At 70.0% G+C, this 57,671-nt stretch carries 50 protein-coding genes and 2 tRNA genes (2 of these 52 running past the window's edge); 5 read left to right on the top strand and 47 right to left on the bottom strand.

The features are described from left to right. Window positions 1-997, bottom strand: the 5' portion of a protein-coding gene (locus ADK66_RS08245) for an LLM class flavin-dependent oxidoreductase (RefSeq protein ID WP_053653316.1). It extends 104 nt beyond the left edge of the window; the window shows 997 of its 1,101 coding nt (coding positions 1-997); the start codon lies at window positions 995-997; its stop codon lies beyond the left edge, outside the window. A 118-nt stretch (window positions 998-1,115) separates the two neighbouring features. Between ADK66_RS08245 and ADK66_RS08250 the strand changes: the two genes are divergently transcribed. After that, a complete protein-coding gene (locus tag ADK66_RS08250) occupies window positions 1,116-2,252 on the top strand; it encodes a flavin reductase (RefSeq protein ID WP_053653317.1) in 1,137 nt (378 codons plus the stop codon). Here the strand turns inward: ADK66_RS08250 and ADK66_RS08255 are convergent. The 11 genes from ADK66_RS08255 to ADK66_RS08305 all read right to left on the bottom strand — a co-directional run bounded on the left by ADK66_RS08255 (window position 2,227) and on the right by ADK66_RS08305 (window position 15,179). Next, entirely contained in the window at window positions 2,227-3,489 is a 1,263-nt protein-coding gene (locus tag ADK66_RS08255; protein WP_053653318.1) for a CdaR family transcriptional regulator, read from the bottom strand. The two genes, ADK66_RS08250 and ADK66_RS08255, sit on opposite strands and share 26 nt — an antisense overlap. Window positions 3,490-3,494: 5 nt before the next feature. Continuing rightward, entirely contained in the window at window positions 3,495-5,270 is a 1,776-nt protein-coding gene (locus tag ADK66_RS08260; protein WP_197281460.1) for a CocE/NonD family hydrolase, read from the bottom strand. Further along, entirely contained in the window at window positions 5,267-6,628 is a 1,362-nt protein-coding gene (locus ADK66_RS08265) for a RidA family protein (RefSeq protein WP_053653319.1), read from the bottom strand. Before ADK66_RS08265 ends, ADK66_RS08260 begins: the two co-directional genes overlap by 4 nt. Window positions 6,629-6,675: 47 nt before the next feature. After that, the gene (locus tag ADK66_RS08270; protein WP_053653320.1) at window positions 6,676-7,455 is read right to left on the bottom strand and encodes an SDR family NAD(P)-dependent oxidoreductase; all 780 of its coding nucleotides are present in this window, start codon (window positions 7,453-7,455) and stop codon (window positions 6,676-6,678) included. 1 nt (window position 7,456) lies between these two features. Continuing rightward, complete coding sequence (locus ADK66_RS08275; RefSeq protein WP_053653321.1) at window positions 7,457-7,708, bottom strand: hypothetical protein; 252 nt, start codon at window positions 7,706-7,708, stop codon at window positions 7,457-7,459. A gap of 122 nt (window positions 7,709-7,830) precedes the next feature. Continuing rightward, complete coding sequence (locus ADK66_RS08280; RefSeq protein ID WP_053653322.1) at window positions 7,831-8,895, bottom strand: class I SAM-dependent methyltransferase; 1,065 nt, start codon at window positions 8,893-8,895, stop codon at window positions 7,831-7,833. A gap of 139 nt (window positions 8,896-9,034) precedes the next feature. Next, window positions 9,035-10,405, bottom strand: coding sequence for an FAD-binding protein (locus tag ADK66_RS08285; RefSeq protein ID WP_053653323.1), 1,371 nt, complete (start codon window positions 10,403-10,405; stop codon window positions 9,035-9,037). Between the two features lie 34 nt (window positions 10,406-10,439). Beyond that, complete coding sequence (locus ADK66_RS08290) at window positions 10,440-11,480, bottom strand: hypothetical protein (protein WP_157552337.1); 1,041 nt, start codon at window positions 11,478-11,480, stop codon at window positions 10,440-10,442. Between the two features lie 39 nt (window positions 11,481-11,519). Beyond that, window positions 11,520-12,986, bottom strand: coding sequence for a dihydroorotase family protein (locus tag ADK66_RS08295; protein WP_053653325.1), 1,467 nt, complete (start codon window positions 12,984-12,986; stop codon window positions 11,520-11,522). Further along, window positions 12,983-14,437: an MmgE/PrpD family protein gene (locus ADK66_RS08300; RefSeq protein ID WP_053653326.1), complete on the bottom strand. Its 1,455-nt coding sequence runs from the start codon at window positions 14,435-14,437 to the stop codon at window positions 12,983-12,985. The genes ADK66_RS08295 and ADK66_RS08300 overlap by 4 nt, the downstream gene beginning before the upstream one ends. After that, on the bottom strand, window positions 14,430-15,179 hold the full coding sequence (locus ADK66_RS08305) for a cyclase family protein (protein ID WP_082377325.1): 750 nt from the start codon (window positions 15,177-15,179) through the stop codon (window positions 14,430-14,432). The genes ADK66_RS08300 and ADK66_RS08305 overlap by 8 nt, the downstream gene beginning before the upstream one ends. Window positions 15,180-15,718: 539 nt before the next feature. Here ADK66_RS08305 and ADK66_RS08310 point away from each other — a divergent pair. Then, complete coding sequence (locus tag ADK66_RS08310) at window positions 15,719-16,564, top strand: hypothetical protein (RefSeq protein WP_053653328.1); 846 nt, start codon at window positions 15,719-15,721, stop codon at window positions 16,562-16,564. Window positions 16,565-16,676: 112 nt separating this feature from the next. Here the strand turns inward: ADK66_RS08310 and ADK66_RS08315 are convergent, their stop codons facing one another. From ADK66_RS08315 to ADK66_RS08340, 6 genes are all read right to left on the bottom strand, one after another. Next, on the bottom strand, window positions 16,677-17,042 hold the full coding sequence (locus ADK66_RS08315) for a hypothetical protein (RefSeq protein ID WP_053653329.1): 366 nt from the start codon (window positions 17,040-17,042) through the stop codon (window positions 16,677-16,679). 96 nt (window positions 17,043-17,138) lie between these two features. Then, the gene (locus ADK66_RS08320; protein ID WP_053653330.1) at window positions 17,139-17,723 is read right to left on the bottom strand and encodes a DinB family protein; all 585 of its coding nucleotides are present in this window, start codon (window positions 17,721-17,723) and stop codon (window positions 17,139-17,141) included. Window positions 17,724-18,117: 394 nt separating this feature from the next. Beyond that, window positions 18,118-19,209, bottom strand: coding sequence for a scyllo-inosamine-4-phosphate amidinotransferase (locus ADK66_RS08325; protein ID WP_053653331.1), 1,092 nt, complete (start codon window positions 19,207-19,209; stop codon window positions 18,118-18,120). Further along, window positions 19,206-20,537 carry a peptide ligase PGM1-related protein gene (locus ADK66_RS08330; protein WP_053653332.1) on the bottom strand — a complete coding sequence of 444 codons (1,332 nt, stop codon included), beginning with the start codon at window positions 20,535-20,537 and terminating at the stop codon, window positions 19,206-19,208. Before ADK66_RS08330 ends, ADK66_RS08325 begins: the two co-directional genes overlap by 4 nt. Continuing rightward, complete coding sequence (locus tag ADK66_RS08335) at window positions 20,534-21,766, bottom strand: MFS transporter (protein ID WP_197281462.1); 1,233 nt, start codon at window positions 21,764-21,766, stop codon at window positions 20,534-20,536. The genes ADK66_RS08330 and ADK66_RS08335 overlap by 4 nt, the downstream gene beginning before the upstream one ends. 674 nt (window positions 21,767-22,440) lie before the next feature. After that, complete coding sequence (locus ADK66_RS08340) at window positions 22,441-22,923, bottom strand: hypothetical protein (RefSeq protein WP_053653334.1); 483 nt, start codon at window positions 22,921-22,923, stop codon at window positions 22,441-22,443. 188 nt (window positions 22,924-23,111) lie between these two features. On the opposite strand from ADK66_RS08340, the gene ADK66_RS30645 reads away from it, so the two are divergent. Continuing rightward, window positions 23,112-23,441, top strand: a complete 330-nt coding sequence (locus tag ADK66_RS30645) for a hypothetical protein (RefSeq protein ID WP_082377326.1) — start codon at window positions 23,112-23,114, stop codon at window positions 23,439-23,441. Window positions 23,442-23,476: 35 nt separating this feature from the next. Here the strand turns inward: ADK66_RS30645 and ADK66_RS08345 are convergent, their stop codons facing one another. Next, complete coding sequence (locus ADK66_RS08345; RefSeq protein ID WP_053653335.1) at window positions 23,477-23,698, bottom strand: hypothetical protein; 222 nt, start codon at window positions 23,696-23,698, stop codon at window positions 23,477-23,479. A gap of 354 nt (window positions 23,699-24,052) precedes the next feature. Between ADK66_RS08345 and ADK66_RS32230 the strand changes: the two genes are divergently transcribed. Next, complete coding sequence (locus ADK66_RS32230) at window positions 24,053-24,349, top strand: tyrosine-type recombinase/integrase (RefSeq protein ID WP_053653336.1); 297 nt, start codon at window positions 24,053-24,055, stop codon at window positions 24,347-24,349. A gap of 14 nt (window positions 24,350-24,363) precedes the next feature. Here the strand turns inward: ADK66_RS32230 and ADK66_RS08355 are convergent. The 7 genes from ADK66_RS08355 to ADK66_RS31370 all read right to left on the bottom strand — a co-directional run bounded on the left by ADK66_RS08355 (window position 24,364) and on the right by ADK66_RS31370 (window position 30,963). Then, window positions 24,364-24,440: transfer RNA gene (locus tag ADK66_RS08355), tRNA-Ile, on the bottom strand. Window positions 24,441-24,506: 66 nt separating this feature from the next. Then, the gene (locus ADK66_RS08360) at window positions 24,507-26,189 is read right to left on the bottom strand and encodes a pitrilysin family protein (protein ID WP_053653337.1); all 1,683 of its coding nucleotides are present in this window, start codon (window positions 26,187-26,189) and stop codon (window positions 24,507-24,509) included. Continuing rightward, on the bottom strand, window positions 26,186-27,133 hold the full coding sequence (locus ADK66_RS08365; RefSeq protein ID WP_157552339.1) for a hypothetical protein: 948 nt from the start codon (window positions 27,131-27,133) through the stop codon (window positions 26,186-26,188). The genes ADK66_RS08360 and ADK66_RS08365 overlap by 4 nt, the downstream gene beginning before the upstream one ends. Before the next feature lie 66 nt (window positions 27,134-27,199). Further along, on the bottom strand, window positions 27,200-28,438 hold the full coding sequence (locus tag ADK66_RS08370) for an FAD-dependent oxidoreductase (protein WP_053653339.1): 1,239 nt from the start codon (window positions 28,436-28,438) through the stop codon (window positions 27,200-27,202). After that, window positions 28,428-30,551, bottom strand: coding sequence for an MMPL family transporter (locus ADK66_RS08375; RefSeq protein ID WP_053653372.1), 2,124 nt, complete (start codon window positions 30,549-30,551; stop codon window positions 28,428-28,430). Before ADK66_RS08375 ends, ADK66_RS08370 begins: the two co-directional genes overlap by 11 nt. Window positions 30,552-30,753: 202 nt before the next feature. Continuing rightward, a tRNA-Asn gene (locus ADK66_RS08380) sits at window positions 30,754-30,826 on the bottom strand. After that, the gene (locus ADK66_RS31370) at window positions 30,817-30,963 is read right to left on the bottom strand and encodes a hypothetical protein (RefSeq protein WP_157552341.1); all 147 of its coding nucleotides are present in this window, start codon (window positions 30,961-30,963) and stop codon (window positions 30,817-30,819) included. The genes ADK66_RS08380 and ADK66_RS31370 overlap by 10 nt, the downstream gene beginning before the upstream one ends. 152 nt (window positions 30,964-31,115) lie before the next feature. Between ADK66_RS31370 and ADK66_RS08385 the strand changes: the two genes are divergently transcribed. After that, a complete protein-coding gene (locus tag ADK66_RS08385) occupies window positions 31,116-31,529 on the top strand; it encodes a hypothetical protein (protein ID WP_053653340.1) in 414 nt (137 codons plus the stop codon). Between the two features lie 101 nt (window positions 31,530-31,630). On the opposite strand, the gene ADK66_RS08390 is transcribed toward ADK66_RS08385, so the two are convergent. From ADK66_RS08390 to ADK66_RS08490, 21 genes are all read right to left on the bottom strand, one after another. Then, window positions 31,631-32,638, bottom strand: a complete 1,008-nt coding sequence (locus ADK66_RS08390; RefSeq protein WP_053653341.1) for a sugar phosphate isomerase/epimerase — start codon at window positions 32,636-32,638, stop codon at window positions 31,631-31,633. A 218-nt stretch (window positions 32,639-32,856) separates the two neighbouring features. Beyond that, entirely contained in the window at window positions 32,857-33,351 is a 495-nt protein-coding gene (locus ADK66_RS08395; protein WP_053653342.1) for a sensor histidine kinase, read from the bottom strand. A gap of 157 nt (window positions 33,352-33,508) precedes the next feature. Then, entirely contained in the window at window positions 33,509-35,626 is a 2,118-nt protein-coding gene (locus ADK66_RS08400; protein WP_053653343.1) for a ThuA domain-containing protein, read from the bottom strand. A gap of 74 nt (window positions 35,627-35,700) precedes the next feature. Then, entirely contained in the window at window positions 35,701-38,574 is a 2,874-nt protein-coding gene (locus ADK66_RS08405; protein ID WP_053653344.1) for a PQQ-dependent sugar dehydrogenase, read from the bottom strand. Between the two features lie 218 nt (window positions 38,575-38,792). Further along, window positions 38,793-39,860, bottom strand: a complete 1,068-nt coding sequence (locus tag ADK66_RS08410; protein WP_053653345.1) for a polyprenyl synthetase family protein — start codon at window positions 39,858-39,860, stop codon at window positions 38,793-38,795. Beyond that, the gene (locus ADK66_RS08415; RefSeq protein ID WP_053653346.1) at window positions 39,857-41,278 is read right to left on the bottom strand and encodes an alkaline phosphatase family protein; all 1,422 of its coding nucleotides are present in this window, start codon (window positions 41,276-41,278) and stop codon (window positions 39,857-39,859) included. Before ADK66_RS08415 ends, ADK66_RS08410 begins: the two co-directional genes overlap by 4 nt. Further along, window positions 41,275-42,474, bottom strand: a complete 1,200-nt coding sequence (eboE, locus tag ADK66_RS08420; RefSeq protein WP_053653347.1) for a metabolite traffic protein EboE — start codon at window positions 42,472-42,474, stop codon at window positions 41,275-41,277. Before eboE ends, ADK66_RS08415 begins: the two co-directional genes overlap by 4 nt. Further along, on the bottom strand, window positions 42,474-43,331 hold the full coding sequence (locus tag ADK66_RS08425; protein WP_053653348.1) for a TatD family hydrolase: 858 nt from the start codon (window positions 43,329-43,331) through the stop codon (window positions 42,474-42,476). Before ADK66_RS08425 ends, eboE begins: the two co-directional genes overlap by 1 nt. Next, window positions 43,332-43,940 (bottom strand): EboA domain-containing protein, encoded by a 609-nt coding sequence (locus tag ADK66_RS08430; protein ID WP_053653349.1) that lies wholly within the window; start codon window positions 43,938-43,940, stop codon window positions 43,332-43,334. Window positions 43,941-43,999: 59 nt separating this feature from the next. After that, a complete protein-coding gene (locus ADK66_RS08435; RefSeq protein WP_231639967.1) occupies window positions 44,000-45,118 on the bottom strand; it encodes a sugar phosphate isomerase/epimerase in 1,119 nt (372 codons plus the stop codon). Next, window positions 45,115-46,038, bottom strand: coding sequence for an SCO3242 family prenyltransferase (locus ADK66_RS08440; RefSeq protein WP_053653374.1), 924 nt, complete (start codon window positions 46,036-46,038; stop codon window positions 45,115-45,117). The genes ADK66_RS08435 and ADK66_RS08440 overlap by 4 nt, the downstream gene beginning before the upstream one ends. Further along, window positions 46,022-47,188 (bottom strand): inositol-3-phosphate synthase, encoded by a 1,167-nt coding sequence (locus ADK66_RS08445; RefSeq protein WP_053653350.1) that lies wholly within the window; start codon window positions 47,186-47,188, stop codon window positions 46,022-46,024. The genes ADK66_RS08440 and ADK66_RS08445 overlap by 17 nt, the downstream gene beginning before the upstream one ends. A gap of 628 nt (window positions 47,189-47,816) precedes the next feature. Further along, the gene (locus ADK66_RS08450) at window positions 47,817-49,004 is read right to left on the bottom strand and encodes a Gfo/Idh/MocA family protein (protein WP_369814769.1); all 1,188 of its coding nucleotides are present in this window, start codon (window positions 49,002-49,004) and stop codon (window positions 47,817-47,819) included. Between the two features lie 53 nt (window positions 49,005-49,057). Continuing rightward, window positions 49,058-50,110, bottom strand: a complete 1,053-nt coding sequence (locus tag ADK66_RS08455; RefSeq protein ID WP_053653352.1) for a substrate-binding domain-containing protein — start codon at window positions 50,108-50,110, stop codon at window positions 49,058-49,060. A 96-nt stretch (window positions 50,111-50,206) separates the two neighbouring features. Next, window positions 50,207-51,334 carry an ABC transporter permease gene (locus ADK66_RS08460; protein ID WP_053653353.1) on the bottom strand — a complete coding sequence of 376 codons (1,128 nt, stop codon included), beginning with the start codon at window positions 51,332-51,334 and terminating at the stop codon, window positions 50,207-50,209. Next, a complete protein-coding gene (locus ADK66_RS08465; protein WP_197281463.1) occupies window positions 51,331-52,839 on the bottom strand; it encodes a sugar ABC transporter ATP-binding protein in 1,509 nt (502 codons plus the stop codon). The genes ADK66_RS08460 and ADK66_RS08465 overlap by 4 nt, the downstream gene beginning before the upstream one ends. 184 nt (window positions 52,840-53,023) lie before the next feature. Further along, a complete protein-coding gene (locus ADK66_RS08470) occupies window positions 53,024-54,202 on the bottom strand; it encodes an ROK family protein (protein ID WP_053653354.1) in 1,179 nt (392 codons plus the stop codon). 259 nt (window positions 54,203-54,461) lie between these two features. Then, the gene (locus ADK66_RS08475) at window positions 54,462-55,631 is read right to left on the bottom strand and encodes a YihY/virulence factor BrkB family protein (RefSeq protein WP_231639968.1); all 1,170 of its coding nucleotides are present in this window, start codon (window positions 55,629-55,631) and stop codon (window positions 54,462-54,464) included. 63 nt (window positions 55,632-55,694) lie between these two features. Next, window positions 55,695-56,504 carry an ABC transporter permease gene (locus ADK66_RS08480; RefSeq protein WP_053653355.1) on the bottom strand — a complete coding sequence of 270 codons (810 nt, stop codon included), beginning with the start codon at window positions 56,502-56,504 and terminating at the stop codon, window positions 55,695-55,697. 13 nt (window positions 56,505-56,517) lie between these two features. Further along, on the bottom strand, window positions 56,518-57,315 hold the full coding sequence (locus ADK66_RS08485) for an ABC transporter permease (protein ID WP_082377320.1): 798 nt from the start codon (window positions 57,313-57,315) through the stop codon (window positions 56,518-56,520). A gap of 104 nt (window positions 57,316-57,419) precedes the next feature. Then, window positions 57,420-57,671, bottom strand: the final stretch of a protein-coding gene (locus ADK66_RS08490) for an ABC transporter ATP-binding protein (RefSeq protein ID WP_053653356.1). 681 nt of this gene lie beyond the right edge of the window; only the last 252 of its 933 coding nucleotides appear in the window; its start codon lies beyond the right edge, outside the window — the gene reads right to left on this strand; it ends in the stop codon at window positions 57,420-57,422.

Below are 57,671 nucleotides of genomic sequence, written 5' to 3' on the forward strand. Positions count from 1 at the left end.
AGACGAGTTCCCCGAACGGGCCGGTCTCCTCCTGGAAGGCGACGAGCTGCTCGGCCACCTGCTCGGCCGTACCGCAGATGACGAGGTCGTCGAGGACCCGCTCGATGGTGATGGCCTCGTCCGGCTCGTTGCGGTCGCGCTTGAACAGACCCAGCCGCCCGAGCTTGGTCATCTTGCGCAGCATCTGCTCGTAGTAGAAGCGGTAGGGGCTGTTCGCGTCGTCGCGCCCGTAGGCACGGGCCTCCTGCTCGGTGTCGGCGACGAAGACCGTCCGCGCGATCCGCCAGTCAGCCGGGTCCGCCTCGACCCCGGCGGCCTGCTTGCCCTCGACGTACTTGCCCCAGTGCGTGGCCACCCACTGCGGGAGCAGGAAGTTCGCCGACAGGGGGTGGAAGTCCTTGCGGCCCATCTCCACGACGCCCTTGGAGAACGGCGCGACGACGGTGCCGACGATCTCCGGACGCGGGCTCTGCAGGGGCTTGGGCAGGTAGCCCACGCCGAGCGGCAGGTCCATCGACCGTCGCGTCGAGACGTTGAAGCGCCCGCTGGCAGAGACGATGTCGTACGGCGGCTCGCCCTCCCAGATCTTGAGGATGACCTCGATGGCCTCGGCGAACATCGCGTTGCGGTCCTCGTCGAGGATGCCGAGCACCTCGGCGTCCGACGGCAGCGCCCCCGGGCTGATGCCGAAGATGAACCGGCCACCGGTCAGGTGGTCGAACATCGCCGCGTTCGCCGCTACGAGCGCCGGGTGCTGGTGGGACAGGTTCGTCGTCCCGGTTGCCAGCTTGATCCGTGGCGCGTCGTTGACGAGCGTCGCCAGGAACAGCATCGAGTTGGTGATGTTCTCAAGGTTGTCCGTCAGGTGCTCACCGATGAAGGCGTCGTGGAAACCGAGCCGATCGGCGAGGATGACCGCCTCACGGTCCTCATGGAGGGTCTCCGTCCACAGACGTCCGGGACGGTGCAGCGGCATGGCGAAGTATCCGAGTCTCACGAGATCAGTCAATCCGCTGGTCAATCCCCGAACAATTACGGCTTCCCACAACCTGACCAGGGCAGGTTGTGGGAAGGCGTGATTGTCTTGCCCTCCGCTCGGATGTTGACTCGGGTCCATGACCGTCGTTCGGACGCCACACGTTGACCGTGACCATTTCCGCAACGTCGTCGGCTGCTTCGCCACCGGCGTCGCCATCCTCACCTCGCGGGGCGTCCAGGCACGCGCGGGCATGACGGTGAGCGCGCTCACCTCGCTGTCGCTCGACCCGCCGATGGTGCTGGTGTGCGTGAACCGGTCGGTACCGACCGAGCGCAGCATCGCTGAGGCTGGCACCTTCTGCCTCAACATCCTCGGCGAGGGTCAGGAGCAGCTGGCGCTACAGTTCGCCCGCCCCAGCGACGACAAGTTCACGGGCGTACGCACCCACGATGGTGTCCTCGGCAATCCCGTCCTCACCGACGCGCTCGCCTCGATCGAGTGCGAGGTGTCCGACACTGTGCAGGCGGGCAGCCACAGCATCTTCATCGGTAGGGCGCTTGACGCGCAGGCGCGCGAGGGCCTGCCCCTGACGTACTTCCGCGGCGGGTTCGGTGGCCTCACCCTCGACCGCTTCAACCAGGTGTACCAGCGGCTGCGGGACATGATCCTCGCGCGGGAGATCGACGGCAACGACGACATCGACGTCCCGCAGCTGGCCCGACGCCTCGACGTCGAGCCGGCAGCCGTCCTCGCCGGACTGTCGACACTGCGCCGGGAAGGGCTCGTCACGTCGACGGATTACGGCCACCGGGTCGCACCCTTCACCGTCGACGACGCCGCGGAGGCGTTCGAGGCGCGCGCGATCATCGAGACGGGGATCGCCGACCTGACGGTCGGCTCGGTCACCGGGGAGAACCTGGCCGTCCTCGACCAGCTGTGCAGCGAACTGTGCGGGTTCATCCTCAACGACGAGTTCACCGATTTCGACGCCTACCTCGCGGCCAACGACAGGTTCCACCGCTTCCTCGTCGGCCTGTCGGGCAACCGCCGCGCCATCGCCCAGTACGAGGCGCTGGCCATGCCGACCATCATGGCGCAGAGCTTCGGTAAGACCCGGAAGAGCTCCTCGCAGTTCGTCGACGTCCACAAGCGGATCGTCGGCGGCTACCAGCAGCGTGACCTGGACGCCGTCAAGACGGCGATGCGGCAGTACGCGGTCCTGGCCACCGAGCGGGCCCGGGAACTGCTCACCTCACACGGCGGATCGGTGTGACGGTCTCGTCCAGGCCGGCGAGCAGGTCGTGCAGGCGCAGCGCGAGCATGAGTTCGGCCTGGCGGGACTGGAGGTCGTGGCCGAGCATCTCCTCGATCCGGTGGATGCGGTTGCGCACCGTGTTCTCGTGCAGGTGCAGGGCGCGCGCTGTCGCCGCGTAGTTGCGCTCGCGCAGCCAGACACACAGGGTCTCGCGCAGCACGTCGAGCCCGCTGCCAGTGCCGCTGAGGGCCGCGAGTTCCTCCTCGACGAGCTGCGCCGCCATGGGCAGGTCGTCGAGGAAGATCGCCTCCAGACGGACGTCGGCGTATTCGAGGACGCCGTCACCGGCGAGCTGGTGGCGTCGGTGTTTCCCGGCGAACGCCTCCCGGATCCGACGAACCCGCCCGATCTGGCCGTAGCTGTGGCGCAGCCCCTCAAGACCGCGGGCGGGTGCGCTGACCTCGGCGGCGATACCGCCCTCGACAAGCAGCCGGCGTAGTCCCGTCCGCGCATCGGCGGTCCACGCGCGGCGGGCGAGGAAGCGCACCTGGGTGCCGTCCTGCTCGGGGTGGTGCAGGACGTCCGTCACCGCACAGGTGCTCTGGGCGCGTCGTACCCAGTCGGTGCCGCCGGCATCGCCGCGAGTGGCAACCGCGATGTGGTCGGCGTCGATGTCGTAGCCGAGCCCGAGCAGTTCGAACTTGTCCGGTACGTGATCGTCGCTGAGCAGGTCCTTGACGAGGCGGAAGCGGAGGTGGTCCCGCGACCGCTGGAGGCTCTCCTCGGAGAGCATGTGCTCCCGGGCGACCTGGGCCAGTGCCGCGTTCTGGTAGGCCATGACGAGTTCGGTGAGCAGGCGGGCGCCCTCGCCCCGGCGGGCCGGGTCCGTCTCGACGGCGTCGAGGCGGGCCACCCAGTCCCGCCAGACGGTGAGGAACCCGACCCGGTACGACAGTTGCAGTGATGCCTGCACGACGCGCCGCCGGGCCTGGACCACGGCGAGGCGCCGGGGCTGCACGAGGTCGAGTTCCTCGATGCGGACCTCGCCCATCGCCACCCGGTGCAGGGTGCGCACGTTCTCCGTGACGCTCGCTGTCAACTGCGCGACGAACTCCTCGTCGTCGCGCAGATGGTCGAAGGCCGCGTCGAGGTCGACTGCCACGACCCGCTCGACCAGTTCCGCCGAGACGGCAGACCGTAGGGCCTCCCGCAGCCACGGGGGAAGCTGCGGGAGACCCACGGAGTCCGCGGACACGACGATCAGCGCTCCTGGAAGGGCAGCAGGATGCTCGATCGGTGTTCGCCTCCACAGTGCACGCGCACCCGGGTGGCGTACCGCTGCGCCGGGCGGTCGATCGGGTCGTCGTGCAGGAACGGCCCGCAGCCCTTCATCGCGTTCTTGAAGTTGGACATCGTCACCGCGTCCTTGAGCTCCGGGTTCTCGTAGTCCCGGCCTCCGATTGTCACCGCGAGCGTGTGACCGGCGGGAACGACGATGCAGGTCGGCCACACCTCGACGTCGACCTCGTACACGGTGCCCGCCTCGACGGGCAGGGTGCGCGAGTGCGGGTGGATCGGCCGCCACTCGGTGGAGGCGGCCTCGTCGAGCTCGCGGTGGCTCAGGCGCAGCCACCCCATGCTGATCGGCGCGTTGGGGTCGACGGCACCGGCGAAGGTGACCTCCTTGCCCTCGCTGTCGAACAGCCGCACGGTGAGGAAGATGTCGGCGTCGTCCGAGTCGGTCGACACGAACAGTTTCGCCGAGACCGGGCCGCTGACCTCGCGGTCGGCGTCCGACACCGGGAGCCGGAACGTGACGTCCTGCTCGCCGGAGAACTCGACGGATCCCGCCTCGGCCCCGCCCTTCTCGACGAGGTCGAGCCGGACCGGGTCGAGTTCGAGGCGCTGCCACGCCGTCTCGGGCAGCGGCCACGCGGACGCGGCCCGCTCCTCGTAGACCTCGCCGGGCGAGCGGACGAGCAGACTCACGGGCGGGCGCTGGTCCCAGCCGTTGTCGACGCCCTTGAGGAAGTGGTCGAAGAACGCGAGCTGGATCTGTCGCCCGTAGTCCGTGTAGTACGTCGTCCAGTGCTCCAGGCCGTGCATCTCCAGCCACTTCTGCGCGCTGCCGGCGCGCAGGAAGCCCTCGACGTTGCCGCGCAGGTGCAGCCCGGAGCCGCCCCAGTTGCCGGCGCTGAGCAACGGCACCTCGATGTTCTCCAGCACGCCGGAGCGCTCGCGGTACCAGTCGTCGAGCAGCGGGTGGGAGCGGATGATCGCGCCGAAGTCGCTCCGGTTCGCGGCGAGTTGGTCGTCGCTGAGGGTCTCGTCGCCGCACACGTTCAGACCGGTGATCGGGTTGACCGGACCACGGTCACCGAGGCCGTACTGGACGACCTTGATCTGCTTGTCGTACCAGTGCTCCCAGAACGTCGACAGGATGCCGCCGTGGTGGGACGCGTCGCGGTAGAAGTCGCTCGCGCCCTCCCAGATACAGACCGCGGCGAGACCGCGTGGCCGCTCCGACGCGACCTGCCACTGGTTCATCCCGAAGTACGACACCCCCGAGGTGCCGACCTTGCCTGTCGACCAGGGCTGGTCCGCCGCCCACTCGATGCACGCGACGTAGTCAGCCGTCTCGCGTGCGGAGAAGTGCTCGATGTAGCCGGGCGAACGGCCGCAGCCCCGGGAGTCGACCCGCACGACGGCGTACCCGTGCGGCACCCACTTTTCCGGGTCGACGACCTCCCAGTTCTGGTACGCGCAGGAACTGCCCTCGGCGACGTCGGGGTGGCTGCTCGACAGCGCCTCCCACGCCGTGGGGTAGCCCTCCTGGAAGGGCAGACCCTTGGCGTACGGGCCGTAGCTGATCAGCACCGGATACTGTCCGGGCTGTTCCGGCAGGAACACGTCGGCGGCGAGCGGCAGGCCGTCGTCCATCGTGATGGTGACGTCCCACAGGATCCGCATGCCGTCGCGGACCTCGTCGATGCGGGCGTTGGTCTCGGTCACGGTCCGGTACGCCTCGCTGCTCACGGGATGTGGACGATGAGGTCGACGCTGAGGTCGCAGCCGGGGACCTCCTGGAAGCCCTTGGGGATCTCGTAGAACCCGGCGGCGGGCAGCCCGTTGGTGAAGGGCTCCGGCCAGGCCTGGAAGACGGCGGGTACGTCCTCGAGGTCGGACAGGAACAGGTCGGCGCGGACCGCGTTCTCGATCGACGTGCCGGCGGCCGTGCAGATCGCCGCGACGTCGTCGTGGATGCGCCGTACCTGGTCGACGATGTGCCGGCGGGTGTGCGGCAGGCTCCGGGCGAGGGCGCTGTCGGGCGCACCCGAGGCGGTACGTCCGAGCTGGGTGGAGAGGAACAGCAGGGAGCCGCTGCGGACGGCCTGGACCTGGTGCCCGATGGGCGCGAGCGCGTTGTCGGTGTGCACGATGTGGCGGTCGCCGCCGTGCTCGGGGCGCGCCACGATGACGTAGATCTCGACGTTGCCGCCCTTGACCCCGCCGATGCCGGAGACGGGGACGATGGTGCGCGCCGGCGGCTCGGTCGGCCAGTGCTTGGCCCAGACCTCGTCGATGGCGGGCAACTGCCGGACGCCCTCGGGCGTCAGGTAGATGACGACCTTGATGACGTCGCTCCACTGTCCGCCGGCCGCCTCCATCGTGATGCGGATCTGGCGCAGCGTCTCGTCGGTCTCCGCGGCGACCTGGTTGCCGTACCAGATGTGCTGCGGCACCCGGGCGTTCGGGTGCAGACCCGATTCGAAGTCGGTGGGGATGAAACCGGCGCTGAACAGGTACGGGCCGGACTCGACACCGACCGAGTAGCCGCCGAGCGGGTTGTGGACGTCATGCGCGTACGCCCGCTTCTCGATGCCGGAATCGTTGAGCAGCGAGATGAGCTGAATCTCGATGTGGGTGTCGGTGGCGAGGAGACGCTCGACGGGCAGCAGGCAGCTCGCCGGGCGGTCGGACAGGAGGAACTCGTCGCGGCCCTGGATGTAGGAGTGCGCGCCGAAGCGCCAGTCCTCCCAGTGGGTCTGGTAGCGCGGCGTCCACTCCGGGTCCAGGCGACCGTCGGTGTGGAAGGTCGGCTGCCACTGGTTGATGCACACGCCCTGGTCGAGGCTCGACCCGGCGACGGTGAGTGCGGAGTCGAGGCGGCGGTACACCTCGCGAACCTGCTTCTTCACGGGGTGGCCGCTGTGCAGCGGCAGGCCGGGCTCGACCTGGGCTGCCTCGGCGAGCCCGCCGTTGTCGAAGTCGGTGGCGCTCATCGAGGCGGTGAACGCGAACGGGCCGGCGGTGACGACCGGGCTGCTCGGGTACCAGTCAGGGAAAGACGCGTCGGGTACGTCGTGGACGACGCGGGGGCTGTTGTGGGTCATAGCGAGGTCTCCAGGGTTGTGGTGCTCGAAGCCGTCTCGAAGCCGTTTCAGAGGGTCTGGCCGCCGTCGACCATGAGCGTCTGGCCCAGGACCATCTCGTTGAGCGGGCTGAGCAGGAAAGCGGTGGGCAGGATGAGCTCACGGGCGTCGAGGATGCGGCCGGCCGGGATGCCCGCGACGACCGACGCGGTGAAGCCCGGGTCGGCGAAGAGCGCCTCGTTGACAGGCGTCAGCGTCGCGGTCGGGCCGATCGCGTTGACGCGGACGCCGCGCGACGCCCACTCGACGGCGAGGGTCTCGGCGAGCATCGACACGGCGGCCTTGCTCGCGTTGTAGCTCGACCAGTCGGGGAAGCCGCGGCGGGCGAAGCTCGAACTGGTCAGGACGATCGAGCCGCCCTCGGTCATCCGCCGGGCCCCGCTGCGGGCCGTGATGAACACGCCGTTGATGTTCGTGTCCACGACGGAGCGGAAGTCGTCGGCGCTGACGTCGAGAGCGGGCTGGACGACGGCGATACCGGCGTTGGCGACGACACCGTGCAGACCACCGAAGGTCTCGACGGCGCGGTCCATTGCCGCCTCGACGGCAGCCTCGTCGGTGACGTCGGCGATGGCGTACGCGAACGAGGGGCCGGCCTGCTCGGCGACGGCGGCCAGTCCTTCCGCACGCCTGGCGACACCGAGCACGTTGGCGCCGAGTTCGACGAGGCCGAGGGCCAGAGCCTGCCCGATGCCGGAGTTGGCGCCGGTGACGACGATGGTGCGTCCGGTGAGGCCGAGAGCCTGCCCGAGCGTGGAGCGCAGCGCGGGGTCGATGAGAGTCGTCATGTCAGTGGTCCATTTCCGGCGCGCCGAAAACGCGCTTGATGAGGCGGGTCCGTTCACGCTGGAGCACTTTCTGCAACTGCTCGGAGGGCAGGTGCTCGTCGACTGTCGAGTCCGACAGCAGGTCCTTGCCCGCGAGGATCTCCTCAAGGACGAGAAGCCGGTCCTTGGTCACCCACAACTCCTCGGCGAGGCCCGCGATCATCCGAACAAGATCGTCGGTCGTTGCGTTCTCCAGGTACTTGGGAACTTCCATGACTTCCTCTCAGGGGTGGCGCGGTGCCCGACCGACGACGCCCGGACGCAGGCGTTCACAGCGAGCGGCGGTAGGGGATGTCGACCCCGCGCTGGCTTTCTCGAGATCGAGGGCGTGGTGCCTCAGGCTGCGGGCTTGACGCCCTTGGTGATCCACGGGTAGTTGGCCGTGCCCACGCTGTATTCCTGGACGTCGACGAACCCGGCGGATTCGAGCAGTGCCCTGCGGTCGGTGAGGAGCGCGCCACGCCAGAACGGCTCGTTGCGGTTCTCCGTCTCCCAGTCGAGCACGACGGAGCGGAAGAGGTTCTCGTGCTCGCTGTAGGGCGCCACGTCCGCGACCAGGAACTCCCCGCCCGGCTTGGTCACCCGGAAGGCTTCCTGGACAACGGCCTTGGCGGCCGGCGCCGGGATCTCGTGGAAGAGGATGAAGGCCGAGGTGAGGTCGAAGGTGTCCGCGTCGTAGCCGGTGGCCTCGGCCTGGGCCTGGCGCAGGTTCCACTCGAAGCCACTGCGGGCGGCGATGAGCTTGGCGTGCAGCAGCTCGCTCGCGCCGAGGTCGACGCCGTGGATCTTCGCGTTCGGGTAGGCGCGCTGAAGCGCCAGGGCGTAACGGCCGGTCCCGACGCCGAGTTCGAGGATGTTGTCGTAGTGGTCGCGGTTGCCCTCGACGGCGGCCACGTAGCGCAGGTCGGAGAAGTGGTCGCCGGGCTTGATGGCGCCGATCCCGCCGGTCGCGAAGATCAGGTCGTAGACGTAGTCGTGGATCATAAAGCCCATGTGCTCGTGGCCGTCCCAGCCACCGGGCGTGAGGTGGAACTCCGTCGTCCAGTAATCAGGGATCTCGACGTCCGGGTTGAGTTCGAGCACCCCACCCTTGTCGGCGTTCGCCTCGTACTCGGCCCGGATCTCCGCCTCTCCGTCCTGGTACGCCTCCAGCGCCGCGACGTACTGACGCTCGGCGATGACCCGGGTGTAGAAGCGGTCCCAGGCAAACGACCTGGAGTTGCCGAGCAGTTCGTAGCCGAGGCGCAGCCGCTCGCGGGCGCCCTCGGGGAGGGTCCTGCTCTCCAACTGCTTGTCCAGCGTCCGCTCGGCCGACGCCTGCAGCTCCCGGCCGCTCCACGCGGCCAGATCCGCCAGCAGGTTGAAGTTGGCCCGGCCACGCTGCTTGAGACCCGTCTTCACGTTCGTACCTCCAAGTGCGAGCGCCGCAGATTCCTTTATATGTAACGTCTTTCCGCTGGGTGCAGCGTAGCGATGTGATCGTCGGCTGGACAAGAGGCCGACGCAACTCGAACAGCCGCTTTCACCCTGGTCAAACGGCCTATTGGCCAGCCGTCCGCTCCCCCAGCCGCCGGCCCGCGTCCTCGGCCGCGATGAAGGCGAGTCCGAGTGCCGCGAGCAGCCCATTTCCGGCCAGATAGCCGTCCGCTCCCCTACCGCTGATGCCCACGGCGGCGCCACCGGCCGCGTAGAGCCCGGCAATGGGAGCACCGGCGCCATTGAGGACGCGCGCCGTCGCGTCAACGGAAAGCCCTCCCTGAGTGTGGAAGAGCGCGGGGCGCACCTCGACCCCGTAGAACGGAGCGACCAGGTCCACGTCGCCCCAACGGGAGCGCCCGTACCTGTCGGTCTCGCCGAGACGTCCGGCCGCTGCCTGCGTGAAGGACGCCTCAAGCCGGTCGGCGGGCAGGCCCAGCCGCTCGGCCAACTCGGCCACCGAGTTGCCCTGCCGCAGCACCCCGGACTCCTTGGTCTGGCGGAAGTCCTCGAAGGCGAGGCAGGCGTCGTGGATCCGCTGGTCGAAGATGATGAACGCGCGGTTGTCCGGCTGGGTGAGTTCGAGGGCGGCGAACTCGGAGTAACCCTGCGTCTCGTCGGCGAAGCGGTCCCCGCCCGTGTTGACGATGAACCCGCCGTGCATCACCGTCGCCCAACCGACGAGCGTGCCGCTGAGCGAGAGCGCACCATGGCCCTGGTACGCGTCGATGCAGTCGACTGCCGCGTCGAACGTCCGCCCGATGCGCAGGGCGTCGCCGCGCGAGGCTTCGCTGCCGTGGTAGACGGCGCCGGCGATCTCCGGGGTGTGCTCGGCGATGAGCGCCGGGTCGGCCCCGAAACCGTTCGTCGCGAGGACGAGGGCGTCGCAGGAGATCTCCTCCCGCGTCCCGTCCGGCTGCTCGGTCACGGCGATGACGACGTCACCCTCGTGCCGGGCCGTCACCAGGCGCGCGGGGACGATGACGTCGATCCCCCGCTCCCGGGCGACACGGTGGAGCATGCCGAGCAGGATCGTGCCGTGCCGCCCCGGCACGGTGTGGCACCGGTGCCGCGTGTGCCCGGGGTACTCGAAGTCCGTGACGAGTTCGAGCGGGAGTTCGAGCGAGTCGGCGAGCCACTCGACGAGGGGGGCCGAGATCTGACTCAACGCCTCGGTGACGACCGGGTTGGCACGCCCCTTCGTCTTGCGCCGGACGTCCTCGGCGAAGGTCTCCGGCGAGTCATCGACTCCCGCCTCGCGCTGGAACCGCGATCCGGCACCCGGAATCATGGCTGTCGACATCGACGTGTTGTTGGCCCGCAGAAAGTGCTCGTTCGCGTCGATCACCGCGACCGAGAGACCGAGCTCCTGGGCCCGCAACGCCGCGACGATGCCGCCGCCCGCGCCAGCCACGAGCAGGTTGACGTCCGCCATCTCATTTCCTCCTTCGGGTGCCCGAGAGGCCACCTCAGTGCTGTTCGTCGGGCACCCTGACGCGTCGGAACGATGCCCCTGGCCGACGGTCGGCGATCGCGAGACCGATCCCGCGTGGCGAGTCGTCGTCGGCGAGCGAGCTGAAGCCGTAGTAGTACAGGTGCAGCCGGCCGTCGACCGGGACCAGCCGGGTCGCCGCCGCTCCGAGGCTGTCCCACGCGCCGGGCTCCCCGGCGGTCAGGACCGGACCGTCGGACTGGTGGTGCCAGTGCCGGCCGTCGTCGGAATCGGCAGTCGCGACCGAACGGCCGTGGTGCTCGTCGAGGCCGGTGTAGAGCATCAGCCAGCGACGCCCCCCGTCGAACGGGTTGGGGAGCACCTGCCTCGTCACGATGCCCCCCTCGTCCCAATGCCGTACGCCGTCGGCCCAGACGAGCGGGCCCACCTCGGTCAGCACGACCCCATCGGTGGACGTGAACGTGTCCGTACGGAACGAGCCGAGGTCGAGGGTCGGTGAGGTCGTCTGGACGTAGAGCGTCCCGTCGTGGTCACCGAAGACGTTCGGCCACGCGCAGTAGAGCCGGTCCGGCGGGTAGTCGAGCAGGGCGCCGCCGGTGGCCGGGCCGGGGACGCGGGTCCACGTCACCCCGTCCGGGCTGGTGGCGTGCCCCGGGCGCATCCCGAGACCCGTCACCGCACCGAGCGCCGTCCTGCTCGCCCGTTCGGTCAGGTCGCCCCCGAAGTACCACAGATGCCAGAGCTGCCCGTCGAAGGTGACGTCGGTGAGCCCGACATGGGAGGCGTCGAAGCTTGTCGGGTCACCGCTCGGGGCGAACACCGAGCCGAGTTCGTCCGGGCCGTCGTACCGCTTCCACCGGATGCCGTCGCGCGAGGTCGCCAGTGCGACCCGCCCGGACCCCAGCGTTCCCGGCGCCGGCCGGTCGTAGGCGCGGTCGCGGCAGTAGTACCACATGAGCCAGCCGTCGTCGGTACGGTGCACGACGGCACCGCCGACGCGGTAGTCATCGCAGCGACCGGCGGGGCCGGCCCCCAGGACGAACCCGTCCATACGCATCGTGCGGTCTCCCATCCCCACGCAGTCCTGCCGGGTCTCTTACTCGCTGGTGAGCGGGCGCCGCTGGTACTCACCGCGGGGCTCGCCCTGGATGGCACCGTCGACGAAGACGTGGTGGCCGCGCACGAACGTGTCGGTGACCGATGCGGACAGCTCGAAGCCCTCGAACGGCGTGTACTCCTGCGTCGACAGGGAGTCCTCGGCGCGTACGGTCCACGACCGGGAATCGTCGACGAGGCAGAAGTCCGCGTCGTACCCCACCTTGATGACGCCCTTGCGACCGGACAGCCCGTACCGCTCGGCGGGGTTCCAGGCGGTGAGGGCCGCGATCCGGTCCCAGCCGAGGCCACGCTTGCGGCCCTCGCTGATCAGCGCCGGCAGCAGGTACTCCGCGCCGCCGAAGCCGGACTTGGCGACGAAGACGTTGTCGCGCTCGGACCCGAACTTCATCTCGTCACGGCAGCAGGCGTGGTCGCTGACCACCCAGTCGATCTCGCCGGCGAGGACGTGTTCCCACAGCCCTTCGACGTCGTCACGCGAGCGCAGCGGCGGGTTCACCTTGCCGCCGATGCCGGACGCGCTGTGGTAGTCGGCCACGAGGTGACCGATAGTGACCTCGCGGCGGAAGTTGATGTGCGGGAACGTACGCGCCATGAGCAGGGCAGCCTCGACGGCCTTGCGTCCACTCAGGTGCAGCAGGTTGATGTTCGCCAGCTGCGTCTCGTGCGCGAGGTAGGAGGCGATGGAGATCGCCAGGCCCTCGGAGTGCGCCGGCCGGGAGGCGGAGTACGCCTCGAGCCCGGTGAGCTGACCCTCCTGCTCGACCATCGCGGTGTACGCCGACATGATCTCGGCGGTCTCGCAGTGCAGGCTGAGGGAGATGGAGTCGGCGATCTGCGGCGCGGCGTTGCGGGCCGCCTGGATGCCGCGCATGACGAACTCGAAGTGCGCGAGGTCGTAGCGCTCCCCCTCCGGCGTCATGAGGAACGAACTCTGGTCGGCCGACCGGCCGTGCAGGCCGTAGCCGCCGTAGAACATGAAGATCTTGAACGACGAGACGCCGTGCTCCTCGATGAGCTCGGGGATCTCGCTGATGTGTTCCTTGGACATCGGCGCCAGGTGGAAGGCGTAGTCGATGTACGCCCGGCCCTGGGTGCGCTCGAGGACCTCGGGGAAGAAGTCCCGGTACGCGCCGGACTTGTTGAGGTAGTACTGCCCGGTGCGGATGTAGTTGAGGCCCGTCGTCACGCCGCCCTGGGCCGCCGCCTTCGACTCCGTCTCGGCGTCGATCTCCAGCGGGTTGTAGATGCCCCAGTGCTGGTGGGCGTCGACGACACCGGGCAGCGCGAGCTTGCCACCACCGTCGACGGTCGTCGTCGCTGTGGCATCGCCGAGGTGACCGACGGCGGCCACCCGCCCGTCGGTCACGGCGATGTCGGTGAGCACGGTCTGCGGCGACTCGTGGGTGACGAGACGAACGTTGCGGACGATGAGGTCGTAGTTCATAGCTGGCCCTCCTGCGCGGCACTGGTGTTCGCGGAATCCGCCGCGTCGTCGAGCGACGAGAGGACGATTCCGACGTCGCTCAATTCGTCGAGAGCCAGCGAGTGCGCGGCGATCCGCGCCACCACCGTCTCGGGAAGGTGCCGACCGGCGTTGTCACGGAACTTGAGGGCGACCTCGTCGTCGGAGAGCGGGTTCTCTGGACCGCCCCTGTTGACGAGGACCCGCTCGGTGACCTCCGAGCCGTCGACGAGTTCGGCGGTGAGGACCGCTGGGAACTGGCTGGGGAAGATCTTGGTGCACTCGTCGTCGGCGACGACGCTCACCTTGTCCATGATCTCCCGACGTGTCGGGTCGACAGCGAGTGCGTCGGTGTAGTCGTCGAGGGCGACCCCGAGGCCACCGCCTCCGCCGAGCAGGCCGACGGCCACCGCGTACGGGCCCGAGAACTGGGCCTGATAGCCCGTGGTCGGGCGACGCTTGCCCTCGATCGGCTCGCCGATCGTCCGGATCACCGGCGCGGGAGCACCGAGGGTGAGGCGACGTACCTCGCGGTGGTCCACTCCGCGGCGCCGCAGCCCGGTGGCCGCGTCGATGGCGGCGTGGGTGAAGTGGTTCGCGGGGTACGGCTTGAAGAAGATCCTGGGCACCTCCCACTCGGTTCCCAGGCCCTCGACGATGGCGGCGGGGTCGAACTCGCCGCGCAGGAACGCCTGGAAGAACCCGAACCGTCCTTCGAGGACTGTCGGCGGCCCCGTGATGCCCCGGCTGACCAGGTCGGCGGCGGTCACTGCGGAGTGCGCGGCCCAGCCGCAGTGCAGTCGCTTGACGTTGCCACCGGTGCGGTTGGCCTCGATGATGCCTGCGGCCATGGACGCCGCGACGCCGAGGGAGCTCGTGAGCTGTTCCTCGTTCTGACCGAGGATGACACCCACTGCCACTGCCCCACCGAGGGCACCGCAGATCGAGGTCGCGTGCTGCCCGTGCTCGAAGAACACGGAGTTGCCGGCCTCCCGGTCGTAGCCGGCCATGCCGATGCGGACGCAGACCTCCAGGCCGACGGCGATGGCAGTGACCGCCGTACGCCCATCGGCGCCGGCACGCTCGGCGGCGGCAAGCACGCTCGGCACGATGCTCGCGCTCGGGTGGAGTACGGACGGCAGGTGCGTGTCGTCGTAGTCGAGGGAGTGCGCGAGCACCCCGTTGCCGAAGGCGGCGAGCGCGGCGGGAACCCGGTGCGGCACGCCGATCGCGCGAGCCTGAGGAGCACCGCCCTGCTCGGCGACGTAGTCGATGACCGCCCGGCTGCTGTCGAGGCTCTGCGCCGCGATGCAGATGCCGAGGGTGTCCAGGACCCGCTGCCGCACACTGGCAACCACCTCGTGGGGCAGATCCTCGTAGCGGGTCTGGGCGGCGAAGCGCGCGATCGTCTGCGCGAGGGTCACCTCATTCACCGGTCGTCACCGCCAACGGGCGGATGGGCGAGCCGGTCGCACCGTAGAACTTGAGCGGCGAGGCGACGAAGACGAACTCGTGCACGCGCTGGGCGGCGAGATCCTCAAGGTCGAGCGTCTCCATGATGTAGATGCCGGACTCGACAAGCAGCACCCGGTGCGCGGGCAGGACACTGTGCCCCGCGCCGGGCCGGAGGCACTCGAAGGCGATGGTGTCCGCGCCCGCGGCGAGGACGCCCCGCTCCGCGAGCCAGCGCGCGCCGGCCTCGCTGATGCCCGGTACGCCGGAGTCGCCGCCGATGAACACGGAACGGTCCGGGTTGTCGAAGTGTCGACCCCAGCCACTACGGATCAGGACGACGTCGCCGGCCTCGACGGACCCGCCCTGCCGTTCGAGGGTGGCCTCCAGGTCATCGGGCGTGATCTCGTAGCCGGGAGCACACCCTTCCGGGGTGCCGAGGGCCGTCGGTACGTCGAGCAGGACGCCACGGCACACCATTGGGGGAATGGTGTGCGCGCCGAGCTTGGCGAACCGACCGCCGACGGAGGCGTCATAGGCGTCCGAGCCGTCGACGAGGCGACCGTCCTGAGACACGTGGGCGAAGGCATCGATGTGCGTGCCGACGTGGGTGCCCATCGTGATGATGTCGTTCGAGGCGGAGCCACCGTCGGCCCGCACCATGTCCCCGTGCCGGCGCGGCAGCGCGTGCCAGTAGTGCGGGTGGTTTGGCGACTGGGGCATTCCCACGAAGAGAAGCCGACCTAGGTCGAAGACGCGCACCCCCTTCCGCACGGCTTCGATCAAGACGTTGTTCGGCACGTGACCCCTGCCCCTCCGCTCTCGGTAGGGCACTGTTGGCCCTCTTTGCCGTCCGGCCCCCGCCGTCGTGGTGAGGGAAGACTAGCGGAGAAAAACGCAGAGCGGAACATAGTTGCGCCACATGGAACAGTGGCTTGGTCGACGGGCTTCAAGCGCCGATTTGACCGCTCCTGCCGGGTTGCCCGTTAAGCCGCACATCTGGCAGCTCTGCCAGTCGTATACGCGCAGGTAAGTCAATAGGTCTGAGGGTTGGCTCGCCAAGCCGAACGGTTGATTCCGAGCTGGCTGGGGCCCCGGCTATCCGAACCGATGTTCCACCTACAGGAATGCTCAGGTCTAGCGTGCATGAGGGTTCGATGCCGACGAGAACGCACAAACGTGGGCTGCACGGCGATGGCCTGAGCCGGTGCGCTCCCCTTTCGGGACCACACGCACGGCCGCTTCCTGCCACGATCTTGGCCATGCGCCTCTCGTCCGGCCTGCTCGTCGGATCCGCCGTGGCTGGTCTGCTCTCGATCGCGGCGGCGCTGCTCGCCATGCCTGCCGCGTCGTTGCAGTTCACCCTCGTCATGTTGCTCGCCCTACTCGGGTACGTGCTGCTGGAGCGAGGTGCACGTCGAGTGAGGTGGCCGGTCGCCGTTGGTATCGGGCTACTCGCCGCGGTGGCGGCGACGAGGCTGCTCTGGTGGCGGGAGCAGGCCGACGAAGCAGGCTGGCTGACGTACGGCCAAGGGGTGGCGACGATGGCCATGTCGGAGCCGGCACGGGAGATGATCGACCGCGAAAGGCTCGCCGCCCTCGGCCTGCTGCTCGGTGTTGTCTGTCTGGCGGCCGGCGCGCTGGCGTTGCCGTCACGCGGCAGGCGGCGAGGTGCGGTGACGAGCGTCCTCGCGCTGACGCTGCTTACGTGGCTCGGGCTGAGCCTCGGGCGCGGCAGCGACCGTCAACCGCTGCTCGACCTAGCTGCGACGGTGTGGCCGGCGCTGCTCGCAGCCGTTGTGGCCATAGGAGCATTCGCGCTGTCAGGGTGGCGGGCCGACAGACATTGGCTGCTCCCGCTGGGGTTGTTCCTGCTGTCAGTCGCAGCGGCTCACGCCTGCTCGGAGCTGGCAACGGCATGGTCAGACTGGGTGATCGCGACCGGACCTCCAAGCGACGCGTTCCTGAAGCCAGGGATGAGGGTGAACACGTCGGCGGACAACTTCCCTCAGGTGTCGTGGGCCGTTAGCGCCGCAATCACGCTCGCCGGTGTGGGGATGGTGGCGGTTGGCGCATCGCGCAGCTCCCGCGAGGCTGACGCCGCATAGGTCCACAGGCAGTCGTACACCTCCGGCCCTGACGGTCGTCCGGGTGCCGGCCTGTCCCCCATCACCCGGACAGCAGCCGCCCCCAAGGCAACCGGCTACCACAAAACCCGAATCAACTGTCGAGCTTGATGATGAACCCCTCATCCGCGCACGCCGTCTGCAACCCCGAAACGTGCGTGCCCATCGGCCCGATGAACGCCAACGCTCCACCGTCGTCCTCGGGCATCTGCTGCACCCGCCACAGCAAATCCATCAACGCCGTCCCATGCTCACGGATCTTGTCGTGTCGGGAGTCCTCGAAAATCTTCCGCGCCTCCCGATACTCGGCCTCCGACAGATCGTCGTCGCCAGCGTCGGAGTCCTTCGGGCTGCCGTCGATCTGCTTGTCCTCCGACATCGCCTTACACGCGGCAATACCCGAGTCCTCTTTGATGAACCGGTCGTAGACGGCGTACCCGCCAACAGCGAACACCAACACTGCGGAGATGCCTGTCGGCATCTCTCAGCGTCGGTGGTCGCGGTCCGGCATCTTGAGGACCAGATGAGGACTGCTGCCGGCCGCGCGCGACAGGCCCTAAGCCTTGATTGGTGCGGCCGACCTGGCGGCCTGCTCGATCTTCGCGCAGTAGGCTGCACGGGCTTCCTCGTCGATCTGCTTCTCGTGTTCGGCGCGCAACCCGGTCCGGCCGTCGAGGCCCTCGCGCAGAATATCGGCGTGCCCGGCATGCCGGATGGACTCGCCGAGGACATGGACCATGACGGCGAACAGGTTCGTGTCGGCATGAGGCTCCGGCCACCACGGCACGTGGCCGGGGGCGTCGAGGGGAAGCTCGTTGATCGTCGCGTCCGAGTGTTCCCACGTGCGCCGGTAGAACCCGATGATCTGATCGCCGGTCTCGTCCTCGGTCGCCCACAGATCGCTGCCGTTGGAGTCCTGCCACCGGGGCAGCGGTTCCGGGGAAGGGCGGTCGAAGACCTCGCCGAAGTACCTGGCCTCGACGGTGGCCACGTGTTTGACCAGGCCGAGGAGGTTGGTCCCGGTCGCTGTCAAAGGTCGGCGGGCGTCGTATTCGGACAAGCCGTCGAGTTTCCAGAGCAGCGCCTTGCGGTCCCGCCGCAGTCTCCCGTGCAGGTTGGCTTTCGCGAATTCATCGTTCATGCGGCACGAGCCTGCCATGGGCTACTCGTGGTCTCAAGACCTCGACGCGGTTCGCCTGGGTCGTCGGCAGCATGGCTGACCAGGGAAAACGGCTGGTGGGCCGGAGGTACCACCGTGCGGACATCGGACACGCCCCGGCGATCGGGCGCACCCGGACGTCAACGCCAACGCGGTGGGCGGACATCGCACCTCGGTGTGACCGAACGACATGTCCGCAGGCTCTTGACGTCCGCACGAACGGAGACCAGGTAGGCCGGAACGACGGGCCAACGAAATGGCCGGGTAGGCGGCGGGAGTCTCACCCGCCGCCCATGTTGCGAGTACGAAATTGCGCCAGCGACACCGGCCAGCCCGACCACCGTCGCCCCGGCGACCGGGCCGCTGGATGGCCCGGTCACAGGTACGCCTCACGCCCTCCCTCGCGGACCAGGTCGAGCGTGACGCAGTGGAACCCGCCGCCCAGGACGCGGGAATGCCGCAGCCGGTGCGGCACCACCGTGATGCCGTGCCGCTCCAGCAGGTCGATGAGCGGTCGCTGCGCCGTGTCCACGATCGCGCATTCCGGGTTGACCATCAGCAGGTTCATGCCGACCCACGGTGTGCTCAACGTGTACGGCAGGGCCGTCGGCCCGGTGACCATCGGCGGGCACCACAGCAGGTCCCAGCCACGCAGGGCTTCCGGCACGGTCTCGGGCCGGACGCGATCCGGGTTGAGCAGCACCAGCCCCGGCCGCAGGAAGCAGATCGTGCTGTCGATGTGCGTCCCCTGGTACAGGCCCCGGATCGGGTGCACCCGCACGCCCAACAGACGCAGCGTGGACTCCAGCCAGCGCAGCCCCAGCTCGTTGCCGCTGCGAGACACCTGGTAGAACACGTCCCGGCCGAGGCGCAGCACGTTCGCCGCCTCGAAGGCGGGCTCCTCCTCGCCCAGCGTCGGCAGGTCGTCGGCGCCCACGCCGAACAGGCTGTCGCGCAGCTGCGGCCGGGGCGCCGCCAGCCAGGTCGCGCCGTCCAGCAGGGCCTGCCGGAACAGCGGGCGCAGCCCGAACAGCTCGAAGTACCGCGCCCGCATCGGGCTGGGGCTCTCGATGATGGTCGAGCCGACCACCAGCGCGAGATCCCGCGGGCAGTAGGAGCTGCGCCCCTGGCTGCGCCAGCCCGGGCCGCCGTACTCCAGCGCGTGGTCGAACGCGGCCGGCTGGTGCACGGTCACCCCCAGCGAGCGCAGGAGGCGCACCAGCTCGGCCAGGTCCTCGTTGCTCTCCTCGACGACCCGCCGCGGGAAGTCGCCGACCTGGACCAGCGCCAGCTCGGCGGGGGAGAGGTCGGGGTAACAGTTGAGCCACGCCGACGGATCGGTCTGCGGTGGCACCCGGGAGTGGGTCGCGTCGCCGACCACGACCTCCCGCAACGCGGTGAATTCGTCCCAGGAGTGCACCGCCCGGCTGACCAGCGGCTGTTCCGTGGCGTCCCAGAGGGCGGTCATGCGGCCAGGTCCGACAGTGCCTGCACGTGCCGCTCGGTGGCTCGGACCGACTCCAGGTCCTTGTCGACGACGCAGTAGGTGGCCCTGCCGCTGACCGGCACGTAGTTGGCGGTCAGGATCACGCCGGTGCCGGTCGCCGGGTCGAACGCCAGCCCGGCCGCCGCCAGCCGGTCCAGCGCGCCAGCATACGAGCCGACCGCCAGCTTGCCGCCGCGTTCCAGGAACACCCGCTCGTCGCGGCGCTGCGGGCCGACCACCCGGGCGACGATGTTGTGGTGTAGGTGCGTGCTGGCGGTAAGGCGGCCGTTGGTCTCGGTGAACAGCACCTCGCCGTCGGGCGCCACGATGGCGTCGGCGCAGATGTTGCCGCGGTAGCCCAGGTGCCGGAACCGTTCGCAGACCCGGTGCCCGTCGCGCACCAGCCGGTCCAGGACGTCCGGCCGCACCGACTGCGGCGGGATGATCTCCCCGACGGCCACCGGCTCCATGAGGATCTCGCCGGTGCCGCGCAGCCGGCAGCCCTCGTCGGTGGCCGAGAACTCCGCGTACGCCGTGACGGCGTCCGGCACGTACCGCTCGATGACGAACCGCTCGTCCCGTCCGCCGGTCAGCCAGGTCCAGCGCTCCTGCACGTACCGCTCGATCTCGGGGATGCCGGTCAGGACGACCACGTTGCGCGCACCGGCGGCCCGGACGCCCGGCACCGGGCTGAGGATTTCGTTGCCGTGCCCACCGGCCGCGAAGTCCAGCTTGACCATGGCGTGCTTTCCCGAGCTGAGCAGGCCATCGATGGCCCTGACCGCCTCGGCCGGTCGCCGCGCGATGATCCCGGGCGCGATCGGCACTCCGGCGCCGGCCGCCACCGCCCGGAACACGGCCTTGCTGTTGGCCAGCGCCACCCCGTTCTCGGCGCAGAATGCGTGCCCGGCGAGGGCCCGCTCGCAGCCGGCCTCGCGCACCAACCGGGCGATGGAGGTGTCCGCGTAGATGCTGATCACGTCGGTGATGTCCCGGCCGGCGGCCACCTCGGCCAGGGCCGCGACGATCTCGGGGGTGCCGAGCCGGTCCGGGGTGAGGATGTCCGGGCCGAAGTCACCCGGCGGCGGGGTCAGGATCTGAAGCGTCGCGGGGTCGGTGCGGGTCAGGCCGGTGACGTAGCGCAGGAACGTCTCGTCGGGCTGCTTGGGCAGGATCACCACGTCGCCGTCCCTGGCGTACCACAGCATCCGCTGCGCGCCCCAGCCGAAGGACGCGCGCTTCTCCGGCGGCACGGCGGCCAGCGGGCCGACGATCTCCTCGGTGCAGTTGCTGATGATCAGCGTGCTCATCGTTTCCCCTCCATGACAAGCTCTTCCTGATCGGTTTCGGCCGGTCGCGCCCGGGAGAGCAGGACGCAGGCCGCCGCGACGACCCCCAGCGCGATGAGCGCCAGCGACGAGGTCAGCAGCGTGCCGCGCGCCCCAAGCACCGCCACCATCGGCGCGCCGAGGGTCGCGCCCAACGGCACGGCCAGGCCGGTCAGGGCGGTGCGGGCGGCCAGCACCTGCGGCAGGATGTCCGCAGGCGTCGAGCGCTGGAACAAGGTGGTGGTCGTGGTGGGGAACGGTCCCCAGATCGCCCCGCACAGCCCGAAGGCGGTCCACGCGACGACGGTCGGCACGCCGATGCCAAGCGGCAGCAGCGCCAGCCCGAAGCACAGCACCACGCCGATGGTGGTGCCTAGCAACGGCCACCGCTGCAGATGGCCGGAGACGAACGCGCCGACGACCGCGCCGATGCCGAAGGCGGTGTAGAAGCCAGCGAGAGTGGCGGCAGAGGCGTGCAGCTCGTTCACCACGTAGAGCGGGATCGCCACCGTAGCCGGCCCGTACATCGCGAAAAAGCCGAACGTGAGCAGCAGCAACCCGATCAGGGCCCGGTCGCCGGCGATGGCGCGCAGCCCGGCCGATCGGGAGGCGCCGCCCCGCACGACCGCCCGGCGCGCCTCCGGCGGCACCGCAAAGCCGTACGTGGCCGCGAGGAGCCCGTAGGTGCCGGCGACGGCGACGAAGACCCAGGCCGGACCGGACCTGGCGATGATGAGCGCGGCCAGCAGCGGACCGAAGATGGTGGACAGTTCGAGCATCACGTTGACCAGCGAGTTCCCGGCCAGATGCTGCTCCTTCGGCAACAGCTCCGACAGCATCGTGTAGCGCCCGGCCTTGCCCCACGCCTGCAGCACCGCGGAGATCGCGATCAGTGCGACGTAGAGGCCGATGTTCAGCGTGCCGGTGATGCCGAGCACCGCGATCACCAGGAACACGACGGCCCGCAGCAGCGCATCCCAGCCGGCCAACTGCGGACCGCTTCGGCCGTTGAGCCACCGCCCGAGTGCGATCGCGCCCACCGCGCCGGGCAGCAGATTCGCCGCGACCGCGAGCGCAACCCAGGTTCCTCGCGACGAGTGCGGCGCAATGGTCAGGGCGAGCCAGCCGATGGCGACGGGACTCATGCCGCCCCCGAGCGACGAGACGCCGATCCCGGGCAGCACGCGGCGAAGCAGCGGATGCCGCAGCACCGGCCAGTACGGTGAGCGGCGGACGAATCCGGGCGCGCGAACGCGCATCTGGCTGGCCTCCTGCCAGGTTCAGGGGAAGCGGCGGGCCGGAACGGCTGCGCGACCCGGCCCGCCGCCGGTCAGGTGGCTAACCTCAGAACGGCATCTTGCGGAACGGCATCTTGCGCATGGTGCACCCCCTCTCAAGACCAGGTCCACCGGCGCCGGGAAAGGCGGCCGGCGCGGCCACCGCACACGGCGTCGAGCGGCCGCCGTCGATGGCGGGCCGACGGGGGTTCAATGTGGCGGGGAAGAAAGCGGTGCCGCGCGACGGCGCACCGATGCAGGCCAAGACGAGGTGGCCATGTCCGTATCAACTCCGCCACATGAATGACCCGTGAACATCGAGCACGATAACAAATTAAGAATGTCGATTCCACCCCATTGTGCGGGTCGGCTCAGGATGCGCCCCAGGAGAGGGGGCGGGCGGGACTCGAACCCGCGACCGAGGGATTATGAGATAAGACTGCCCGTCCCGCCGACCTGGCCATACTGCGGTCTAGCAGCGGAAACACCTCTCGACATCTCACACCACTCCCCCACCGTCCGTCGACCTCTTGCGGACCAGATGCGGACCGACCACGGCTGAGGGGTCAAGCGCCAGTCGCCCGGCCGACAGCCCGCCCCCGATCCGGCTACCTCCCCTCCGTCACCCGGTAGGGCGCGTAACCCATGGGAAGCTGCGTTACTTCTAGGTCACTGAAGATCAAGGTGAGGTTGTGTCCGTTCATCTCAATGCGGACCTCGTGGAAGTCGATCCCGACCCGCTCGGCCCACTCCTGGGCGCGCCGCGAGTCGGCAATCCGCTGCGCTCCGGGGTAGAGGGCCTGCCATCTCACCGCCCACACGTAGCCATTGAGATCCAGCCCGCTCTCCGGGTCCGTCAGCCCTTCGTCCAAGGAACCGCGCCAGGTATCCGGGCTCAGGGCCGTGGTCGCCTCGGACACGACGCAGCACTTGAAGAGGTAACGGAGGTGCGCCGGCCGGATGCCCGTCCTCGGGTCGGCGGTCGCGTAGACGACGACCTCGTAGTCGCGCATGTAGTCGGTGTAGGCGTGGTACACCACCGCCTGGTCGAAGACTTCGTCCAAGGCCCGGTCCAACTGGCTGATCTCCACGCCGCCCGTTCTACCAGGCACCGCCCGGGCCTGCGGATTAGAAGAAGATCAGGGATGGCTGGTCGCGGTAACCTGCCCCTGCTCAAGACGTCTGCCGCTGTCGGATCGCGTCGGCCTTGGTCGACAGTGTTGGCTGTACGAATGGCTTTACGGCCGCGAAGTGCTGCTGCGGCATGGTGGGAGGCTCGGTGGCGCTCAACAAGCGAGGCAGTAGGCCGATCGTTGTCGATGGCAAGGGCTATCGCTGGATCGTCCGCCCGAAGCCGACGTACAGCCAGGGCTTGACCTGGTCGCCGCTGAGCTTTGCTGTTGAGCGGACGGATCCGCCTGGCCGCGCCACTCTCGTCGTCCAGCTGGCGTCGCCTCATCCGGTCAACTGGATGAACGCTCCGTCGTCTCCGGTGCTGCCTTCGGCGGTCGCCAGCGCCATACGACAGGCGCTTGACCTTGGGTGGCAACCGGATCACCCCGGATCGTCTTTCATGCTGAACCTCGGTGATGAGGACCAACTTCCGTAGCCATCGCAGGCCACCCGTCATTCCGGGTCATCGACTCAATCCATGCTGGGGTCCTCTTCGTCGGGTGACGTTGCGATCACCTGGTCCCATGCGTTGACGATGGCTGCGGCCTGCCGCTCGCTACAGGCCAATCCACTGAGCAGGACGTTGTTCTGGTAGTCGATGATCTCGAAGCGCCATCGATCGAGTTCAGGCCGGTGTTCCAGCGTTGTCCAGAAGTGGCCGGAAAGATCGCTCGGGAATACCTCGTCTGCCACGTACCGCTCCTCTGCCTCAAGCCCATCTCCGCCGCGGCCCCATCTCTGTCGAAGATCCCCGCCGGAGGCATCGGTTCCGGTCCTTAGAGCACCTGCAATCGGCCGGCGCGCCGGCCGATGCCGGCGCTTGCGCCGCCAGCAGGCCGAGCGCGGCCGGCGCGGCCCGCTTGCGGGCCGCCTTGATCCTCTAAGAGGCTAATTCGGCAGTGGGCTCGCTGTGTCCGTTGTCCCTCGATGACCGATCAACGGTGGTCGGGCGCTTGGTGCTCAATGTCGATGACCATCACCGTGACGTTGTCGTGCCCACCCTGATCCAGGGCTGCGGCAACGAGCGTGTCAGCGACGTGCGCCGGAGTGTCAGCCGAATTCACCGCACCGTGGATAAGGCTGACCCCGCACGAGCTGCGGCACACGGCGGCCAGTCTGGCGGTGGCTGAGGGCGCCAACGTGAAGGCAGTGCAGCGGATGCTCGGGCACGCCTCGGCGGCCATGACGCTGGACGTGTACGCGGACCTGTTCGAGGACGACCTGGACCAGGTGGCGGACCGCCTCGACCGTGCGGCGGGTCGTGCGGCTGCGGACTCAGTGCGGACTGAGGGCATCGGTCCGGACCTCGACGCGGTTCGCCCGGGTCGTCGGCAGCATGGCTGACCAGGGAAAACGGCTGGTGGGGCGGGCGGGACTCGAACCCGCGACCGAGGGATTATGAGTCCCCTGCTCTAACCGGCTGAGCTACCGCCCCTGACACCGCGCCGGATCTTATCCCGCCCGGTGGATCACAGGCCAGCAGCGATCCGGCCCCACCTCATCACCGCCGCCGTCGGTTGAGCAGCACGATGGGCAACGCGAGGATAACAGTGAGCAGCCAACCGACTGCTATGACGCCCCAGAACCATTTGTCATCCGGCTCGCTGTCGGCAGCGAACATGCCGATGGTCAGCAGCAGGCAGAAACCGCCCATCAGCAGGGTTCCCAGACCGCTGAGCACCATCACCGGGATCTCCCACCAGGAACGCCCCGCGGGCTCTTCCTGGTGAGCTATCGGCTTCGGTTGGGGGATCTGGTCCGGCGTGCGGGCCGGCATGGTGACGTGCCGGTCGGACGGCACCCCGGCGTCGATGGCCTGGATCGTTCCCGGGGGCAACTCGAGCATTGTCGGCTCGATGTGCAGCACTATGGCGTCCGCGCCGATCATCTGTCGGGCGCCGTCCGGCCAGGCGAGCATTGCCGAGCAGCTGTCGTAGCGAACGGTGAGCGGCCCGCTCGGGTTCAGGTAGGTCACCCCGTCCGTGCCGACGCGGAGGCCACCGGCGCCCTGCTTCGCCCGGTACGTGGTGCCGTCGACGGTGTCGGCGGAGTGGGTGGGTGCGGCGACGAAGCCGGCCCAGTCGGCGCGGTGCCCGCCGGGCACCATCAGCAGCGCCGACGCCATCATCTCCTCGGCCACCTCGTGCAGGTCGGTGAGGCTGACGGTCTTGAGTTCGGCCCGGTGCTCGTCGATTGTGGAGTTTGGCTGCCCGGTCAGCACGTTGAGGGCGTACGACGGCAGCCGTGCGGCGTCCACCTCCGCGATGCCGAGAAAGTCCTCCCGCTTGGCGACTGTGGCGTCCAGGTCCGCCTGCTCGATCCGCCCGACCCGCATCTTCGCGAGGACGTCGATGAAGCCGCCGAGCACGGCGTCCTGCTTCTCCGACAGCGCGTCGGCGAGGGCCCGCAGCGACGCGTACCCGTCGCCGCGCGGCTCGTACCCCGTCGTGGTGGTGTAGGACAGGCCGGCGTCCTGGCGGAGCGAGCGGTACAGCTCCCGCTCCAGCACCCCGGAGAAGATGTTGGCGGCGGTGCTGCGGCGCACCACGGAGTCGAGCACCACGGCCCGGGAGCCGCTGACGAAGTACGCCGGGGTCTGCGGCAGTGCCGACGAGGCCACCGGTACGGGCTGACGGACCCCGGCGGGCAGCCCGAGGCGAAGCCCGGCGGGCACCCGGTCGCCGGCGATCCAGAGCACTGCGTTCTCCCGGGTGAACCACCGGGCGGCCCATTCGCGCAGGTCGTCGGCGGTGAGCGCGCCGAGGCCCCATTCGGGGTAGCTGGTCAGTCCGAAGTCCCGGGCACCGTGTCGCCACAGTGGGATGTCGTCTATCGCGGCGGTGCCCCGGCTGCTCCACTCGGTACGCAGGATCTCCTTCTCGACCTCCAGCCTCGCCAGCGGCAGGTCCTGAAGGTGTGCGCAGACCGCGGTGAGGAACGCCGCGATGTCAGCCTCGGAGCCCTGGGTGTGGAACATGGTGTACGCGGGGGCCGTCATGCCGTTGATGTGGTAGTCGGCCAGGCCGAGCGGCGCGAGCGCGAGGTGCTCGATGAGGTGGGTGATGCCGGACCGGGCGAGCGTCTCGTCGGCGGTGCCGACCCGGAAGGTCAACCCGGCGTGCATCGGCCCGCCGGTGGGGGCGAGCAGCGTGGGCACCCCGTCCACGTCCAGGTGCTGGATCATGACTGGCCACCCTTCGCGTACGCCTTGGCGCGGTACTTCGTGAACCCTTCGGCCCCGTCGACGTAGATCCAGGGGAACTCGCTGCCCAGATTGCCGAGGGCGGTGAACTGGCTCGCGGCGGCGGACCACTGCTCGGTCAGGCTGAACATCAGCGCGAACATCGAGCGGGCCCAGACCCAGTCCGACCGATCGGCGAAGTCCGGGTGCAGCACGGATTTCCGGGCGGCCTGCATGATCTCGTCCACCACCGGCGTGCTGCGCAGGTATGCCGTCTGCTCCCGCGCGCTGTCGAAGTCGAGCCAGCGTTCCAGGTGCGCGTCGGCGATCAGCGCGGCGTTGGGCGCCCCGTCGGGTGCGGCCTGGGCGCACTCGCGGGCGAACGCGAACATCCGGTCCCAGTCGCCGCTCCACTTCGGGCAGAGCTGCTGGAGCAGGCTCGCCTGTGCGGGCATGTGGTGCGGGTGGTGGTGGGCGAGCCGGTCGTAGCGGCGGCGCGCCTCGTTCTGGCCGAGTTCGAGGCCCCGGGCGAGGGTGATGCGTTGGGTCCACGCGGCCGCGTCGTCCGGGTGTCGGGCGGTGACGTCGATGAGCACCTGCTCGGCGCGGCGCAGGTGGTCATGGAACTGGTCGAACTGCGACCGGCTGACGTCCTGGGCTCGGGCGCCGCTGCGGATCCGCCATCCCGCACGGATGAGGTGGGTGCCGAGCAGGGTGCCGGCGAGGGCGTCGGTGGGGTCCTCGTCGTACACCCGGCGCAGGAACGTGTCGGTCTCGGTGTGGCTGCCGGCTTCCCCGACGAGCAGCGTGCGGCTGTCCTGGTCGCGGTCGGCGAACAGCGCCCGCACGGCGGGCCAGTCGGCGGCGTCGAGCGCTTTGCGCAGGTCGTTGACCTCGGGGTACGCGGCACCGGCATCGAAGGTGGGAGCCGGAAGAGGTGCGGGCATGGCGGGGATCATAGGTGATCAACTACGGCTGCGATGTCCCGCTTTTTCTGGTCTTCGAACGCCGGGCTACGTGGCGCGCAGCTCCTCCAGAACCGCACCGGCGGCGCGCCAGCCGCTGGCGAGGGCACCCTGGACGGACGGGCTGTCCCGGTGGTCACCGGCCACGAACAGCCCCTGTCCCAGCGCCACGGGTTTACGCAGTCGCCCCTGCGGTGGCGGCGCGGCGGGCAGCGCGTCCGGGACGACAACTGTGGTGAGGTGGGTCCAGTCGTCGGTGGATCGACCGTACAGCCGGGTCAGTTCGGTCCGAATGGTCGGCTCGGGCGGGGCTGTCGGTCCCACCACCGACGTGGCGACGAGGTGCCGACCGTCCGGCGCGTACGTCGGGGCGGCGTTGCTGAGCACCACGGTGTTGGTGACGATCTCCCGCCGGTCGCCGTCGACGAGCAGGATCGGTTCGCCAAGCGGCGGTTCGGGCGCGCTGTGGTAGTACGTGGTGTAGCTGTGCATGCGTACCCTCGCCAGGGCCGGAAGCAGCGCGGACGCGGCGGGCGGGTCGACGGCGACCACGACGGCCCGGCAGTGGATCTCGCCGGCGCGGGTGCGGACCAGGCGGGGCGCGACCTGCGTGACAGGGGTGTCCAGGTCGAGCAGGTTGGCAGGCAACGGGTCGGCGATGGCGCGGGGCAGCGCGGCCATCCCGTCGGCGGGCAGGCCGATCCGGCCGCGGGCGAAGGAGCGCAGCACCATCGCGAGCACGTGGCTGGAGGTCGCCAGCTCGCGGTCGATGAACACTCCGGACAGGAACGGGCGCAGCAACTCCTCGATGATCGCGTCGGAGAGGCCGGCGCGACGCAGCGCCGTCTCGGTGGTGGTCTCGGGCGCGGCGAGCAGCCGGGACACGGGCAGGGTGGCGCAGCCGGTGGCGAGCGCCGCGAAGCGCACCCGGTCGAGCAGCGAGCCGACGCCGGCGAGCGCGGTGCGTGGCCCGCCGGTCGGCTCCCGCAGCGGGTTGACCAGCCGCAGCAGGTGATCGCCCTTGCGCACCAGCACTCCGGAGGTGAAATAGCCGAGGTTCAGCCGCCCGGTGTCGATAAGCGTGCCGAGCCTCGGGTAGGCGGTGTTGAGCACCTGGAAACCGCGATCGATCCGGTAGCCGTCGACGACGTCGGTGGCGACCCGGCCACCGAGCCGGTCGCTGGCCTCCACCAGCCGCCACGGCACGCCCGCGCGGTGCAGCCGGCGTGCGGCGGCGAGGCCGGCCAGGCCGCCGCCGACGATGACCACGTCCGTCTCAGCCGGCATCGCGCGCCTCCCGCTCACCGTTCGCCCGGGACAACCGGCCCGGCCACCAGACCTTCGGCCCGATGTCGTACGCGAGCGCCGGCACCAGCAGCGACCGGACGACGATCGTGTCGATGAGTACGCCGACCGCGACAGCGGTGCCCAGCTCGACGAGCACCACAAGCGGCAGGACGGCGAGGGCGGAGAACGTCGCGGCGAGCACGATGCCGGCGGAGGTGATCACGCCGCCGGTGACGGCGAGACCGGCGAGCACACCGGCGCGGGTGCCGCGCTTCACCGACTCCTCGCGGACCCGGCTCATCAGGAAGATGTTGTAGTCGATGCCGAGGGCGACCAGGAAGACGAACGCGAACAGCGGAAACGACGTGTCCACGCCGGGGAAGTCGAAGACGTGGCGGAACAGCAGCGCGCAGAGGCCGAGGGTGGCGCCGAAGCTGAGCAGGACGGTGGCGATCAGCAGCAGCGGGGCGAGAAGCGCACGCAGCAGCAGGGCCAGGATGACAGCGATGACCGCCAGCACCACGGGGATGATGACGTTCTGGTCGCGCCGGGCCGCGTCGGATGTGTCCACGTTGATCGCAGTGAAGCCCCCGACCGCAGCGTCCGCGCCGGGCACCTGGTGGACGGCTACGCGCAGGTTGCGGATGGTCTGCTCGGCGCCGTCGCTGTCCGGCTCGTCGGCGAGCGTCGCCTCCAACTCCACCCGCCCGTCGACGACCTTCGGCGGGGCGTTCGGGTCAGGTGGGCCGGTCTGCGGGCCGGCGGTGAGCGGACGGACCGCCGCGATACCGGGCACCCCCTGCGCCACCTGTGCGACCTGGCGGGCGGTCTGCTCGGTGGTGAAGATGGTGGCCGGGCTGCCGGTGCCGGCCGGGTAGTGCCTGGCGATGACGTCCTGGCCGTCCACCGAGTCGGTGCGCTGGGTGAACAGGTCGGACTGGCCGAGGGTGGTGGCGCCGAGCTGCGTGAGACCGAGCGTGAGAACGGCCAGCACGACAGCTGTGCTCAGCCAGATCGGGCGGGCGTGCCGGGCCACGAACCCGGCGATACGACTCCAGATGCCGTGCTCGGCCTGCGGGTCGGCCTGGTCCCGGTGCGGTCTACGCGGCCAGAACGCCCAACGGCCGCCGAGCACCAGCAGCGCGGGCAGGAAGGTCAGCATCACCAGCAGCGTTGCGGCGATGCCGATGGCGGCGACCGGGCCGAGTGCCCGGTTGGAGTTGAGGCTGGACAGCAGCAGGCAGAGCAGGCTGACGATGACTGTGCTGCCGGAGGCGATGATGGCGGGCGCTGCGCCCTTCCACGCCGTACGCATGGCGTCCCACGGGCGGTCGTGCCTGTGCAACTCCTCGCGGTAGCGGGCGATCAGCAGCAGCGCGTAGTCGGTGCCGGCGCCGAAGACCAGCACTGTGAGGATGCCCTGTGCCTGCCCGTTGAGCTTGATGATGTCGGCGTCGGCGAGCAGGTAGACGAAGACCGACGCGAGGGCGTACGACATGCCTGCGGCAAGCAGCGGAAAGACCCAGAGCACCGGGCTGCGGTAGACGACCAGCAGGATGATCAGCACCACCACGAGGGTGACAAGCAGCAGTGGCCCGTCGATGGCGGCGAAGACCTCGATCAGGTCCGCGAGCAGGCCGGCCGGCCCGGCGACGTCCACGCTGAGCCCGTCCCGTTCACCGCCGGCGATGTCGCGTAACTGCTCGACGACGGAGCCGATCTCCTCGCCCTCGGCGTCGTCCACCGGCACGACGACCTGGAGTGCCTGGCCGTCCTCGCTGGGGATCGGCGGCGGCAGTGGGCCGACCACGCCGGGCACCTGGGCGAACCGGGCCGCGTCGGCGCCCACCCGCTGGCGGTCCGCGTCGGTGATCCCCGAGGTCCGCTCGTAGACGACAAGCGCCGGGACGGTCTCGCGGTCGACGAACCCGGCCGCCAGATCCTGGGCGCGGGTCGCCTCGGCGTCGGTGGGCAGGAAGGCGGCGTTGTCGTTGGTGGAGACCTCACTCAACCGCCCGGCGTACGGCCCGGCCACGCCACCGACCACGAGCCAGGCCAGCACGACGGCCACAGCGATCAGCGTGGCCCGGCCGAAGCCTCCTCGTCCGGACATCCGCACCATCCCAAATCGACGCATCAATCGACGCAGCCGGAGTCTAAGTCGACATCGACCATCCTGCCGGTCGAGGACGCCCAAAGAGGGCAAACCGCCTACGGGCACCCTTGAACGGGTACTGATCGGGGTGCCAGGGGTAGATCGGGGACGCGAAAACGCCCGCCGACTGTCAGCCGACGGGCGTTGATGTGGAGCGAAGCTCCCCCGATTGGACTCGAACCAATAACCTGCCGGTTAACAGCCGGCTGCTCTGCCAATTGAGCTACAGGGGATCGTGCACCGCCCGGACCCGGATCTCGCCGGTGCCGTGCGACGGGACAAGAGTACAGGACATCCCCCGGTGATGGTCCAGTGGGTTGCGCCCCTCAGTCATCATGATCGGGTCGGGCAGGTCAGCGACACGGCGCATTCGCAATAGGGGCAAATCGCCATCCCCACACAAGCAGGCTTGAGCGGGGAGCAGGATGGGTAGTTAGCTGCGGACAGAGGACGCAGGCGCGAATTGGCTCCGACGGGGCAACCCCGAGGGGCGACGGCGCGTCAGGTACGGAAGGAGCCGCCATGCGCGGAAAGATCATGTTTCTTGGCGGGCTGGCTGCGGGATTCGTCCTGGGCGCCCGTGCCGGCCGGGAGAAGTACGAAGAGCTCGTGGTTCGGGGCCGCAAGGTGCTCGACCACCCGACCGTCCAGGAGGCGGCCGGGGTGGCGCAAGCCCAGGCCAACAAGCTCTACAGCGAGGGCAAGGACAAGCTCGGCCACACCAAGCTGGGCGAGAAGCTGGGCACCGGCAACGGCAGCCAGGAACTGACCGCCGCCGACGACGCGTTCGCCGGCACGCCCGCCACGGTGGGCGCGAAGGCGGGCTCCGGTTCGTCGGGCAACAGCAGCACGGTCGGCACGACCTCCGGGTCGCCGTCGGCTACGACCCCCCGCTCCAAGCCGTCCGGCTCGGGCACCAACGGCAGCACGCTCTGACCAACCGCACGTCGACGGGCCGGTCGCCGCAAGGCGACCGGCCCGTGGTCTGTCCGGAGTATGGCTGACCGTGCGCCGACGCGCTCAGTCCCCGCCGCCGGTCAGTCCTTGCTGCTGAACGCGGCGTCGAAGGCCGCGCTCGGTGCGTCGAACGCGAGCCGGCGGACGAACTGGAGCGCCTCCGGAGCGCCGACGAGACGGTCCATCCCGGCGTCCTCCCACTCCACGGAGATCGGGCCGGTGTAGCCGATCGCGTTCAACGCCCGGAAGCAGTCCTCCCAGGGCACGTCGCCGTGCCCGGTGGAGACGAAGTCCCAGCCGCGACGCAGATCCGCCCACGGCAGGTGCGAGGCGAGCCGACCGCGCCGGCCATCCCCGGTACGCACCTTCGCGTCCTTGCAGTCGACGTGGTAGATCCGGTCGGCGAAGTCGAAGATGAAGTTCACCGGGTCCAGCTCCTGCCAGACGAAGTGCGACGGGTCCCAGTTCAGCCCGAAGGCGGGCCGGTGACCGATCGCCTCCAACGTCCGCTTCGTCGTCCAGTAGTCGTACGCGATCTCGCTGGGGTGCACCTCGTGCGCGAACCGCACCCCGACCTCGTCGAACACGTCGAGGATCGGGTTCCACCGGTCGGCGAAGTCCTGGTAACCGCGCTCGATCATCGACGGCGGCACCGGCGGGAACATCGCCAGCGTGTGCCAGATCGACGACCCGGTGAAGCCGACGACAGTCTTCACGCCGAGCTTCGCCGCAGCCCGCGCGGTGTCCTTGATCTCCTCCGCGGCCCGCTGGCGGACCCCCTCCGGCTCGCCGTCGCCCCAGATCCGGCCGGGCAGGATGTCCTGGTGCCGCTCGTCGATCGGGTGGTCGCAGACCGCCTGACCGACCAGGTGGTTGGAGATCGTGAAGACCTGAAGGTTGTGCTTCGCGAGCGTCTCCCGCTTGCGATCGACGTACGAGTCGTCGGCGAGCGCCTTGTCGACCTCGAAGTGGTCGCCCCAGCAGGCGATCTCCAGACCGTCGTAGCCCCACTCGGAGGCGAGCCGGCAGACCTCCTCGAACGGAAGGTCGGCCCACTGGCCGGTGAAGAGCGTGATGGGTCGCGCCATTGTCCTTCTCCCCTGGTGTGATGGGGATTCCGTTGTGCGGACCGAGGCGAGGGTGACCGGTCAGACCGGTACGCGAGACCGAGGCGGAACACCGGTGGGTGCCGAGCGCACCTGGGCCCGGCGGGTTGCGCCTCCCACCGGGTCACCGGCCACCGTCACGGTCGCCGCCCCCAGCCTATTTCCGCCGCACCCGTCGCGAAAGCCCCGCGACGGGATCATCATCTGACCATTTCCTCCGGCGCGGGGAGGACAGCCCGAACCGTGAAGCCGCCTTCGGCGCGCGGGCCGGCGGAGAACGTACCGCCGAGCCGCTCGGCACGACGGCGGACGCCGAGCAGACCCCGCCCGGCACCTCGGCTCTCCCCCGCCACCGCCGTGGCGTCGCCGCCGTCGTCGCGTACCTCGATGGTGATGCCCTCGGGGTCGTAGCGGAGGCGGACCACGACCGGCGCGCCCGGGGCGTGCCGGCGCGCGTTGCTGAGCGATTCCTCGATGATCCGGTACGCCGCGACGTCGACCGGGCCGGGCAACGGCCGGGGCTGGCCGGCCAGTGTCCAGCGCACCGGCTGACCAGCGGCGTAGCCCTCCACGAGGGCGTCGAGTCGGTTCAGGCTGGGTGCCGGCCCGTCCAGCGGATCAGGCTCCTCGGCACGGTGCAGCAGCCGGTACCCGTGCGCCCGCACCACCCGGCGCCACTGCGCGAACCGCCCCATGCAGGCCAAGGTACGGCAGCAGGCTGTGAACCCCTACGCGCCCACCCGCTCCCCTCCCCGCTGATCTTGCACTTTGGGTCGCCGGTATACCCGGTTCGCGGCAATGGTCCCGGCAGAAAGTGCAAGATCAGCGGGGCGAGGATGGCGGGGTTGGGGGTTAGGGCAGGGTCCACTTCTGGTTGGCGGCGCCGTTGCAGGTCCACAGGTGCACGACGGTGCTGTCCGCGGAGTTGTTGCCGCTGACATCCAGGCACTTGCCGGACGTCGGGTTGCGGAGGCTGCCGTTGGACTGGGCGGCCCAGTTCTGTGCGCCCGTGCCGTTGCAGGTCCAGAGCTGGATCTTGGTGCCGTCAGCCGACGCGCCGCCGGAGACGTCGAGGCACTTGCCCAACGCCTTGATCGTCGAGTTCGGCGTCACCGTCCACGTCTGCGCCGCACTGCCGTTACAGGTGTAGATCTGGATCTGCGTACCGTCGGCGGTGGCCGCGTTGCGCACATCCAGGCACTTGCCGGCCAGGCCCTTGATCGGGCCGACACCGGGGGTGCCGGTGCCGCCGCCCTTGACGAGGGTGAAGTCGTCCACGTCGAAGAGCCCCGTGCCGCTACCGCCGAACGTGAGGTAGAGGTTCTGGGTGCCGGACGGTACGCCGGACAGGGTCGTGGTGACGTTGGCGAACGTCGTCCAACTGCCGGTGTTCGGCACCGCGACCGAGCCGAGCACCGGGCCGGTGGCCGAGCCGGTGCGCACCTGGATGGTGCCGCCCGCGCCGCCGGAAACGACCCGGGACGTGAACGAGGTGACGCCGGTCAGGTCCACGCCGTTGTACGCCGCCCAGTCGCCCGGGTCGATGTAACCGATGGTCTGACCGCCGTTGGCACCGGCCTTGGCGAACGCGGAGACGCCGTTCGCCGAGCTGAACGCCTCGGCCTGGACCGTGGTGTTACCCGTCGGCGGCGGCGTGGTGCCCAACTCCTTGATCCGGATGTTGCGGAACGAGGCGTCGTCGCCGGTGCCGTGGTTCTGGATGCCGATGTGGCCGGCCAGCGACCGTACCGGATTGGTGTTGGTGAAGTCGTTGATCTTCACCCCGTTGAGGAAGATCTGTAGCCGCTCGCCCTCGACCAGCAGCTCGTAGGTGTTCCACTCCCCCGGCGCGTTGAGCGCCGCGTCGCGAGCCGCGATGTCCGCGGACTTGAAGGTGTAGACCGATCCGGTGGTGCGGTCGGCCGCGTCGGTGGCGTCGATCTGGATCTCGTAGCCGTTGTCCACCGCCGACCACGGGTCACTGGACGGCGGGAACCCGATGAACACACCCGAGTTGTCGTCGCCGGCCAACTTCCAGTCCAGCTTCAGCGAGTAGTTCGTGAACTGCTTGGCGTTGTACCAGTACAGGCCCATGCCGCCCACCGACGTGAGGGTGGCGTCCGAGTTGGTGAAGCTGCCCGGCCCGGCCTGAGACCAGCCGGCCGTCGAGCCGTTGAACAGCGGGGTGTAGCCGGTCTCGGGCCGGCAGTCGGCCTTGCTGCGACCGGCCGCGTACCGGATGCCGCCGAGCAGGTGGTTGCGGAACGCGGGCTCGGCGTACGACGCCTGGGTGTGGCCGCCGCCGGTGTAGAACGACCGGCCACCGCTGTAGCTCTTGCACCAGGAATGCGGGTGGTCGGTGCCCATCCCGCCACCGGAGTACGACGACTCGTCGAGGGTCGCCAGCACGTGGGCGGTGGACCGGGCGTTGGTCCGGTAGTTGTACCACTCGTCGGTGCGGGTCCAGGTCTGCGGCAGGTGCCCCGTCGCCGCGTGCCCACGGTCCTCCACCTTGACGTTCGCCTGCTGGATGGCCGGGTGCGAGGCGAACCACGCGCCCACCAGGTTGCCGTAGAACGGCCAGTCGTACTCGGTGTCGGCGGCGGCGTGCACACCCACGTACCCACGACCGGAGCCGATGTACGACTCGAAGGCCGTCTGCTGGCTGGCGTTGAGCACGTCGCCTGTGGTGTTGAGGAAGACGACCGCCTCGTACTGGGCGAGGTTGCCGGTGGTGAACGCTGCGGCGTCCTCGGTGGCGGTGACCGTGAAGTTGTTCGCCGCACCCAGGTCACGGATGGTCTGGATGCCGACCGGGATCGCGTCGTGCCGGAAGCCGGCGGTCTTGGAGAACACCAGCACGTCGTACGGGGCGTCGGCGGCGCTGGCGGGGGTGGCCGGGGTGGTGCAGGCGATGACGGCGAGGGCGGCGGTGGCCGCGCCGAGGACGGGTCGCAGGAGTCTACGCATATCGCTCTCCTAAAACTGTTAGGAGGGGCCCCTTGTACAACACTAGGCGTTAACAAGGGGCCCTTCCTTTCACATCAGGGCAGGGTCCACTTCTGGTTGGCGGCGGCGTTGCAGGTCCACAGGTGCACGGGGGTGCTGTCCGCGGAATTGTTGGCGCTGACGTCCAGGCACTTGCCGGACGCCGGGTTGCGGAGCGTGCCGTCGGCCTGGGCGGACCAGTTCTGCGCGCCCGTGCCGTTACAGGTCCAGAGCTGGATCTTGGTGCCGTCGGCGGTGGCGGCACCGGAGACGTCGAGGCACTTGCCCAACGACTTGATCGTCGAGTTCGGCGTCACCGCCCACGTCTGCGCCGCACTGCCGTTGCACGTGTAGATCTGGATCTGCGTACCGTCGGCGGTGGCCGCGCTACGCACGTCCAGGCACTTGCCGGCCAGCCCCTTGATCGGGCCGGTACCGCCGGTGGGGGGTGTACCGGTGACGAGGGTGAAGGCGTCGATGTCGTAGAGCGCCCCGGTGCCCGTCCCCGCGAACGTCAGGTAGAGCGTGGTGGTGGCGGTCGGCGGGTTGGTGATCGTCCCGCTGACCGTGGTGAAGGTTTCCCAGCCACCGGTCACCGGAACGGTGGCCGAGCCGAGGACAGTGCCCGTTGCCGAGCCGGCACGGACCTGGAGGGTACCGCCGGCGCCCGCCGAGGAGACCCGGGCGTTGAACGCTGTCACGTTGCCCAACCGGTACGGCTGGAACGCGATCCAGTCGCCGTTGTTGATGTCGCCGACGGTCTTGCCGCCCTCGGCCGGGGTCTTGCTGAACACGTTGACCCCTGACGAGGAGCCGAAGAACTCGGCCTGCCGGTGACGCGGCGGCAGCGTGTGCTGGGTGTGCGTGGTCAGACCTCCGGCGTCGGTGTACTCCGCGTCGAAGATCGCGAAGATGTTCGCCGCGTCGTCGTGCTCACCGTCGACCGGGATGGTGATCGTGCCGGAGCAACCGTTCTTCGAGGTGATCTGGTGGCCGTGCTGGTCGTGCCCGAGCACATAGGTCATCTTGACCTTCGTGCAGTCGACAGTGCCGTCCTCCGGGTCGGTGGCAGTGATGCTGTACGAAACCGTGTCACCGAAGCTGAACAGTTGCCCGTTGCCGGGACTGTTGATTGTCACAGTGGGCGCGGTGTTGCCGACGTTGATCTGCACGCTGCTGCTGCCGGTGGCACCCTGCGGGTCGCGCACTGTGAGCGTCGCTGTGTAGGTGGCGTTGGTGTTGTAGGTCTTCGTCGGGTTCGCCGCAGTGGAGGTGGTGCCGTCGCCGAAGTTCCACGAGTAGGTGAGCGCCCCGCCCTCGGGGTCGGACGAGCCGGCCGAGGAGAACACGACTGTCAGCGGCGCCGCACCGGAGGTCTTGTTGGCGCTCGCCGAGGCGCTGGGCGCCCGGTTGCCGCCACCCACATAATCGAAGCGGTAGAGCGCCGAGTTGGCGTCCCCGTTGAAGTAGCCGGTGCCGTAGTCGAGCACGTAGTACGCGCCGTCCGGGCCGAACGCGGAGTCCATCACCTGCTTGCCGACCCATCCGAAGGTGTCGATGGCGCCCCGGGAGCCGTCGGCGTTGACGTGGATCGGCTTGATCCAGCCGCGACCGAACTCGGTGGCGAAGAACTGCCCGTCGAACGACTGCGGGAACTTGGTGGTGGAGGTCGACGAGGCGTTGTAGCGGTAGACCGGGCCGCCCATCGGCGACTCGGAGCCGCCGCCGAACTCGGTCGGGGTGCCGGCGTCGCCTGCGTACCGGATCCAGGCGGGCTGGGCGGGCGGCAGGGTGGCGAGGCCGGTGTTGCGGAAGGAGTTGTTCGTCGGCCCGCCTGTGCAGTTGTACTTCGCCCCGGTGGCGTTTGTGGCGAAGTCCCACTCGTTGTACGTCTCGGTGGTGGTGTTGGTGCCGGTGCAGTACGGCCAGCCGTAGTTGCCCGGTGCGGCGACCCTGTTGAACTCCACCTGCCCGGACGGGCCGCGCGTGGAGCTTGTGGAGCCGGCGTCCGGCCCGTAGTCGCCGACGTAGACGACGCCTGTGGCCTTGTCGACGCTGATCCGGAACGGGTTGCGGAAGCCCATGGCGTAGATCTCCGGCCGGGTCCTGGCCGTGCCGGGCGCGAACAGGTTGCCCGACGGGATGGAGTACGTCCCGTTGGCGTTCACCTTGATCCGCAGGATCTTGCCGCGCAGGTCGTTGGTGTTGCCGGCGCTGCGCTGGGCGTCGTACCCCGGGTTGCGGTTGGTCCGCTCGTCAAGCGGCGAGTAGCCGGCGGACTCGAAGGGGTTGGTGTCGTCGCCTGTGGACAGGTAGAGGTTGCCGCTGGCATCGAAGTCGATGTCCCCGCCGACGTGGCAGCACAGGCCACGATCCGCCGGCACGTCGAGCACGTCGACCTTGCTGGCCTGGTTGAGCGTGAAGTCGGCGTTGAGGGTGAACCGGGAGAGGCGGTTCACTCCCTGCCAGGCCGACCAGGTGGTGCCCGTGGCGGGCGCGTCGCCGGTCGGGGTGGACAGCGGCGGGGCGTAGTAGAGGAAGATGTGCCGGTTGCTGGCGAAGTTCGGGTCGACCCCGACGCCCTGCAACCCCTCCTCGTCGTGGGTGTAGACCGGCAGGGTGCCGACCACTGTTGTGGTGCCGCCCGCGTCGGTGCGGCGCAGGGTGCCGTTACGGGCGGTGTGCAGGACCGAGCGGTCCGGCAGCACTGCCAGCGACATCGGTTCACCCATGTCGGCGACACCGCGTGCCAGCTCGACCTGCTGGAAGTCGGTGGCGTTGATGGTGTGCGCCTGGGCCGGTGTGGGGCCGCCGAGAGCTGCGGGGCCGGCGCCGAGGGCCACAGTGCCGGCAGCAGCCACGAGGAGCAGCGCCGAGCCGGCGGAAAACCATGGTCGGGATCGATGTGCGGGAGCGTCCTTGGTGGGCATGGGGCTGTCCCTTCCTGACGAAATGACTGCCAGGCCGGGCGCGCGCCGTCGCGCCGGATGCCGTAGCGGTGGTGATGGATCGATGGATTACCGCGCCGCCGGTTCACATCGACGAAACACTGTCGTGTTGGGCACGACACTAAGTTGTGGACGTCGATGTGTCCATAGCTTCCGATGACTTACCATCAACTTTCGTCTATTCGATCGAAAGTTGATGGTCAGGCGCGGCGATCGATCGTCTGTCCCGCCAGCGCCACGAGCGCGGCCCGTGACTCCTCGGTCAGCACGGCGTTACGCAACGCGGTCAACGCCGCGTCCGTCCGGACCCGGATCATCTGCTCGATCCGCTCCCGTGCACCCGTCACCTCGATGATCTCGCGCAGCTCCGCCGCGCCGTCCGCGTCAAGGGAGGGATTGCCGAACAGCTCCCGCAGCCGAGCGGTCTGCGACCGGTCGGCCGCGCTGCGGACCAGCGCCATCATCACCGTCGGCTTGCCCTCGCGCAGGTCGTCAAGCACCGACTTTCCAGTGACAGCCGGGTCACCGAAGACACCCAGCACGTCGTCCCGTAGTTGGAACGCGTCACCAAGCGGGTCACCGAACTCGCCCAACGCGGCGAGCAGCTCCGGCCCCGCACCGGCCAGGGCCGCGCCGATCTGCAACGGTCGGGTCACCGTGTACCGGGCGGCCTTCATCCGGATCACGGTGAGCGCGCTTGCCACCGAGCCGTCACCCACACCCGACACCAGGTCCAGGTACTCCCCAGCGATCACCTCGGTCCGCATCAACGCGAACACGCCGTAGCCCCTGTGCACCTGCTCCGTGCTCAGGCCGCACTCGTGGAACATCTGATCCGACCACGCCGCGCACAGGTCCCCGCAGAGCAGCGCCGTGTTGCGCCCGTACGCCTCGGGGTCGCCGCGCCAGGACGAGCGGGCGTGCAGGTCCGCGAAGAGACGGTGCACCGACGGCTCGCCCCGGCGACGGTCACTGCCGTCCAGGATGTCGTCGTGGATCAGCGCGAACGCGTGGAACAGCTCCAACGCGGCCGCCGCCACCACGATCGGTGTGCCGTCGGCAGCCCCGGCCCCACGCCAACCCCAGTAGCAGAAGAGCGGGCGCAACCGTTTGCCGCCGGCCAGCACGAACCGTTGCAGCGCGGTGAACACCCCGCGCGGCGCCCCGTCCGGCCAGTCCGGGCCCTGCCGGTCGAGGAAAGCGGCCAGCTCCGCGTCGAAGCGCGCCCGCAGTCCACTCGTGTCGGTCGGGGTGACCGTGACCGTCACGACCCCTCCCCCGGCCGCTCCACTGACCCGTCACCGGCGCTCAGCCCGGCGAGTTCCAGCAGCAGCGCCTTGACCTCGGTGGCCTCGATCCGCTCCCGGGCAGCGGTCGGATCCGAGCAGAGCAGCACCGGGGCGTCCGCCGGATCGGTGGGCAGCCGCCCGTGCGAGCCGCGTACCGCCCGTGCGCCGGCGTCCAGCCCGACGGCGTTCATGAGGTAGCGCATACCGATCTTCTTCCGCGCCAACGCCACCCCGGCACGGCCTTTGGCGGCGAGCGGCGCGGCCGGGTCGAAGAACAGCTCCGCCGGGTCGTACCCGGGCTTGCGGTGGATCTCGACGAGGCGGGCGAAGTCCGGCGCGCGGGCGTCGTCGAGCCAGTAGTAGTACGTGAACCAGGAGTCCGGCTCGGCCACCAGCACCAGCTCACCGGCGCGCGGATGGTCCAGCCCGTACGCGGCTTTGCCGTCGGCGTCGAGCACCTCGGCCACACCGGGCAACCCGGCGCAGAGCTTCGCCACCGCAGGCACGTCGGCCGGGTCCTTGACGTAGACGTGCGCGACCTGGTGGTCGGCGACCGCGAACGCCTTCGACGTCCACGGGTCGAGGTACTCCATGCCGGCCTGCGTGTGCACCCGCAGCAGCCCTTCGGCGCGCAGCAACCGGTTGACGTCCACCGGCCGGGACACGTCGGTGATGCCGTACTCCGACAGCACCACCACTGTCGCGTCCCGGGCACGGGCGGCGTCCAGCAGCGGGCCGAGCACCGCGTCCAGCTCGGCAGCCGCCGCGGCGGCCTGGGCGGACGACGGGCCGTACCGTTGCAGGTCGTAATCCAGGTGCGGGACGTAGACAAGCGTGAGGTCAGGCGACACGTCGGCGAGGATCTGCTCGGCCGCCTGGCAGATCCACCGCGACGACGGCAGCCCGGCCGTCGGCCCCCAGTAGGTGAACAGCGGGAAGGTGCCCAGCCGCCCGGTCAGCGCGTCGTGCAGTTCCGGCGGGTCGGTGTAGCAGTCCGGTTCCTTGCGCCCGTCGGCGTAGTAGACCGGGCGCGGGGTGACAGTCCAGTTGACGTCCGCGCCCATCGCGTACCACCAGCAGACGTTTGCCACCGTGTAGCCCGGCTCGGCGCGACGGGCCGCCTGCCAGAGCTTGTCCCCGCCGACAAGAGCGTTGTGCTGGCGCCACAGGAACACCTCGCCCAGCTCCCGGAAATACCACCCGTTGCCGACGATGCCGTGCCCGCTGGGCTGCTCGCCGGTGAGGAATGTGGACTGCACCGAGCAGGTCACCGCGGGCAGCACCGTGCCCAGCTCGGCCCGGAAGCCGCCGTCGGCGACCCCGCGCAGTCGTGGCATGTGGGCCAGCAGTCGTGGGGTCAGCCCCACCACGTCGAGCACCACCAGTCGTCGGCTCATCGCGTCTCTCCCGTGGTCACGGCCCGCTCGGTGTGCAGGCCAAGGCCAATCAGCTCGTCCCGGGCGAATGCCAGCTCGGCGGCGATACCCGCGGCCAGCTCCGCATCGGTGCCGGGCCGTCGTGCGGCCGGCAGCACCCCCCAGGTGTACGTCTCGACGTCCAGGTGGTCACAGCCGGCGATCGGACCCTCGAACAGCGCGGCGAGGGCGGCGCGCAGCACCGGCAGCGTGGAGCCGAGCGGCTCCTCGGGCGGGGCATGCAGGGGCACGTGGTAGTGCACCCGCCACGGACCGGGCAGCTCCGCGTCCAGCGCCGCGTCCAGGTCGTCGGCCGCGTACGCCGGGTCGGCCGGGTCTGCCACGCCCGCACAGCCGGCACCTCGGGTCTGGTGCAGGAAGCGCGGCTCCACCCAGCGGCGCAGCGCGTCGGCGCCGCCAGCCGGGTCGGCCGCCTCGACGGCGGCGGAGACCTGCACCTTGACCACTGGCAGGTCGGCCGAGCGCAGCCGGGCAAGCGCCGCCGTCGGCTCCTCCCACGCACAGGCCAGGTGGGCGAGGTCCAGGCAGATGCCCAGCCGGTCCGTGTCCATACTGGACAGTAGCGCGGCTGCCTGGCCGGTGCTCTCCACCACGCAGCCGGGTTCCGGCTCGAAACCGACACGCACCTCCCGGCCGGTGTCGCGTTGCACGGCGGCCAGGCCGGCGGCGAGCTGGTCCAGCCGGTGCCGCGCGGCGTCGGCCCGTTCGGCGTCCCACGGGTGCCGCCAGGCCAGCGGCAATGTGGAGATCGAGCCCCGGGCGGCGTCGTCGGGCAGCAGGTCCGCGAGCACCCGGGCCAGGTTCAGGGTGTACGTCAGTCGCTGCTCGGTGGTCCAGTCCGGGTGGTACACATCGTGTTTGACCACGGGCGCCTGGAAGGCCGCGTACGGGAAGCCGTTGAGGGTGACCACCTCCAGCCCGCGCGCGTCCAGTTCGCCGCGCAGCCGGCGGCGCAGCGCCGGGTCGGCGGCCAGCTCGGCGGCGACCGGGGCGGCGAGCCACAGGCCGAGCCCGAGCAGGTCACTGCCGAGCGCCGCGCGGACCGGCACGGCGTAGGTGTCCAGTTGACCGAGGATGCCGGCGAGGTCCTCGGCGGGGTGCACGTTCGTGCAGTAGCCGAGGTGGATGGTGTCGCCGCCGGCATGTCGCAGCCGCATCAGCTGCCGCCGCGCAGGATCGAGTTGCCGGTCTGCGGGTCCACTGCGGCGGGGTCCTCCAGGTCGGTCAGGTCGAGCCGACCGGACTGCCCGTAGAACTCCACAGGGTTGCGCCACAGCACGCGGTCGACGTCGTCGTCGCCGAACCCGGCCTTCAGCATCGCCTCGCCGGTGGCCCGGGTCAGCAGCGGATCCGAGCGCCCCCAGTCGGCGGCGGAGTTGACGAGCATCCGGTCGGTGCCGTACTCGCGCAGCAGCTCGACCATCCGCAGCGCTGTCATCTTGGTGTCCGGGTAGATCGAGAAGCCGAGCCAGCAGCCGGTATCCCTGACGAGTTTGACCGTCACCTCGTTGAGGTGGTCGACGACGACACGGCCCGGGTCGATGCCGGATTCGGCGACCACTGCGAGGGTGCGCTCGACACCCCGCGCCTTGTCCCGGTGCGGGGTGTGCACCAGTGCCGGAAGGTCGTGCGCCACGGCGAGGGCCAACTGCGCGGCGAACGCCTCGTCCTCCTCAGGCGTCATAGAGTCGTACCCGATCTCGCCGACCGCCACCACCGCGTCCTTGTCCAGGTAGCGGGGCAGCAGGTCGAGCACCGGGCGGCAGCGCGGGTCGTTCGCCTCCTTGGGGTTGAGCGCGATCGTGGCGTGGTGGCGCACCCCGAACTGCCCGGCCCGGAACGGCTCCCACCCGATCAGCGAGTCGAAGTAGTCGACGAACGACGCCGCGCTGGTGCGCGGTTGGCCCAGCCAGAACGCCGGCTCCACGACGGCGCGGACACCGGCGGCGGCCATCCGTTCGTAGTCGTCGGTGGTGCGTGAGGTCATGTGGATGTGGGGGTCGAAGATGCGCATTCACGCCTCCCGGGGCAGTGCGGCGGTGAGCCGGTCGAGCAGGTCGGTGGCGTCGGCGGGCAACTCCCGGCCGGCGGCGTGCCGTTCGGCGGCGAGCGCGGCCAGCATCGCGGCCAACTCCCCGTCAGCGCGGCTCTCCAGGTCGGCGACGGCGGCAAGCGGCACGCCGCTGAACACGCACTTGAGCACCGCCTGCCGCCAGGCGGCCGGGTCGAGGTGGCGGGCGTACGGGCCGAGGGCCGCGGCGACAAGCCGGGTGTCGTTGGTGCGGATCGCGTCGTGCAGCAGCGGCACCGCCTCGGCGCCGATCGGCAGCAGCGGCAGGGCCCGCAGCACGGCACGCCGTTCGGCAGCGTCGCCATGCTGGTAGAGGGTGTCGGCGTAGGCGGCGTGCTCGCCGGGCAGTGCGGTGAGCAGCAGCACCCGGGCCGCGTCGTCGGCGGTCCAGCCGGGCGCGTCGGGCAGGGCGCCCCGGCCGCAGCGCCTGCCGACCACCGGAAAGAGCCGGTTGATCGCGGTGGGCTCGGCCGCGACCCGGTGCAGCGCCGCGTCCAGCCATTCGGGATCGGGTACGCCTCGAAGCGCGGCCCGCAATGAATCCGGTGTCATCCCGTCTCCTCCCCTTGTGCTGCTCCGCAGGGCACCCCAGGCACGCCCTTTGCTCTGCTTCAACCCACGCGACGGCCAGTGTCCGGAGAGCGGACGGTCGCTGGTGCGTCCGTTGAAGCAGAGCAAAGGAGGCCTGCGGGTACCTCGGCCTCGGTGTCGCCCCCGACCGCCGCGCGAGCGCCGCCGACCGCCGTGCGAGCGCCGCCGACCGCCGCGCGGGCGCCGCCGACCGCCGCGCGGGCGCCGCCGCTCACGGCCGGCTCGACCGGCGAGGCAGCGGCAGCGGCAGCAGCGCGCAGGAAGTCGATGGACCGGGCGGCCACGGCGGGCGCGGCGTGCGAGTCCCGGGGCAGCTCGACGGCTACCAGCCCGCCGTAGCCGGCCTCGGCCAGCGCGGCCAGCACCGGCGGGAAGTCGATCTCGCCGGTACCGAACTCCAGGTGCTCGTGCACACCTCGGCGCATGTCGTCGATCTGAACGTTGACCAGGTGCTCGGCAACCTCGGCGACGCACTGCGGCACCGGCCACGGCTCCAGGCAGCGGCAGTGTCCGATGTCGAGGGTGATGCCGAAGGGGGCCGGGTCGCCGAGTGCGGCGCGCAGCCGGCGCCAGCCGGCGATGTCCTCGACGAGCATCCCCGGTTCCGGTTCGAAGCCGAGGGTGACGCCGGCGGCGTCCGCGGCGTCGACGACTGTGGCGCAGCCGGCTACGAGCCGGTCCCAGGCGACCTGCGGTGCGACCTCGTCGGGGCGTACGCCGGCCCAGAAGGAGACCGCCTCCGCGCCGAGATCGGCACCGATCCGCACGGCCCGGCGCAGGAACTCGATCCGCCGGGTCGGGTCGTCGTGCAGCAACGTCGGAGCGTGCTTGTGCCACGGGTCGAGCAGGTAGCGGGCGCCGGTCTCGATCACCAGCCCGAGGCCCAGCGCGCTCAGCCTCCGACCGAGCACGGCGATCCGGCGGGTGAGCCCCGGCGCGAACGGGTCGAGGTGGTCGTGGTCCAGGGTGAGAGCCACGCCGTCGTAGCCGAGGTCGGCGATGACGGCGAGCGCGTCGTCGAGTCGGTGGTTGGCGAAACCGTTCGTGCCGTACCCGAGGCGCAGGGTCGTGGCGTCGGCGCCCGGCGGGCTCGCATCGGGCGCACCGCCTGGCGACTGTCGGGGATGAGGAACCGTCATGTCGGTGAGACCTTCCGGGCCAGCCGGCGACCCAGTGGCGCGGCCGCCGCGACGGCCAGCCCGAGCAGGCCGGCTCCACCGCGCGCGGTGAGTGCTCCCTGTAGGGCGGGCAGCCCGGTGATCCCGGCGCCGACGGCGGCGCGGACCTTTCCGGCCGAGGGGTCCTGGACCACCCGGACCTGCGCCGCGCCGTACCGGGCGGCGTACCACCCGGCCAGCATGGCGGGCAGCGCAGGCGCGATCCCGGCCCACCGGGTCCGGCTCGCGCGCACACCGGCAGGGTCGGCGGTTCGGGTCGCCGCGCGTCGGACGCCCGGACCGGCGACCGCGGCGCTGGCGGCGACCACTGCGGTACCGGCCAGCGTACGCAGCGGCAGTGCGGTGTCGGCGCCGCTTACCTCCCGGCGGGACAACTCGGTGACCGTCCAGGTGTGCGCGGCGACGGTGATCGCCGAGGGCAGTGCCCGCGCCAGCCGGCCACCGGACGCGCCGAGCAGCACGTCAAGCCCCCGGCAGGCGGCCATCACCGCGGGACCGGCCGCTGTGTTCTTGGCCAGCAGGTCGTACCCCCAGATGGTGGCGGCCAGCGGCACCGCGAGCGCGGCCGCGCGGCGACCGCCCACGGCGGCGGCCAGGCCCACACCGGCGGCGGTGAGGCCTGCGGCGAGACCGACCGCGGCGGCCGGTGTGACACGGCCGCTGGGGATCGGCCGCTCGGGCCGTTCGACGGCGTCCAACCGCCGGTCGGCCCAGTCGTTGGCGGCCATGCCGGCCCAGTAGAGAAGCACCGAGGCTCCCGCCAGGGCGGGGGTACGCGGGCTCAGCGTGCCGGCCGCCGCCGCGCCGGCGACGACGTCACCGGGAACCGAGAGCGCGGCCGGCGCCCGGACCAGCTCGGCGAGGTCAGCCAGCGTGGTCATCGGAACCATCCGGGCCGGCGTGCAGCCGCTTGGCGAAGTCGGTGAGCCGGGCCCACTGCTCGGCCAGCGAGTGGGTCGACGCGCCGAGCGGGTCCTTGAAGAAGAAACCCAGCTCGACAAGCGGCCCGACGCGCCCGGCGGCGTGCGCGGCGGCGGTGAGCCGGGCCAGGTCGAGCACCAGCGGCGCGGCAAGCGCGGAGTCGCAGCCGTGCCAGGTGAACTCCATCCGCATTCCGGTGCCGAGGAACCCGGCGAACGTGATCAGATCCCAGGCGGTCTTGAAGTCGCCCAGCTCCTCGACGTACTCGATGCGGGTGCCGCCCTGCGGCACATAGCCCAGCGTCTCGCCGAGCACCCGCTGCTTGCTCTGCACCTTTGCCGCGTTGGCGGCCGGGTCGGCGAGGGTGGCGCCGTCGCCACCGCCCAGCAGATTGGTGCCCGACCACGAGCGCACCGCCAGGTTGCGCATCGCGAACATCGGCGCGAGGACCGATTTCACTAGCGTCTCGCCGGTCTTGCCGTCATGTCCGGCGTACGGCAGTTGGGCCTCTTCGGCCAGCGCCGTCAGCGCCGGAAGCCGCAGCCCGGTGGACGGGGTGAAGTCGACGTACGGGCAGCCGGCCAGCAGCGCCGCGTAGCCGTACAGGGAGCTGGGTGGCAGCACCTCGTCGGGGCCGGCGACGGCGTCGCGCAGCGCGGCCGGGTCGGCGTGCCCGGGGTGCGGTCGGGGGGCCGCCTCGGTGGCGGAGACGTTCACCATCACCACCCGGTCCAGCTCGTGCCGCGTACGGAAATCGGTGAGGTCACGGACCACGGCGGCGACCCGGTCTGCCTGGGTGTCGCCGGTCGGTGCGGGGCGCAGCTCCTGCTCGACGGCTGCCATCTCGTCGCGGAGCGCGGCGACCAGCCGGCCGGGTATGACGCCGCTGGCAGCCAGCGCCTCGGCGCGCTTGCACAGCGGCGTGGTGGCCAGGTCGTGCCCGCCGAAGACCAGGTCGGCGAAGGACGGCAGCGCGGGACCGCGCAGCTCCGGCAGTTCGGTGACGCAGCCGGTGGGCCCGGCCAGGCCGGCTCGCAGCGCGAGTCCTCCGACGATGCTGGTGGTCGCGACCGAACCGCGCGCTCCCACCAACCAGACACCTGTTCGCATGGTGCTCCTTCCCCGTTCAGGAGGAACCGTCGGTGCACTTCAATCAAATATAGGAATATCAGAATATTCTTCGTAAAGATACGGCAGTGGTGGATGGGCCCCGCCCACCCGACCCGCACCGGAAAAGACGCCGGATTCCGGCATCGGCGTCGGCGGCGACGACGACGGACCGGCTCCCGATTCGGGTACGGGCAGACGGGGCTGGCAGGCAGGGTCGGTCGGCGTCTCGACCCTGCCTCCCCCGCATCCGGCCGGTCAGGGCGTTGGCGTGCCCCGACCGGACGTCTCAGGTCGCCGCGCCCACCGGATCCTCAACCGGGACACGGCCCGCCGGACATCGGCGGACGACAACGGTACGGGTGGGGGCAGCGGCGAACGGTGCCATCGGGTCCTCCCGATCTCCGGGGTGGTGGCGGTCCTCCGGTGTGGCCGGGGAATCCCGGTCCGGCCACACCGGACAACCGTCCTGCTTGTGCGCCACCGGGCCGTCAGGCCCGGCCGCACACCTTCCGGTGCCGACCTCGTCCCGACCGCGGGGCGCAAACCGCTGTCGGTCCCTCGCCGGTCGGCTCCGGAAAGCTGGTCGGGCGACGGCGGCGCGAGCACCGCCGTCGCGGAGTGGTCAGGGTCAGACGGCCACCGCGGTCAGTGCCGGCTCCACCTCGGTCCAGGTGGATCCGACCTCCGCCGAACGGGTCACCGCGTCCAGCACAAGCTGGACCTGCAACGCGTCGGCGAAGGACGGCGCCGGGTCGGTGCCCGTGGCGATCGCCTCGATGAAATCGCGCATCTGGTGGGTGAAGGAGTGCTCGTAGCCGATGATGTGGCCGGGCGGCCACCACGCCGACATGTACGGGTGCTCGCCCTCGGTCACCAGAATCCGGCTGAATCCCTGCTCCAGGGTCGGCCGGGTGGCGTCGTAGAACTCCAGCTCGTTGAGGCGCTCCAGGTCGAAGACCACGCTGCCCAGCGAGCCGTTGATCTCGACACGCAGAGCGTTCTTCCGACCCGTGGCGAACCTGCTCGCCTCGTACGTGGCAAGGGCGCCACCGTCGAGCCGGGCCACGAAGATCGCGGCGTCGTCGACGGTGACCGGCCCGGTGGCCGGGCCGCTGCCGTCGGCCGAGCCGTCCATGGTGGCCGCCAACCCGCTCGACCCGGCCGGCAACGGCCGCTCCTTGACGAACGTCTCGGTGACCGCGCTGACGCCCGTGATCCGCTGACCGACGACGAACTGCGTCAGGTCGATGATGTGCGCACCGATGTCACCGAGCGCGCCGGAGCCCGCCCGTTCCTTCTGCAACCGCCAGACCAGCGGGAACTGCGGGTCCACGATCCAGTCCTGCAGGTACGTCGCTCGGACGTGCCGAATCACCCCGAGTCGTCCGTCGGCGACCATCTGGCGCATCATCGTGACCGCCGGCACCCGGCGGTAGTTGAACCCGCACATCGACCGCGCCCCGGCGGCCCGTGCGGTGTCCGCCGCAGCGGTCATCGCCCGTGCCTCGGCAACCGTGTTGGCCAACGGCTTTTCGCACAGGACGTGCTTGCCGGCGGCCAACGCGGCGAGGGCGATCTCGGCGTGACTGTCACCCGGGGTGCAGATATCGACCACGTCGATGTCGTCCCGGTTGATCAGGTCACGCCAGTCTGTCGTGTACGCGTCCCAGCCGAGCCGGTCGGCGGCCTGCGCCACCTGCCCGGAGTCCCGGCCGCAGATCAGCGCCATGCTGGCCCGCGCCGGCAGGTCGTACACGCGGTTCACTGTGCGCCACGCCTGCGAGTGCGCGGCGCCCATGAACGCGTAACCGACCATGCCGATCCGCAGTTCTCTGTCTGTCGTGGACAAGGTGGGTCTCCCCCCAGATGTCAGAACCCGAGCTTCTCGTAGCTGCTCGCGTTCTCCTTGGTGATCGTCTCGGAGGCGAGCGTCACTTCCTTCGGCACCTGCAACTCCGTCAGGTCGCCCAGGCCGCGACCCTGCGCGATGAGCCGCGCCAGGGAGATCGCCGACGAGGCCATCGACGGGTTGTAGGTGACCGTCGCCTTGAGGACTGTGTTGTCGGCCTTGATGGCGTCGATGGCGAGCTTCGACCCCGCGCCGCCGACCATGAAGAACTCCGACCGGTTGGCCTGCTTGATGGCGGCCAACACACCGATGCCCTGGTCGTCGTCGTGGTTCCAGATCGCGTCGATCTTCGGCAGGGCCTGGAGCAGCTGGGCGGCCTCACGCTGACCGCTGTCCGAGGTGAACTCGGCCGAACGGCGGTTGGCGACCTTGAACCCGTACGTGGCCAGGGCGGCCTTGAAGCCCTCGCTGCGCTCGACAGTCAGCGGGATCTCCAGACCGGCGATCTCACCGATGATCGGGTTGGCGACGCCCTTGTCCTTGAGCTGCTTGCCGATGAAGTGCCCGGCCGAGACGCCCATGCCGTAGTTGTCACCCTTGATGACCAACCGGGAGGCCAGCGCGTCGGGGAAGATCCGGTCGAGGTTGACGATCGGGATGCCTGCCTGCATCGCCTGGAGGGCAACAGCGTTGACCTCCTTGCCGTCGTGCGGCAGCACGACGATGATGTCCGGCTTCTGGGCGATGAGCGTGCCGAGCGTGGACCGCTGGGCCTCGGACGTCGTACCGCCGTCGACCTCCTTGAACTCCACATCGGAGTACGCGGCGGCCTGCGCCTTGGCGTTGGCGTGGATCGCGCCCATCCAGCCGTGGTCGGCGGCCGGCGCCGAGAAGCCGATGACGACCTTCTTGCCCGGTGCGTTGTTGCCGGCACCATCACCGGCGGCCTTGGTCTGGGTGCTGGCCGCCGGGGTCTCGTTGCTGGTGCAGGCGGTGAGCAGGGTGGCGGCGCCGACAGCGGCCCCGCCGAAGAGCAGCCGGCGGCGCGACAGGTCGCGGCTGTGCTGGGTCATGACGACCTCCTGGGAGCGGATGGAGTGGTGAAGGGTGTGCGAGGCCCGGCCACCGTCGAAAAGGTCGACGTCGCCAGGTGCAAACGGTGCGGTGCGTCAGGTTGCGGTGGTGACCCTGTTCCGCGCGAGGAACCGTGTGAAGGACTTGAACTGGAACTGCTGGACCAGGACGGCTGCGACGATGATGCCGCCCTTGACCATGTTCTGCGCCTCGATGGAGAGGCCGTTGATGGCGAAGAGATTCGTGATCGTGGCGAAGATGATGACGCCGAGCAGCGAGCCGACGATCGTGCCCCGGCCACCGCTGAGCAGCGTGCCGCCGATGATCGCGGCGGCGATCGCGTCCAGCTCGTAGAGGTTCGCCATCGCCGCCTGGGCCGAGGTCGCCTGGGAGGTGAGCATGATGGCGGCGATACCGCAGCAGAGGCCGGACAGCGCGTACAGCAGCATTGTGTGCCGGCGGACGTTGATGCCGGCCAGCCGCGCCGCCTCCGGGTTGCCGCCGACCGCGATGGTCCGCCGGCCGAACGTCGTCCGGTTGAGCAGGATCCAGCCGGCCAGCACCACAGCGCCGAGGATGTAGACGAGGATCGGAATGCCGAGGACCTTGCGGGCGGCGATGTCGTTGATGAAGGTGCTGCTCGACACCTGGGTCTGCTTGTTGGAGATCGATGCCGCGAGGCCACGGGCGGCCACGAGCATTGCGAGCGTCGCGATGAACGGCACCAGCCGCCCGTACGAGATGAGCACGCCGTTGACAAGGCCGACGCAGATGCCCACCACGATGGCCGTGAAGATCATGCCGCCCGCGCCGTAACTCTGGGTCGCCACGGTGGTGCACCAGACCCCGGCCAGCGCCACGATCGCGCCCACCGACAGGTCGATCCCACCACCGATGATCACGAAGGTCATGCCGACCGTCACCACACCCACCACCGAGGCGAGCTGGAGGATGGCAAGCACGTTGTTCCAGACCCAGTTCGGATCGCCGTACAGGTCCGGTTTGGTGACCACGCCGACCACGATGAGCGCGGCGAGCACACCGATCAGACCCAGGTTGCGCTTGGCACCGTCGCCGCCGTCGCCCTGCCACCAGGAGAGCCGGCCCGTCGATGCCGCCTTGTCGCCGGCCACCGCCGTCTCCGCCGGATCCACCGGCGGCGACTGGGCCGGAAGCTGCGGGCGCTCCGGTGTCGCTGTGGGGCTGGGAGTCGCGTCGCTCATGCCGGTGCGCCTTCCATCAGGGACCCCGCCATCACGAGGTCGAGCACAGTGTTCTCGTCGAGTTCGCCGGCCGGGGCCTCGCGGACGACCCGCCCCTCCCGCATCACCAGCACCCGGTCGGCCAGGCCGAGCACCTCGGGCACCTCGCTGGAGACCAGCAGGACACCGACGCCCTGCGCCGCCAACCCCCGGATGACCTGGTAGAGCTCCGCCCGGGCACCCACGTCCACGCCCCGGGTGGGCTCGTCGAGCAGCAGCAGCTTGGTGCCGCCGAGCAGCCAGCGCCCGACCACCACCTTCTGCTGGTTACCGCCGGACAGGGTGCGCACCGGCCGGTTGACATCCAGGGGCCGCAACTCCAGGCTCTCGGCGATCCGGTTCGCCTCGGCGCGTTCCCTGCCGGCGTCGGTGAAGCCGAGCCGCGCGTACCTGCCGAACGTGGCAAGCGTGACGTTGCGGAAGATCGGCTCACCCAGCAGCAGCGCCTGACTCTTGCGCTCCTCGGGAGCCATCCCCATGCCGGCACGGACCGCCGCGCCGACACCGGGACGCAGCGCACGCCCTTCCATCCGCACCGTGCCGGCCTCGGGAAGGCGGGCGCCGTAGATGGTCTCCAGCAGCTCCGAACGGCCGGAACCCACGAGGCCGGCGATGCCGACGATCTCCCCGGCGCGCACGGTGAGCGAGACGTCGGCGAACTCGCCCGGACGGGTCAGCCCCTCCACCTGAAGCAGTTCGGCGCCTGTGGTGTCGTCGGCGGGCCGGTCGGGGAAGACGTACTCGATGGTGCGGCCGGTCATCCGGCTCACCAGGTCGCGGGTCGGGGTGTCGCGCGCCGGCAGGTTCGCCGCGGTGGTCCGGCCGTCCTTGAGTACGGTGACCCGGTCGCCGATCTCGCGGATCTCCTCCAGGCGGTGGGAGATGTAGATGACGGCGATGCCCTGTGCCGTCAGCTCGCGGATGATCCGGAACAGGTTGCCGACCTCGTCGTGGGCCAGCACGGCGCTCGGCTCGTCCATGATGATCAGTCGGGCCTCGTGCGAGAGCGCCCGCGCCATGCTGACGATCTGCTTACCGGCGGCCGGCAACGACCGGACCATCCGTCCCGGCGGGATCTCGCCGTGGCCGAGCCGACCGAGGATCTGCCGGGTGTGCCGGGCCATCCGGCCACGCCGCACGAACCCGAAGCGGCGGTGCTCGTGACCGAGGAAGGCGTTCTCCGCCACCGACAGATCCTCGACGAGGTCGAGCTCCTGGTAGATGGTGGCGATACCGGCGCGCATCGCTGCCTGCGGGTTGGCGAACGTCACCGGCTCACCGCGCCACTCGACAAGACCCGAATCCGGTCGGTGCACGCCGGAGAGCACCTTGATGAGCGTGGACTTGCCGGCACCGTTCTGACCGAGCAGGCAATGCACCTCGCCGGCCCGCACTTCCAACTGCACGCCGTCGAGGGCACGTACACCAGGGAAGGTCTTGACGACGTCGGTGAGGCGCAGGACCACCTCGCCCGCGACGGTGTCAGCGGGGGCCTCGACCAGCGGCGCCCCGGCGTCGGCGTCCGCGGACCCGGTGGGGGCGTTCTCCTCGGGCTGGGCCACAGTCTCCTCCTCGCTCACGACTGTTGCTCGGTTGACGACCGCGGCGTCGCGGGCGGCGGGATGACGGGCGGCATCTCGGGTCGCGGGCTCATGACGCTTCCCCGAATGCGACATCGCTGGCGAGCACCGCCGCGCCGGCGACGCCGGCCCGGTTGCCCAGCTCGGACAGCACGACGGGCAGGTTGCCGGTGGCCAGTGGCAGCGAACGGCGGTAGACCACGCTGCGGATCTCGGCGAGCAGGATGTGCCCGAGCTGGGCCAGCCCGCCGCCGATGACGATCATCGACGGATTCGTGAAGCTGACCAGGCCGGCGAGCACCCCACCGACCCGCCGGCCGCCGTCGCGGATCAGCTGGATACAGGTCATGTCACCCTCGATGGCGCCCTCGGCGACGTCCAGGGCGGTCACCGCGCCGCGCAGGCTCAACCGCTCGGCAAGTGCCGGCGACACGCCGCTGCGGGCGGCGGCGGTGGCGTCCTTTGCCAGCGCGGCGCCGCTGAACAGCGCCTCCAGGCAGCCGACGTTGCCGCAGGAGCACATCGGCCCGTGCGAGTCGACCTGGATGTGGCCGATGTCGCCGGCGCAGCCGTCGGTGCCCCGGTAGACGTCGCCGGTGAGGTAGATGCCGCAGCCGATGCCGGTGCCGATCTTGATGAAGAGGAAGTCGTCGACCGAGTGGGCCACGCCGCCGTGACGCTCGCCGATCGCCATGATGTTGACGTCGTTGTCGACCACCGCCGGGCAGCCGTGCTCCCGGCTGAGCAGCTCGCGCACCGGGAAGCGGTCCCAGCCGGGCATGATCGGCGGTGAGACGGGGACGCCGTCACGGAAGCTGACCGGCCCCGGCACGCCGACGCCCACCGCGTCCAGCCGCTCGTACGCGCCGTCGACCCGGGCCTTGTGCAGCAACTCGTTCACCCGTTGCAGGGTCACCTTGGGCCCGTTGCGGATGTCGGCAGGCTCGGCGTAGTGGGCGACCGGTTCGAGCCGGCCGTTCACCACCTCGATGTCCATCGAACTGGCGCCCAGGTCGACGGCCGCGAAGCGCAGCTTCGGGTTCAGCTCGACGAGTGTGGAGCGACGTCCACCCCGGGACGCGGCGAGGCCCGCCTCGGCGACGTAACCCAGGGACACCAGGCGCTCCAGCTCGGCAAGCAGCCGGGGGCGGGGCATCTGGAGCCGGTCACCCAACTCGGCACGGGACACGGCCCCCTCGTCGCGGAGCAACCGCAACAGTCGGACATGCAGGGGCTCGACGGTCCGCACCGGGACTCACCTCTTCATCGAACTCGTTCACATCGACGCAATGTCGAGGTGTTGTGTCCGACACAGTAGGAGCGTTCCGCGCCGCCTGTCCAGAGCTTCGGCCGTTCTGTTCTCAACTTTTGTCCGAAGGAACAAAAGCTACTAGTCGATCAAGGAAAGGGTGACCGAGTGCCCTCGCCTGCTCGCGGCGCGTACCGATCGGCGGGCAAAAAGCCGCCCCACCACCCGTTTTGCGGGCGGCGGGGCGGCAGAGGACAGGTCAGTGACTGCCTGCGGCGTTCCGCTTCTTGCGGAGCTTCCGGTCGTCGCGCAGCTCGACGTACGGCTCGTCGTCGGCCGGGTGGCCGGCCGAGATGGCCCGGCCGCGCTCCAACTCGGCGTCGAACTCGGCACCCAGCAGGATCGCGATGTTGCTGAGCCACAGCCAGATCAAAAAGATGATCACGCCGGCCAGTGCCCCGTACGTCTTGTTGTAGGAGCCGAAGTTGCTCACGTAGAAGGCGAACAGACCGGAGATCACCAGCCAGATCACCACTGCCAGCACGCCACCCGGGCTGACCCAGCGGAACCCGCCGTGCCGCGCGTTCGGCGAGGCCCAGTAGAGGATGGCGAACATCAGGCTGACGAGGATCAGCAGCACCGGCCACTTGGCGACGTTCCACACCGCTACCGCCGTCGAGCCGAGGCCGATAGCGTTTCCGACCAGCTCGGCGAAGCGGCCGGTGAAGACCACGATCACCGCGCAGGCAAGCAACAGCACGCCGATCACGGCAGTGACGCCGACCCGGATCGGCAGCGTCTTCCAGATCGGCCGGCCCTCCGGCACGTCGTAGATCGTGTTCGAGGCACGCATGAACGCCGCGATGTAGCCGGACGCGGACCAGAACGCGGCAAGCAGACCGATGATCGCCGCGATGCTGGCCAGCCCGCCGCTGCCCTGCGCCTGGGTGATCGCGTCCTCGATGATCTTCTGGATGTTGCCCTCCGGCACCGCCTGGTTGACGGTGTCCTTGACGCCCTCGGTGGCACTCGTGCCGAGCAGGCCGAGGATGGAGATCAGCACCAGCAGCCCGGGGAAGATGGACAGCACGCTGTAGTAGGTGAGCGCCGCCGCCCAGTCGGTCAGGCTGTCGTCCTGGAACTCGCGGACCGTCCGGCGCAGCGCCGCCTTCCAGTCGCTGCCGGGCAGATCGGTGGGGCTGTCCGGCCCGGCGTCGGGACCGACCGGCCGGCTGGCGTCCGCACGCCCACTTCCGCTGGCGTCCTCGCGCCCGGTCCCGCCGGCACTCTGGCGCCCGGTCCCGCCGGCACTCTCGCGCCCGGTCCCGCCGGCACTCTCGCGCCCGGTCCCGCCGGCACTCTCGCGCTCGGTCCCGTCGGCGTCCGTGCGCCCGGTCCCGCTGCGGGCGGATGACTCGTCGGAGGCCATCGCCCCTCCTCATCGTCGGTGGTGTCACCTCCGACATGCCCCGTGGGCGGCGGCCGGTAACCCCTACCTGTAGAGCAACCTGCCCATCCGGCGCGACGCCACCAGCAGGCCGACCGCCAGCATCACCAGCAGGTAGAGCACGTCGAGCAGCCAGGACCACCCGACGCCGCCGAGCGTGACACCGCGGATCAGGTGCACCGCCCGGTACAACGGCGTGACCTCGATCAGCCAGTGCAACAGCGTCGGGTACGCCTGCGCCGGCACGAACGTGCCCGAGAAGAGGAAAAGCGTGAACTGGGCGGAGCCCATCAGGTCGAAGTCCTGCCAGCTACGCATGAACGTGGACAGCGCCATGCCGATCCCACCGAACGCGAACCCGACAAGCACCGCCGCCGGAAAGGCAGTCACCGCGTGGGCGACGTTTGTCAGGCCCAGCGCGACCATCACCGCGAGGAACGCCGCCGAGTACGCGCTGCCCCGCAGCATCGCCCAGCTCAACTCACCGACGGCGATCTCGAAAGGCCGTACCGGGGTAGCGATCATCCCGTCGTACAGCTTCATGTATTTCATCTTGCCGAAGAAGTTGAATGTGGTCTCCGCGAGCGCCCCGGTCATCGCCGACGAGGCGAGCATCGCCGGAGCGACGAACGCGGCGTACGACACGAGGCGCCCGTCGGGCAGCGGCAGGTCACCGACCAGCGACCCGACGCCCACCCCGATGGACAGCAGGTAGAGCAGCGGCTCCACGAAGCCAGAGATCAGCAGCAGCCAGTAGACGGACTTCAGCGCCGCGACGTTGCGCTCGACCACCGAGCCCGACCGCCGGGACGCGGCCGAGACATCGACCATCCGGGGCAGCATCAGCGTGACCACGAAACCTCCTCCCCTAGACGACGAGCTTGCGGCGGAAGGCACGCAGCGCCAGCAGCCAACCGGCGACCGCCCACGCCCCCAGGTAGAGCAGGTGCCCGACGACCGACCACTGTGGGGCGACACCGAGAGTGGCCGCCCGGCACAGGTCGACGGCGTGCCACAGCGGTGTCACGTACGCCAGCCAGCGCAGCGCGTCGGGCAGCGACTCGACGGGGAAGAAGACCCCGGCGAACAGCGTCATCGGGATGACAGCGAACCGGAACAGCATCGCCAGCCAACTGTCGGTGGACACCGACGCGGAGAACGCGAAGGTCGGCCCGGCCACCCCCAGCGCGAGCAGCGCCACCACCGGCAGGGTGGCCACCGCCCACGGTGACCGCAACGCCCCGAACAACCCGGTGACCAGCAGGAACGCCACGATCGTCGTGAGCACCCGGAACAGCACGAAGGCCAGGTGCCCGGCCAGTATGTCGCCCACCCGCAGCGGCGACGCGCTCTGCGCGAAGTAGGTCTTGACCCACTGGAAGTTGCTGAACACCGGCCAGGTCGAGTCACCGACAGTCACCTGGAGCGCGGTCGAGGCGATCAGCCCAGGGACCAACCAGTCGAGGTACCGCACACCGCCGACGCCCTGGTCGATGTACGCGCCGACGCCGAGCCCGAAGCCGAGCACCGTCAACACCGGCAGCAGGAACGAGGAGAACACCCCCGCCCGCCAGGTGCGTCGCAGACCGACCAGATAGTGCTCGAACACTGCGTACGCCGGCACCCAGGGAGCCCGCGCCCGCCCCGCCACACTCACAATGACCACCCCCGTGTCCCGACCTTTCCTACCCCGGGGGTACGACAGGCCGCGGTCACCCTACGGCGACGCCTTCGACGTGTCGCCCGGGTTTCGCTCCCTTGATCGGCCCGTCAGTCGACAAGGGTGCGGCCGGTCAGGTGCAGGAAGACATCTTCGAGGCCACTGCGCCGCACCAGCACGTTTGCCGGGGTGAGCCCCGACGCGGAAACCTCGACGACCGCCGCGTCGCCGTCGGGCACGTAGAGCAGGACCCGGTCGGGCAGCACCTCGACCCGCTCCCCCAGCCCGGCGAGCTTGCCGGCGAACGGCTCCTGCGACTCGGCGGCGAAGCGCAGCTCGACCACCTCGCGGGTGGAGTGCTG

This window comes from Micromonospora sp. NRRL B-16802 (assembly GCF_001279555.1).
Taxonomy (GTDB): domain Bacteria; phylum Actinomycetota; class Actinomycetes; order Mycobacteriales; family Micromonosporaceae; genus Micromonospora; species Micromonospora profundi.

What these genes read in the sequence shown, in the direction of transcription:
- ADK66_RS08250 (WP_053653317.1), top strand. Translation starts at nt 1,116, where the DNA reads ATGACCGTCGTTCGGACGCCACACGTTGACCGTGACCATTTCCGCAAC.
- ADK66_RS08265 (WP_053653319.1), bottom strand. Translation starts at nt 6,628, where the DNA reads ATGACCCACAACAGCCCCCGCGTCGTCCACGACGTACCCGACGCGTCT.
- ADK66_RS08270 (WP_053653320.1), bottom strand. Translation starts at nt 7,455, where the DNA reads ATGACGACTCTCATCGACCCCGCGCTGCGCTCCACGCTCGGGCAGGCT.
- ADK66_RS08275 (WP_053653321.1), bottom strand. Translation starts at nt 7,708, where the DNA reads ATGGAAGTTCCCAAGTACCTGGAGAACGCAACGACCGACGATCTTGTT.
- ADK66_RS08285 (WP_053653323.1), bottom strand. Translation starts at nt 10,405, where the DNA reads ATGGCGGACGTCAACCTGCTCGTGGCTGGCGCGGGCGGCGGCATCGTC.
- ADK66_RS08290 (WP_157552337.1), bottom strand. Translation starts at nt 11,480, where the DNA reads ATGCGTATGGACGGGTTCGTCCTGGGGGCCGGCCCCGCCGGTCGCTGC.
- ADK66_RS08295 (WP_053653325.1), bottom strand. Translation starts at nt 12,986, where the DNA reads ATGAACTACGACCTCATCGTCCGCAACGTTCGTCTCGTCACCCACGAG.
- ADK66_RS08305 (WP_082377325.1), bottom strand. Translation starts at nt 15,179, where the DNA reads ATGCCCCAGTCGCCAAACCACCCGCACTACTGGCACGCGCTGCCGCGC.
- ADK66_RS08310 (WP_053653328.1), top strand. Translation starts at nt 15,719, where the DNA reads ATGCGCCTCTCGTCCGGCCTGCTCGTCGGATCCGCCGTGGCTGGTCTG.
- ADK66_RS08320 (WP_053653330.1), bottom strand. Translation starts at nt 17,723, where the DNA reads ATGAACGATGAATTCGCGAAAGCCAACCTGCACGGGAGACTGCGGCGG.
- ADK66_RS08325 (WP_053653331.1), bottom strand. Translation starts at nt 19,209, where the DNA reads ATGACCGCCCTCTGGGACGCCACGGAACAGCCGCTGGTCAGCCGGGCG.
- ADK66_RS08330 (WP_053653332.1), bottom strand. Translation starts at nt 20,537, where the DNA reads ATGAGCACGCTGATCATCAGCAACTGCACCGAGGAGATCGTCGGCCCG.
- ADK66_RS08360 (WP_053653337.1), bottom strand. Translation starts at nt 26,189, where the DNA reads ATGATCCAGCACCTGGACGTGGACGGGGTGCCCACGCTGCTCGCCCCC.
- ADK66_RS08365 (WP_157552339.1), bottom strand. Translation starts at nt 27,133, where the DNA reads ATGCCCGCACCTCTTCCGGCTCCCACCTTCGATGCCGGTGCCGCGTAC.
- ADK66_RS08370 (WP_053653339.1), bottom strand. Translation starts at nt 28,438, where the DNA reads ATGCCGGCTGAGACGGACGTGGTCATCGTCGGCGGCGGCCTGGCCGGC.
- ADK66_RS08375 (WP_053653372.1), bottom strand. Translation starts at nt 30,551, where the DNA reads ATGTCCGGACGAGGAGGCTTCGGCCGGGCCACGCTGATCGCTGTGGCC.
- ADK66_RS31370 (WP_157552341.1), bottom strand. Translation starts at nt 30,963, where the DNA reads ATGCGCCGTGTCGCTGACCTGCCCGACCCGATCATGATGACTGAGGGG.
- ADK66_RS08385 (WP_053653340.1), top strand. Translation starts at nt 31,116, where the DNA reads ATGCGCGGAAAGATCATGTTTCTTGGCGGGCTGGCTGCGGGATTCGTC.
- ADK66_RS08390 (WP_053653341.1), bottom strand. Translation starts at nt 32,638, where the DNA reads ATGGCGCGACCCATCACGCTCTTCACCGGCCAGTGGGCCGACCTTCCG.
- ADK66_RS08395 (WP_053653342.1), bottom strand. Translation starts at nt 33,351, where the DNA reads ATGGGGCGGTTCGCGCAGTGGCGCCGGGTGGTGCGGGCGCACGGGTAC.
- ADK66_RS08400 (WP_053653343.1), bottom strand. Translation starts at nt 35,626, where the DNA reads ATGCGTAGACTCCTGCGACCCGTCCTCGGCGCGGCCACCGCCGCCCTC.
- ADK66_RS08405 (WP_053653344.1), bottom strand. Translation starts at nt 38,574, where the DNA reads ATGCCCACCAAGGACGCTCCCGCACATCGATCCCGACCATGGTTTTCC.
- ADK66_RS08415 (WP_053653346.1), bottom strand. Translation starts at nt 41,278, where the DNA reads ATGAGCCGACGACTGGTGGTGCTCGACGTGGTGGGGCTGACCCCACGA.
- eboE (WP_053653347.1), bottom strand. Translation starts at nt 42,474, where the DNA reads ATGCGGCTGCGACATGCCGGCGGCGACACCATCCACCTCGGCTACTGC.
- ADK66_RS08425 (WP_053653348.1), bottom strand. Translation starts at nt 43,331, where the DNA reads ATGCGCATCTTCGACCCCCACATCCACATGACCTCACGCACCACCGAC.
- ADK66_RS08430 (WP_053653349.1), bottom strand. Translation starts at nt 43,940, where the DNA reads ATGACACCGGATTCATTGCGGGCCGCGCTTCGAGGCGTACCCGATCCC.
- ADK66_RS08435 (WP_231639967.1), bottom strand. Translation starts at nt 45,118, where the DNA reads ATGACGGTTCCTCATCCCCGACAGTCGCCAGGCGGTGCGCCCGATGCG.
- ADK66_RS08440 (WP_053653374.1), bottom strand. Translation starts at nt 46,038, where the DNA reads ATGACCACGCTGGCTGACCTCGCCGAGCTGGTCCGGGCGCCGGCCGCG.
- ADK66_RS08445 (WP_053653350.1), bottom strand. Translation starts at nt 47,188, where the DNA reads ATGCGAACAGGTGTCTGGTTGGTGGGAGCGCGCGGTTCGGTCGCGACC.
- ADK66_RS08450 (WP_369814769.1), bottom strand. Translation starts at nt 49,004, where the DNA reads ATGGTCGGTTACGCGTTCATGGGCGCCGCGCACTCGCAGGCGTGGCGC.
- ADK66_RS08455 (WP_053653352.1), bottom strand. Translation starts at nt 50,110, where the DNA reads ATGACCCAGCACAGCCGCGACCTGTCGCGCCGCCGGCTGCTCTTCGGC.
- ADK66_RS08460 (WP_053653353.1), bottom strand. Translation starts at nt 51,334, where the DNA reads ATGAGCGACGCGACTCCCAGCCCCACAGCGACACCGGAGCGCCCGCAG.
- ADK66_RS08475 (WP_231639968.1), bottom strand. Translation starts at nt 55,631, where the DNA reads ATGGCCTCCGACGAGTCATCCGCCCGCAGCGGGACCGGGCGCACGGAC.